Here is a 57,671-nt window from a genome sequence, read left to right on the forward strand (position 1 = left end):
GGCCAAGACAGACTTTGTTCTCGATGCTCTTGAACAGGCCCTGCATGATCGGCGGCCGGTCCAGAAAAGCGGCTTGGTGCACCACTCGGACCGCGGCGGGCAATATTTATCCATTCGCTATACCGAGCGTCTGGCCGAAGCTGGCATCGAGCCATCGGTCGGCAGCGTGGGAGACTCCTATGACAAAGCCCTCGCGGAGACGATAAACGGTCTCTACAAAACCGAACTGGTCCATCGCCAGGGTCCATGGCGCAACATGCAGGATCTGGAAATGGCGACGCTCGGCTGGGTCGATTGGTTTAATCACCGGCGCTTGCTCGGCCCTATCGGAAACATACCGCCAGCAGAGGCTCAACAGAACTTCTATGCACAGCGCGACGTGCTCGATATGGTCGCGTGAAATGAAGCTATAGGTCTCCGGTAAACCCGCGGCGATTCAGTAGAGCCGAGCATGGCATGCATACTTCAATTCACGACAAACTCAGCGTGTAAGGCGCCCGCCGTATTAATACTTTTCAAAATATCAATCATGTCTCGCGGGCTAACCCCAAGAGCATTTAAACCTGCCACGACCTCTGAGAGAGAATTTCCGCTTGGAACTTCCGCCATCTGGATGCCCGGCTCCTCGGTAATCTCCGCTGCGCTACGAGGCACGACAACAGTTTCTCCTTCAGAAAACGGGTTAGGTTGCACAACAATCGGTGCCTCTTGAACGCGCAATGTCAGATTGCCCTGGCTGATCGCGACACGCGAGATACGAACGTTTTCGCCCATTACGATCGTGCCCGATCTTTGGTCAACAACGACCCTTGCCCTCTGTTCAGGCTCCACTTCCAAGTTTTCAAGCCGACTCATTAAATGGGCAGTGGATCTTTGACCTGCCGATTGGGCGTTAACGGTAACAGTTCCTGAATCTTCCATTAGTGCAATTCGACTTCCAAACGCCGTATTAATGACATTCTCAATTCTGCTGGCAGTCGTAAAATCCGGGCTTCGCAGTGCAAGACGCACTTGGTTGAGTGAATTAAAGGAAAAATCAATTTCGCGTTCGATCCGCGCACCATTTGGGATCGACCCCGACGTTGGCACCCCTTGTGTAACCGTCGCCGCCGCGCCTTCGGCAACTGCGCCACCTGCAATAATCATCCCTTGCGATACAGCGTAGATTTCGCCATCGGCTGCCTTCAATGGTGTCATAATCAGCGTACCGCCCAGCAAGCTCGACGCATCTCCGATCGCTGAGACGGATACGTCAATCGTGCTTCCGGCGCGCGCGAAGGGCGGTAATGTCGACGTGACAATCACGGCAGCCACGTTCTTGGGCTGAAAATTTTCGCCGGTAACGTTAACGCCAAGGCGCTCTAGGATATTTGTCATGATTTCTTCGGTAAACGGGGCATTGCGCAACCCGTCACCCGTTCCGTTTAGCCCAACGACCAAACCGTACCCGAGTAAATCGTTCCCCCTTACGCCATCGAATTCCACCAAATCCTTAATCCGGATAGGTGAAGACAGAGCAAAAGAAGGCAAGAGAAGAATTAAAACCGCCCAGATTAATCGCATCAGATATAGTCCACCAAGGAAAGCCCTGAGAGACGGGCAGTGATCGTGTAAAGCGCTTCAAGTTGTGTTTGCGCCGCAGCCAAAGCCGTTGCCGATTCATATTGATCGACTGCGACGAGTTCATTCCTAGCAATTTTTAGGCTTGTGGCTTCAGAAGAGTTTCTGGTTTGCGCATCGTCAATGAGGTTCTCAATTGTGCCAAGCTCCCCTCGCTTCGCGGCCAAATCAACACCTACAGTGGTAAGAATACTGCCAGCCTCGCCAACGAGTTCGGCGCGTGTTTCCAAGGAAAGCACCCCAGCCTGGTCTGCTGCAATTTCCGCAACCACGAATCCTTTAAGCGCACGCCGGATGGCCTCATCCTGCGCTGTCATTGTAAATTCAGCGGTTTCGCCATCCGCAATTTGGATCGCCCCGCGTGCCCGGGTGTCGCCCAAATAGGCTGTATCAAGATACCCTCCCCCACCAGCGGGCGCGTCGAAATACGCATTAACTGCGGCCATAATTCCAGCTGCGGTGGTGTCGCCGCCAACGGCTGCCTGCACTTGGCTTATCAATTCATCCGCAGAAACGACTGAGGGGGAATCGGTCGCCATACCAGAAAATGCATACCGTCCTGCGACGGACGAATTCAAAGCACTGATGGCGGATTGCAGCCGAACCTTGGCATCCGCCGTCACCGTCGAAAGCCCCACGCGATCAGGAACCCCGTCGAAGGTCAGAAGATTAGGTCCAATTTCTTCCGCGAGGCTTTGAAGCTGTTCAAATGAGGTCTGCATCGTAGACGCCGTAAGCGCCGCCTCCACGGTCGTCAGGTTGAAGGACTCGATCGTTGTAAGGCTTCTATTGATCGACATTAGCTGCGTATAATCCCCGCCCACAGCCGCGCCTATATCGGATTTGACGCCTGTAGTTACCTCATTCGACATCGTATTCAACGTCTGCTTCAAGCCCGCATTATGTTTGCGCAGCATGTAGAACTGAGCCATGTCGCCGGTGGATAAATATGTCATATCAGATCTCCAATAGGCGTTGGATGAGTGAATCTAGCGTTTGCATCACACGCGCATTTGCCGCGTAAGATTGTTCAATCAAAAGAAGCGCTTGCAGCTCCTGATCGGTGTCGACGCCGTAAGAAAGCTCTGTTTGGGTCAATGTGCTTTGCTTTGCAGTTGCGTAACTTTCGACCAGCTCTGCGGATTGCCGCTTGGTTGAAAAGCCAGAGACAAGATCGGATACCAAGCCGAAAGCACTGCGCACAGTCGATCCAAAATCGCCAGAAGCCGGAGCAAGTGCTTCGCTCATCGCCTCACTCATCGACGTAAGCATCGCAGAGTTTCCAACAGCCCCTTGTGATGTGGCGTAAATACCATCACGGAGCCGCCACAAATCCCCTCCGTCTTTAGGATCCACCGCAGAATTCACCGAGATCCGGCTGGCAAGTCCCTGCTCTAAAGTGGCATCAAATGCAGATCCGGCATCAGTGAAGAAGCCCGCAGCCCCAACTGTCCATGTGCTGTCAACGGAGCTATCTTCAAAGCGCGTTATCAAGTCCCGCGCAACGGCATCAAGCTGCTCCTGTGCGGCCGGCGCCAAAGTGTCCCGAATTTCGAATAACGCCCCTAAGGAGCCGCCGCCGAACAATCCGCGATCACCGGAGGAAACCGCTTCACCATTCAACGTCAACGTGGACAGTTGACCGTTCGCCACGGAGAAATGCGGTGCCATCTGGCCTGCTGCCTCAAACCCAATTTCAGCAACGGTGCCATCCAGCAGCATCGCCCCGCTGGTTGTGTAGATCGCAAGCTGGTCGTTATCGCGCACATATGTTTTGATCGGCACAAACTCTGCAACCTGGTCAATCAACACTTGCCGTTTATCCAGCAAAGCGCTGGAATCATTACCAGATGCCGCCTGCCGCAGGATCTGTTCATTGATGTCATCAACCTGTTGCAGCGTCATATTCAGCCGCTCTACCTCTGACGCAATCGTGCTATCAGCGGTCAGACGTGCCGCATTGATTTGCTGCGACGCGTCATTGATATGCGATGTGATATTATTCGCCGAGGTGACAACCGATGCCAGCCTGACAGAGCTATCAGGCGAGCTGGATGCCTCAATCAGCGCAGCATCAAAATTAGCCATTTTTGCCGATAAAGAGGTCGGATCTTCCGGATTTCCAACCATCGCCTCCATATCGTTGTAGAAAGTGCTTAGAAGACTGGCATGACCTGCTTCCGCATCTGCGAGACGGCGATCTTGGATCACCGTCTCGTTCACTTGACGTGTCACACCATCAATCTCAACGCCGACACCTGTCCCCCCCAACGACTTTGCAGAAAGAGACACTTCGCGACGACCATACCCTTCGGTCATCGCGTTTGCGACATTGGACGACGTGACCTGCGCCATCCGGGACGAAGCAGTCAAACCCGAGAGGGCCGAGCTCAAAGCAGCGGAAATAGACATATCTTATCCTCCGGATGGGAGCGCGTTTCCGCGATCAGCGTTTGATGTTTGTCGTTTCTTGCAGCATTTCATCGACCGTCTGGATGACCTTGGCGTTCGACGAATAGGCGCGTTGTGTTTGGATCAGATCCGTCAATTCCTGCGCAACATCCACGGATGACCCCTGACGTGCGTAGCCTTCGATGGATCCTGTTGGACCTTCACCTGCGTCCCACAAGAAGAAACTGCCCGAAGACCCGGACACTTGGAATGTCTGGCTGTCCATCGCGGTCAAACCATTGGCGTTAGGTACGTCAACCATCGGAATTTGATAAATCGTGCGAACGAATCCAGTGTCATAGGTCGCCTTCACGAAACCATCTGCATCAACTTCTACGGTGGTCAAGCTGCCCACCGGCGATCCATCGCGCGTCACGGCCGAGGGTGAGAAACTGTCAGACAGCTGTGTCAGACCATTGGTGTCAAACTGCCGGCCCAGGTTCACCTCAATCGGTCCGCCTTCAACCTCAACTGTTATAATACCGGTAGAGGCATCCCAATCGGTCCCATTGGTTGAGGTCCGCACAACATCGGCCAACGTGCCGCCATTTTCGCGTGTCTCATCAAAAGTCAGCGTATAGGTGCCAATGATATTTGCGTCAGGATCAGACGTGGTGTCGATCGCAGAATCCCGGAGCTCTATCGTCCACTCATTGGACGATCCAGTCGTCGGGATAGATGGGGTGAAGGTTATTGCAAGTGTCTCGGATGTACCAAGGTTACCAAAATACTCCACCGACAATGGCAGGCTTTCACCCGTGGCATCATAGGCCGTATCCACCGCAGGCAGGTTCACGCCCAGGCTCATCTCGGTTGTGGGGTCACCGGCGGTTTGGTTTGGATTGATCACTATTGGCTGCAATCCCGCCGTCGAATCGCGTGGATACACAGGGATTGTCCCATCGGCACTTGCCGGCCAGCCCAGCAGAACCAAACCCGATTCCGTGCGCAGCACGCCATCCGCATCGGTGCGGAACGCGCCTGTCGTTGTCATCATCAGCGGCTGATCTGATGTTTCATTATCAACGGCGGTGGCAGATGTGACGGGTAAAAACCCCCGGCCAGACACTGCAAGATCCAGTGCGTTGCTACTACTGACAAGCGTGCCAGAATCAGACACGAGACGGCTGGTATTCGCAATGACGCCGCCAGCAGAATAAGACCCTTTGGTCTGTGATATAACAAGGCTGTCAAACTCCGTATTGGCCCTTTTATAGCCATAGGTGCTTGAGTTGGCGATGTTGTCGGAAATGGCTGACAATTTTACTGAGTTTGCTGCCAAACCGGCAACCCCGGCATTTAGCGAGGAGGAAATCGACATTTTTGCGCCTTTCTGATGCTGCGTGTCGTTTATTCACAGGCAATATGGCGCACACTCACTTAACATGGCCCTAACGACTAAAATCTTTCGCTTAAATCCCTCACAAACGCGCAATGGCCATTTGACATAGCGCGGTAAAATCGTGGGGCGTCCGCGATCCTATAAGATCGGGCGCAACCTATCGTTGAATAACTAAAACGGGCGCCGTGAAGCGCCCGCACGATTAAGTCAACATCGCAAAAATTGTGGTGCGCGATGGGAATCAGCGATCCGCGCGCAGCAAAATCAACTCCAGTCGATTGTTGCGCACGGACATTGGCAGCGGAGACGCTGGTTTACGATCCGCGTAGCCGGTAACACGTTGAATTCTGGCCTTATTCAGACCCGATTCTTGCAGCATTTTCCGCACAACCTGCACCCGCTCGGTGGACAGATCCCATACCGGATTTTCGCGCAGCATTTCGGGATACGCCCGCGTGAACCCATTCAGCGCAACTTCATTATCGACCAACCCAAAAACCCGGGTCAGCATATCGACTATATCGGACAAAACCGGCTCGGGCGTGGAAGATTCGGCGGCAAATAAGGGCTCATCATCAAGATCAAAGAATTCAACAATCAGACCCTCATCCGTCACACGGGTCAAAATATGACGAGCCAATTGATCTGACACCATCGATTCGCCTCCACGTCCCATCAGCGCCTCTTCAATTTCGCGCGCCATCTGATCGAATTCACCGCTTTCTTCGGCATCATCCGCTTCCTCAGTGCCATTTTGCCCACGGGCTTGCCGTCCCTCCGTCGGAACCTTCATAGATGCCCCGGTGCCGCTTTGCGCGATCTCATCTTCCGAGAAGACAGAATCACCCCCGAATGCCCCATCGCCACCGCCAGAAATACGATTGACCGGAATCGTCGGGCTGAAGTAATCCGCAATGCCTTTGCGCTGCTTTTCTGTTGTCGCGTTCAACAGCCACATCAGCAGAAAGAATGCCATCATGGCGGTCACGAAATCTGCATAAGCCACCTTCCAGGCACCACCGTGATGGCCACCGCCCGCAATGACTTTCTTTTTCTTGATAATAATTGGTGCTAGCTCTTCAGCCATAGCAAACCCCGCCGAAATTCATCTCACCCATAGGTATGGCTAACAGGAGCGATTTAATTTGTCCTTAAAGGGTAAAATTCGACTGAATTTTAACACTGACGCTTGTTTGCGCCGTGGTTTGATCTAAGTTCTGGCGATGAACACAACGCTCGATCCTGCCGCCTATCTGGCTTGCCCCCATTGCGACACGCTGCATCACAGCAAGCACCTTGCCGCGACCGAGCGCGCACGCTGTGCGCGATGCGATACGTTATTGATTGCGCCACGCGCCCGATCGTTCATCCATGTCATTGCACTGTCCTTTACGGCAATGATTTTGATGGCAGGCGCCATTTTCTTCCCGTTTTTGAAAATTGATGCGCAAGGTTTCAGCAACGCCAGTTCGGTGTTTCAAGCGGCGATGGCCTTTTCCGATGGGTTGTTGCTGCCGCTGTCCATCGGCGTGCTTGCAATGATTGTGGGGCTGCCCGCCGTCCGTTTTGCCGCGCTGATCTATGTGCTGTGGCCACTGACCCACGGCCGCCCTGCCTATCGCCACGCCCGCACGGTGTTTCGCCTGACAGAAGAAATGCAGCCTTGGGCCATGGCTGAGATCTTTATCATCGGCACTGCGGTTGCTCTGGTCAAAGTGGCCGGGTTGGCCCATGTATCGCTTGGTCCCGCATTCTGGGCATTTTGTGCCCTGATTATCGTGACCGCCCTTAAAAATTCTTACATGAGCAGCTGGACCATATGGGACGCCATCGCCACGAAAAAGCCTATCTGACCGCGCATGACGCCGGGCTTACTGGCTGCCGGCAATGTGGGAAAGTATGGCCCAAAGACAGCACACAATGCGGCCGATGCGGCGCGCATTTGCAGCCGGTGTCCACTGCGTCACTGCAGCGGGTCTGGGCCTGTTGGTGGGCCGGGCTGTTTTGCTATATCCCGGCAAATGCCTACCCGATGCTACGCACCAATATGTTAGGCAGTGAAAGCAACAGCACGATTATGGGTGGCGTGATCGATCTGGTAGGGCATCATAATTATGGTATCGCGCTGATCGTCTTTGTCGCCTCAATCTGTATTCCGATCGCCAAATTCATTGCCGTAGCTTATCTGGCCCTTGTCGTTGGCAAGGACAAACGCGCCGGCGGTCATCCGCATCTTGTCATCTATGAAATCGTAGAATTCGTTGGTCGATGGTCGATGGTGGACGTGTTCGTCGTCGCCATTCTATCGGCACTTGTGCAGCTGGGGGCGATTGCTTCGATCCACCCCGGCCCCGCGGCAGCTGCCTTCGCGCTGTCAGTTGCATTCACGATGATTTCTGCACAAAGCTTCGACCCGCGCCTGATCTGGCGTGGCCCAAAGGTGAGTTCACCCCCCCATGACTGACACTCCTCAGCCCGCTGACCTGCAAACCGCCGAACCGACGCGCCCGATGTGGACGCGCCTGTCGGTGATCTGGGTCGTTCCGCTTTTCGCCTTGATCGTCGTGCTGGGCGTGGCCTGGAAAGGCTATTCTGATCGGGGCGTTCTGGTTGAAATCCAATTCGAAGACGCCACCGGCCTGAAAGCCGGTGAAACTACGATGAAATACCGTGATGTTACCGTTGGCACGGTGGAAACCATCGGTTTCAGCCCGGATTTGCAATCGGTGCGCGTGGGTGTGCGGGTCGATAAAGATGTCGCAGGCTATATTGATGATGATGCGCGTTTCTGGCTGGTCCGCCCCGAGGTCACCGTCCAGGGGATCTCGCGGCTTGATACCGTGCTGTCGGGCACGTTTATCGAAGGCTGGTGGGACAGTAATGTCCAGGGCGATATGAAATCGGTCTATGAAGGGCTGGACAGAACGCCAATCACAGCCGATCCCAGTAAAGGCACGCAAGTCGTACTACGCGCCCGCGATGCGGGGGGGTTGGCCGAAGGTGCCCCGGTGATGTATCGCGGCCTTGCGGTTGGTAAGATCCAAAACCTGCGCCTGGACGAAGGCGGAAGCGGCGTGCTGATTGATGCCTTCATCAACGAGCCCTACAATTCCCGCCTGACCACGACGACGCGGTTTTGGGATGCCTCCGGGATCTCGGTGTCTTTGGGCGCATCTGGCGTGTCGCTGAACATGCGATCGCTGGCGTCGGTCATCCAAGGCGGGGTCGAATTTGACACGCTGGCCACCGGTGGCAGCTTCATCCAGAACGGCTTCCCTTATCAATTGTATGCGGATGAAGACACGGCCAAGAACTCTATCTTTGGTGGCGAATTCTTTGAACCCGCCCGCTACACGCTGCTGTTTGATGACCCGATTCAAGGGATTGAACGCGGCACCAAGGTGCAATTCCGCGGTGTCGAGGCAGGCGAAGTCACCGACCTGTCGATCAAAGTCGACGAAGATAGCCAAGGCGAACGCTTTGCCCGTCAGCAGGTCGTTATCTCTCTCTCACCAGAGCGGATGGGGCTCCAGCGCGACACAGACAGCGCAATCGTGACTGATTTCTTGCAATCCGAAGTCGACTCCGGTCTGCGCGCCCGTATCGCTGGCGTCGGCCTATTGGGCCAAACCTTGATTGTGGAACTGACCGATGTCCCCGATCAACCCGCCGCAGAAATGAAACTGGACGCAGAACCCTATCCCACCATACCCACAGCGCCACCTGCAACCAGTGATCTGGCCGATAGCGCAAAAGGCGTATTCACCCGGATCGAAAGCCTGCCAATTGAAGAATTGCTGACCTCGGCCACACGGATGTTCGACTCCGTCTCTGCTGTGGCAGAATCGGAAGGCACGCGCGAAATCCCACAAGAACTGGCCGGAACCCTTTCGGAAATTCGCACGCTGATCGACGGGCTTAACACCCGTGGCGCGGCCGAGAAAACCGTTGATGCGATTGATGAAGTCACCGCAGCGGCCAATTCTGTCTTGGAACAGATCACCGGATTGGATTCGATGATTTCTTCGGCGGATCAGGCCGCACAGACATTTGCCGAATTGCCAATGGGTGAAATCGGCGGTCAGGTCGATCTGATCCTACAAGACCTGCGCCGGATGCTTGGCTCTGAGGATGCCGAGAAACTGCCGCGTGCCTTGTCGGATACGCTGGAACAAACTGCTGGGCTGCTGCGGGATCTGCGCGAAGGTGGCGCGGCGCAAAAGCTCAATGATACACTGCTGGCCACGCAAGATGCGGCGGGCTCCATTGCTCAGGCCTCGGATCGTTTGCCAAACCTGACCCGAGAGCTGGAGCGATTGGTGACACAGGCACAGGGTCTGGTCGTATCCTATGGCGACCGGTCCAACTTCAACGCAGAGATCACGCAAACAATGCGCGATCTGCGCAAAACCATCGACGCCGTTGGCTCTCTTGCCCGGATGATCGAACGTAACCCCCGTGCCTTTATTACCGGGCGCTGAGGAGAGGACGATATGATGCGGAAACTCGCAATTTCTACCCTTGGCCTGCTGCTTCTGGCGGCCTGTTCTGACCCGCTGGATACGGCGCGCTACACGCTTGATCCCCCCGCCCCGACAGAGCGGCTTGCAAACCGTCTGGGGCGCGCCGAGCTGCGTGATGTGTCCTTGCCCGACTATGCCTCGGGTCAGGAAATCACCTTCCAGACGGCGGATGGCGCGCTGCGTTCCACGCCCGATAATATCTGGGCAGATGATCCTGCCCGGGCCATGACGCTGGTGCTGGCGCGACAGATCACGCAATTGTCTGGCGCCACTGTTTTGGCCGAGCCATGGCCGCTGGCCGCAGAGCCGCAGCGCCGGGTTGAAGTTCGGGTAGAGAAATTCGTAGCAGCAGCAGATGGGATGGTGCATCTAAGCGGCGTGTATATCGTGTCGCCCGCCAGTTTCTCTGCCAATGGCGGCGATGTGGTCCGCCCCTTTTCCATCGCCGTTCCGGTACTGGGGGCGGATGGCCAGCCGACCCAGGATCCTGCGCAAATTGCCCGCGCCCAAAGCCAAGCAGTCGCAGATTTGGCCCGCGCCATCGCATCGCTTAGCTAAGATAGGCAACGCAAAACGCCGGGGCCGCATCTGCGCACCCCGGCGTCCCTATATTTGATCCATCAGGCATCAGCCCATCATAGCGCGGTCACGGGCCCTTGGTGAACTGGCCGAAAGCACCGTCGCAAAACAGCATTGGCGCACCGGTCGTCGCCGTAAAACGCAGAACACGCCCAATGATAATTGTATGGTCGCCGCCCTCATGCATCACGTCTGTCGCGCACTCAAACCGGGCGATCGCCCCGGCCAAGATCGGCACACCTTCAGCATTAAGCTGATAATCCAACCCATCAAACCGCGATCCGTTCTTGGTAAAATGCATCGCCAGATCCGTTTGATCGGCGCCAAGGATATGCACTGAAAACGCCGGAGCGGCGGTAAAATGCGCATGCCTCATGGAAGAACGCGCTGCAGACCACAGCACAAGCGGCGGATCCAGCGACACGGATGCAAAACTGTTGGCGGTAATGCCAACAGGTGTGCCATCCGCCTGCGTCGCCGTCACGACCGTGACCCCGGTTGCAAAACGCCCCAAGGCAGATCGCAGCGCCTTTGGGTCGGTGACATCGGCACTGTGCCCAGATTCTATTGCTTCGGCACGACCAATGGCTTTGTCGATTTTCTCGCTGTCCCGCATTGCGCATCCCCTTTGTAAAAGACAAATAACCTGCCAAGCGTCTGGTGCAACCCGGATTTCCGAAGAACAGGCTCCGCTATGCGCACATTTTTTGTGCGCTTCGTCCGAAAAACATGCGCCATCCGCATAAGAGCACAAATCTACGCCGCTTCCCTATCGCCAAGCCGTTGCAAAAGCGCGACTTTCACATCAGGGCTGCGGTGCGAAAGGCAGAGCAAAGCATGAACCTTCATATTGTCGTTGTCGAAAAAGACCCTGAACGCGCGCAGATGATCGAAGAAGGTCTGCGTGGCGCGGGCGCGTCCGAGGTCACAATCATCTCGCAAGATCGGGGATTGGCGCGCAAGATCGCGGATTGCCATCCCGATATGGTTTTGATCGCGCTCGAAAGCCCGTCCCGCGATTATCTTGAAGAGCTGACGCTGGCGACCGGGCCGATGGATCGGCCCGTGGCGATGTTTGTCGACAAATCCGAAAGCAACATGACAGAAGCCGCGATCAGCGCGGGCGTGTCGGCCTATGTGGTCGATGGGCTTCGCCAAGAACGTATCAAGCCGATCCTAGAGGCGGCGATCGTGCGGTTTCAGATGGTGCAGAAAATGCGTGCTGAACTAAGCGCGACACGCCGCGCCCTAGAGGAACGAAAGGTCATTGACCGCGCCAAGGGACTGTTAATGCGCGCGCGCAATATCGATGAAGAAGAGGCCTATGGCCTGCTGCGCAAAACAGCGATGGCGCAAGGCAAGAAAATGGCCGATGTCGCGCAGGCGCTCGTGACCGCATCGGAGCTTTTGAAATGAAGCCAGCTCCCCTGCGCCTTGGGTATCTTCCATTGGTAGATGCCGCACCGTTTCTTATTGCCCAAAGCCTTGGCTTCGCCAAACGCGAAGGTATTTCGTTAGAGCTGAGACCCGCCGCCTCATGGTCCGCGCTGCGCGATATGTTGGCGATGGGTGTTGTGGATGGCGCGCAGATGCTGGTGCCTGTTCCCGTTGCCTCTGCCCTTGGATTGGGGGGGATGCCCGCCCGATTTGAGGCGCTGCAAATCCTGAATATGAACGGCAATGTCATCGGCGTATCGCAGCGGCTGGCCGCGCGGATGCAAAATGACGGCTATGAATTTGATTTCCGTGATGCCCGTAAGGCGGGTGCTGCCTTATTGCGCGCCTGCGGTAAAACCCTGCGCATCGGCGTGCCTTTTCCCTTTTCCACCCATGCCGAGCTGGTCGATTACTGGCTGACCCATTTGGGCCTGCCCTTGCCCGAGAACCTTGAAATTCGCACGGTTCCGCCGCCATTGATGCCCGATGCGCTCGATGCCGGTGAGATTGACGCGTTTTGCGTTGGAGAGCCATGGGGCTCGGCTGCGGTGGATCGCGGCTTGGCGCATCTGTTGCTGCCCGGAACGGCGATCTGGGGCTTTGCGCCGGAAAAGGCGCTCACCGTCCGTCAGGGCTGGGCCGAAGACAATCCTGATATCGCCGGACGCTTGATGCGGATGATCTGGCGCAGCTGTCGTTGGCTGGGCACCGACCGCAACCGCGAGCTGGCGTCGGATATCTTATCGGATAAGCTGCCGATCACGGCCGAGGTAATTGACCGCGCGATGACAGGCCGGATGCTGACCTCTTTGCAAGGCCAGGAACAGGCCACCAGCTATATGATCGAATTCTTTCGCGGGGCGGCCACCTTTCCGTGGCGATCACAGGCGGCTTGGATCGGAATGCGACTGGCCCAACGCCACGGTCTGGACCCGATCATTTCGGCGCAAAAGGCCGCGGCGACCTTCCGGCCAGATCTGTATCGCTTTCATTTACGCGGTATCGGCGCAGATTTGCCCGGCGCATCTGGTAAGGTGGAAGGGGCGCTTTCGGTTCCAACTGCCGTGGCGTCAGATCAGGGAAAGACGATTCTTTTGCCTGATCGGTTCTATGATGGCCAAGTTTTCGACCCAGATGCGACCAATTCCGGGTAAATTCAGCGGAAAAATATGGCAGGTTGTAAACTTCATGCTTTTTGGCATGTCGATTTACACAAGCGCTTTGCGCGAATCCCCAGCCTGAGGCATTCACTAGGTAAGCGCACTGGCAACGATGCCTACCGCGCAGTCGCTTCCCGATGACGGGGGGCACCAAAGCGAACAAAGCCGTTCGATCCGTTACCGCTCCTCCTCCCGCGGTGACTGATTGGGCGGTTTTTTGCATTTCCACCCCTCCCGCACAGTGAAGACCGGTCAACAGGTCCGTCGCGGGTATTTCCAACAGAACGAGGGACTAAAGATGAAACGTATTGCAAGCCTACTTGCCGCAACAACGCTACTGGCCTCCCCGGCTATGGCCCAGATGCTTGATCTTGAAAAAGACGAGCTGAAATTCGGCTTTATCAAATTGACCGACATGGCGCCCTTGGCCATCGCCTATGAAAAAGGCTTCTTCATGGACGAAGGTCTGTTCGTCGAGCTGGAAGCGCAGGCGAATTGGAAAGTGCTGTTGGATGGCGTGATTTCTGGCGAATTGGACGGCGCGCATATGTTGGCAGGCCAGCCGATCGCAGCCACCATTGGCTACGGCACCGAAGCCCACATAGTCACGCCGTTTTCGATGGATTTGAACGGCAACGGCATTACCGTTTCCAATGAAATCTGGGAAATGATGCTGCCGCATATTGAAAAAGATGCCGATGGGAAACCAGTTCATCCGATCTCGGCCTCGGCGTTGAAACCTGTTGTTGAGCAGTTCAAAAACGAAGGCCTGCCGTTCAACATGGGCATGGTGTTCCCGGTGTCGACCCATAACTATGAACTGCGCTACTGGCTGGCTGCCGGTGGGATCAACCCCGGCCTTTACAGCCCCGATGACGTGACCGGTCAAATCGCCGCAGATGCGCTTTTGTCTGTGACACCTCCGCCGCAGATGCCCGCAACATTGGAAGCTGGCACGATCTATGGCTATTGCGTGGGTGAACCGTGGAACCAGCAAGCCGTCGCAAAGGGGATCGGCGTTGCCGTCGTAACCGACTACGAAATCTGGAAAAACAACCCGGAGAAAGTCTTCGGTATCACGGCTGAATTTGCGGATGAAAACCCCAACACCACGCTGGCATTGACCCGCGCCCTGATCCGCGCTGCGGAATGGCTGGACGCAGATGATAACGCCAACCGCCAAGAGGCCGTTGAGATCCTGTCGCGCCCTGAATATGTCGGCGCCGACGCAGAGGTGATCGCCGCATCTATGACCGGAACATTTGAATATGAGCCCGGCGACGTTCGCGAAGTGCCTGATTTCAACGTGTTCTTCCGCTACAACGCGACCTACCCGTATTATTCAGATGCGGTATGGTATCTGACCCAGATGCGCCGTTGGGGTCAGCTGGCCGAAACACAGACCGACGCATGGTATGATGAAACCGCGAAATCGGTTTATCGCCCGGATCTGTGGAAAGCTGCCGCGCAATCGCTGATCGACGATGGCACATTGCCCGCAGACCAGTTCGACTTTGACGAAGATGGCTACCGTGAACCGACCCCGGCGGCAGATATCATCGACGGCATTGCCTATGACGCGAAACAGCCCAACGCCTATATCGACGGCCTGACCATCGGCCTGAAATCGGGTGAAGTTGTCGAAGGCGGCGCAGTCATCGCCAACTGATCTTGATCGGACGGGCGCCGGCCCCCTGTGCGCTCGTCCGAACTCCTCCCACCCTGTTCCATTTCCGCCCCCTTCCCAACCGGCCTTGCCCAAGCCCCCTTACCAGCCAGGACTTAACCCCATGACCGCGATAGATTCCGCCGCAACGATTAGCGAACAAGCCAAGGCGCGCGAAGCAGCGCGCTCCAGACGTTTTGCCCGTATCACCAAAGCCGATGGTTGGCTAAAGGTTCTGGGCCTGCCCTGGGTGACACCGATCCTGCGCCTTTTGGCCGGGGACAATCCACGCACACAGGGCAAAGAGGTCTGGCGGTTGCTGGGCGTGCCATTGGTCGCGATCTGCCTTTTCCTGATGGCGTGGTCCGCACTGGCGCCCAAGGTCCAAACCTCGCTTGGTGCCATCCCCGGCCCAGCGCAGGTCTGGGAACAATTTGAATCTCTCAATGCAGATGTGATGGCAGAGCATCAAAAAGAGGCAGAATATAACGCCCGCCTTGAGGTCATGAACGAAAAGCTGATCGCCGCTGGCAAAGAGCCGCGCGAGCGCCCCTATGTCGGCAAGCCGACCTATTACGGGCAAATCTGGACCTCGATTCAGACCGTGTTCTTTGGCTTCTTGATCGGCACCGTCATTGCTGTGCCACTGGGAATTGTCGCCGGTTTGTCGCCCACGGCCAATGCAGCCATCAACCCGTTGGTCCAGATTTTCAAACCCGTGTCGCCGCTGGCATGGTTGCCGATTGTGACGATGATCGTTTCGGCGGTTGTGGCGTCCGATAGCATGTTCTCGAAATCTTTCCTGATCTCGGCCATTACCGTGACCCTGTGTTCGCTATGGCCAACATTGATCAACACTGCCCTGGGTGTGGCCAGCATCGACAAAGATCTGGTCAACGTGTCCAAGGTTCTGAAAATGAACACCTATACCAAAATCACCAAGCTGGTTCTGCCCTCGGCCTTGCCACTGATCTTTACCGGTCTGCGCTTGTCGTTGGGTGTGGGTTGGATGGTGCTGATCGCGGCAGAAATGCTGGCGCAGAACCCCGGCCTTGGCAAATTCGTCTGGGATGAGTTCCAAAACGGGTCGTCGCAATCGCTGGCACGGATCATGGTGGCCGTCTTTACCATCGGGATTATCGGCTTCTTATTGGACCGCGTGATGTTCGCCCTGCAGTCGCTGTTTACCTTCTCGAACAATCGGTGATCGACATGTCATTCATTGAACTGAAGAATGTCTCCAAAAGCTTCGGCGACGGCGATGACGCCACCCATGTTCTAAAGAACGTCTCTTTGCAGGTGAATGAGGGCGAGTTCCTTGTGATCCTTGGCTTCTCCGGCACTGGCAAAACGACGCTGGTGAACCTGATTGCCGGTCTGGAAATGCCCAGCAGCGGGAAAGTCCTGTTTAAGGGCCAACCCGTGACCGGTCCCGGCCCCGAACGTGGGCTGGTGTTCCAAAGCTATGCGCTGATGCCGTGGCTGACAGTGCGCGGCAATATCGAACTTGCCGTGAACTCGGTCCATCTGAAGAAATCCAAGGCGGACCGTCAGGCGATTGTGGACGATGCGATCCGATTGGTGGGCCTTGGCCATGCCGTCGATCGCCGCCCCTCTGAACTGTCAGGGGGAATGCGCCAGCGGGTGTCGGTGGCTCGTGCGCTTGCGATGCAACCCGAAGTCCTGCTGATGGATGAACCCCTGTCGGCGTTGGACGCGTTGACCCGTGGCAATGTCGCCGCCGAGATCGAACAGATCTGGGAAGCAGACCGCCGCACCGCGATCTTGATCACCAATGACGTGGATGAGGCCTTGGTGCTGGCCGACCGCATCGCCTGCCTGAACCCAGATGGCACATTGGGTCAGGTGTTTGATGTCAACTTGCCCCGGCCGCGCGATCGCTCTGGCTTTAACGACAACCCGGATTTCATCAGCCTGCGCTCGGCTGTGACGAAATATCTGATGGATGTGGGTATCACCGGTAAGGCAGAAGGCACCCGCCTGCTGCCCAATGTTACCCCGCGCCACGCCTTGCCCACCGCCTATGAAGACGCGGGCCGCAGCCTGAATGACGAAAAATACCTGCAATTCTCGCAGTTGCATAAAATCTATCCCACGCCCAAAGGCCCGCTGACCGTGGTTGAGGATGTGAACCTGGATATCCAGAAAGGTGAGTTCATCTCGCTTATTGGGCATTCTGGCTGCGGGAAATCCACCGTTTTGACGATGTGCGCGGGTCTGAACCCTATCTCAAAAGGGGCGATCAAGCTGGATGGCATCCACGTTGAGGGCGCAGATCCTGAACGCGCTGTGGTGTTCCAGTCACCCAACCTGTTCCCATGGCTGACCGCCAAGCAAAACGTGGCCATTGGTGTGGATAAGGTCTATCCCAAAGCGTCGCAGGCGGAACGCGAAGATGTCGTGGAATATTATCTGGAACGCGTGGGTCTTGCCGATAGCATGGATAAGGCGGCGTCCTCAATGTCGAACGGCATGAAGCAGCGGGTTGGTATCGCGCGCGCCTTTGCCCTGTCGCCCAAGCTGCTTTTGCTGGATGAACCCTTTGGGATGCTGGACAGCCTGACCCGGTGGGAATTGCAAGAAGTGCTGATGGAAGTGTGGTCGCGCACCAAAGTCACCGCGATCTGCGTCACCCATGATGTGGATGAGGCGATCCTGCTGGCCGACCGTGTTGTGATGATGACCAATGGTCCGCAGGCAACAATCGGCAAAATCACCGATGTGAAATTGCCGCGCCCGCGCACCCGCAAGGCGCTGTTGGACCACCCCGATTACTATCATTACCGGCAAGAGGTTCTGGACTTCTTGGAAGAATATGAACACGGCGCGCCCAAAAAGGACGCGGCCTGATGACCCCTGAACAGATCGCGCATGTGCAAGACAGTTTCCGCCGTATCCAGCCGATGTCGGATACTGTTGCGACCGTCTTATATGCCGATCTGTTCACCCATTCCCCTAAGCTGAAACCCATGTTCACCGGCTTGGATATGGCCCATCAAGGACAGCAATTGATGCGTGCGATCGGCCATGTCGTCGCCAATCTTTCCACACCGCAGGCAATCTGGCCAATGGCGCGGACAGTTGCGGTGCACCATGCAAAATGCGGCGTAAATCCGGGCGATTACGATGTTTTCGGCACCGGTTTGCTACGCACACTGGATCGTGCATTGGGTGATGCCTTTACGCCAGAGGCGAAAACGGCTTGGATTGAGGCCTATTCAATGCTTGTGGGTGTTATGATCAAAGCGGCCTACCCTGTGCCGCATTATTACCAAGCCGCGGAGTAAACGATGAAAGAACGTCTTGTCATCATTGGTGCGGGCATGGCCTCTGGCCGTTTGTTGGATCATTTGATCGCGGAATGTCCCGACCGGTTCGATATCACAATATTCAATGCCGAACCGCGCGGTTGCTATAACCGGATCATGCTTTCTCCTGTTTTGTCCGGGGAAAAGGCCTGGGAAGAAATCGTCACCCATGATGCGGCATTCTACGATACCCATGGTGTCACCTGCCGCTTTGGCGAGACGGTCACTGCGATCGACACTGATGCCCAGCGCGTGACCGGTGAAAACGGCACCGTTGCTTATGATCAGTTGATCTTTGCCACCGGATCACAGCCCTTCATCATCCCAATGCCCGGCCATGATTTGCAAGGTGTTCTGGCCTATCGCGATCTGGATGACACCAATAAAATGATCGCGGCCGCAAATGCAGGGGGCCGCGCCGTGGTGATCGGCGGCGGGCTGCTGGGGTTAGAGGCCGCAGCCGGGCTGCAATCACGCGGTATGGATGTGACCGTTGTACATTTGATGGATCACCTGATGGAACGGCAGCTGGATCCCACCGCCGGGCGCCTGTTGCAAAACGCGCTCGCTGCGCGTGGGATTAATGTGCTTTGTGGGGCCCAATCGGAAAAAATCCTGGGCGAAAATGGTCACGTGCGGGCACTTGCGTTGAAAGATGGCCGTGAATTGCCCTGCGATATTCTGGTGATGGCGGTGGGGATCCGGCCCAATGTTGGCCTGGCAAAGGCCACCGGGTTGGACTGCAATCGCGGTATCGTGGTGGATGCGTCGATGCGCAGCACAGTCCCGGCGGTCTCCGCGCTGGGCGAGTGTGTGGAACATGACGGACAGCTGTTCGGCCTTGTCGCGCCGCTTTATGATCAGGCCCGCGTTTTGGCGGATCGGTTGCAAGGCCGGGCGGCGGAATTTGTCGCGCAGGAATTGTCGACCAAGCTAAAGGTGACAGGCTGCGATCTGTTCTCGGCCGGGGATTTCGCTGACGACGCGGACCGCGAAGATATCATCCTGACCGATCCTCAAAATGCCAGCTACAAACGTTTGGTCGTGCAAGACAACCGGCTGATCGGCGCGGTGATCTATGGTGACACATCGGATGCCAATTGGTTCTTTGGACTGATAAAAAACGGCACCGACATTGCGCAATTCCGCGATACATTGATTTTTGGCCCAGCCTATCAAGATGACGGCGCCACCCCAGACCTGTGCGGCCTTGCCGCCTGAAGGAGAATGACCATGAACGCCGAAGCCAAGCCCCAGCGCTCCGCCACAGCCCCCACGGTCACCCGAACAACCTGTGCCTATTGCGGCGTGGGCTGCGGTGTTCTGGTATCGCGCGACGCGGATGGGACCATCGCCGTAAAAGGTGACCCCGATCACCCGGCCAATTATGGCAGGCTATGTTCAAAAGGCACGGCGTTGGCGGAAACGCTGGGCATGGATGATCGCCTTCTGACCCCACAGATCCACGGGCAGCCCGCAGATTGGGATACAGCGCTGACCACCGTTGCTCAGGCGTTTCAGAACACGATCCGTACGCATGGCCCGAATTCGGTCGCGTTCTATGTTTCGGGACAGTTGCTGACCGAAGATTACTATGTGGCCAATAAGCTGATGAAAGGGTTCATCGGCTCTGCCAATATTGATACCAATTCGCGCCTGTGCATGGCGTCATCGGTTGCAGGGCATCGCCGCGCCTTTGGCACCGACACCGTTCCCGGCCAATATGAGGATCTGGAGAGTGCCGATCTAATCGTGCTTACCGGGTCCAACCTGGCGTGGTGTCATCCGGTTTTGTTCCAACGGATTGTGGCTGCCAAAGCCGAAAACCCCAATATGAAGGTGGTTGTGATTGATCCGCGCCGCACAGCCAGCTGCGACTTGGCCGATCTGCACCTGCCGATCGCCTCGGGCGGGGATGCGGCGCTGTTCAACGGACTTTTGGCTCAGATTGATCGACGCAACGCGGCAGATCCCAACTTTCTGAAACATGTGAATGGCGCTGACGCGGCCATTGCAGCTGCCCATGAAAGCGACCTAGGCCTGACCGGCCTAAGCGATGATCAGCTGAACGCGTTTTATGATATGTGGATCGGCACACAGAAGGTCGTTACGGTTTACAGTCAGGGGATCAATCAAAGCTCCAGCGGGGCGGACAAGGTCAATGCGATCTTGAATTGTCACCTTGTCACGGGCCGTATCGGCACCCCCGGCTGTGGGCCGTTTTCCGTAACGGGTCAGCCGAATGCGATGGGCGGACGCGAAGTCGGCGGGCTGGCCAATATGCTGGCGTGCCACTTGGATATTGAAAACCCTGACCACCGTGATGCTGTACAGGCCAGCTGGGACGCACCCGCCATGCCCGATGCGCCGGGGCTGAAGGCGGTGGATATGTTCCGCGCCGTGGCCGATGGGACGATCAAAGCGATCTGGATCATCCATACAAACCCCGTCGTGACCATGCCCGAGGCCGATAAAGTCCGCGACGCCTTGGCCAATTGCGATTTCGTGGCCGTCACGGACATCACCGCGCAAACCGATACCGCAAAGCTGGCAGATGTTGTGCTGCCCGCTGCCGCCTGGGGTGAGAAATCCGGCACTGTCACCAATTCCGACCGCACAATTTCGCGCCAACGTGCAATGCTGCCGACACCGGGACAATGCCGCGCCGATTGGAAAATCCTTGCAGATGTCGCATCGAAAATGGGTTGGGGACAGCAGTTCGGCTGGACCTGTGAAGCCGAAATTTTTGCCGAATATGCGCGGTTATCCGGGGTTGCCGGGGCGCTGGGGTCGGATTTCGACATCTCGGATCTGAGTGATTTGACACCGGAAGGTTATGACGGGTTGGCGCCATTCGTCTGGCCGCGCAACGCCCGGAAATCCGGTGGCCGCTTCTTTGGTGACGGGAAATTCCACACGCCCGACGGTAAGGCGCGCATGCTGCCGATCACACCGCGCGCACCGGAATCGCGTAAATCACCGAAATACCCCTATCGGCTGAATACCGGGCGGGTGCGCGACCAATGGCATACGATGACACGCACCGCCAAGGCGCCCCGGCTGAACCAGCATCTGGCAGAACCCTATCTGGAAATTCATCCACAAGATGCCAAGGATCTGGGGATCAAACCTGCCCAGCTGGTGCAGATCACCTCACCCCATGGACGGGTGATATTGCGTGCCTTGCTGGCCGATACGGTGCAGCGCGGCGATGTATTTGCCCCGATGCATTGGACAGGCCAAACCGCATCCCTGGCACGTGTCGATACGCTTGTCGCGGCCAATCCCGATCCCGTCTCCGGTCAGCCCGAAAGCAAGGCCAGCACCGTTGCACTTGCGCCGTTCCAACCAGCCTGGTTTGGCTATGCCGTTTGTGCAGACACGCAGATGCCTGCGCCCGATTGCACCTATTGGACCCGCCTGCGCAGCGCCAATGGGTGGCGAATGGAGCTGGCGGGCGAAGACATGCCCAACGATTGGGAAGCCTATGCTCGCGCCTTATTTGGCCTGCCCGACGCGCAGATCGCCAAGGTCACAGATACAGCGCGTGGCACAAGCCGGATCGCCTTCCACCATGACGGGCGCTTGCTGGCTGCGCTATTCGTTGGGCCGCAGCCGGTGGCAATTTCGCGCGGCCACATTAGCAGCCGCGTTGGTCAAGACCAGCCGGTGCGCGTTTTAGCAGGCCGCGCAGGGGCGGATCAACCCGACCCCGGCGCAACTGTCTGCGCCTGCCTTAATGTCGGCGTGAACCAGATCCGTAGCGCGATCGAAACCGGCGCCGCCCTTTCGGTTGCTGCGCTTGGCACAGCGCTGGGTGCGGGGACCTCTTGCGGTTCTTGCCGCCCCGAGCTAGCTATTTTGTTGAAAAAATTCGCCAAAGAAGAGGTGTCGGCATGACCGGTTCTATCGCTCTGGTCGGGGCTGGCCCCGGCGCCGCCGATCTGTTGACCCTGCGCGCGCTGAACCGAATTAAGGCCGCCGATGTGATCTATTATGATCGGCTGATTGATCCACAGATTTTGGAATTTGCGAGGCCTGACACCGAACGCGTATTTACCGGCAAACATGTGGGCGCGCATAGCTGGCCGCAAGAGAGGATTTGCACCGTGATCGTGGCCGCAGCGCTGGCGGGAAAACGTGTTGTACGGTTGAAATCAGGCGATCCCGGTGTATTTGGACGCGCGACAGAAGAGCTGGACGCTGCGCGCGCACATGGGATTGAAATTGAGCTGGTGCCGGGTGTCACAGCCGCCTCTGCCGCTGCGGTCAGCCTTGGCCGTGCCTTGACTGAGCGCGGTCAGACCGATCATCTTGTCATCGCAACGGGCACATGCAAACCGGGTGATCCGCCCCCCGATTGGGCGGCGTTGATCCGCCCAGGCACTGTTCTGGCGCTGTATATGGCCGTGCGCGCCGCCCGCGATATGCGCGCAGCCCTTCTGGCAGCAGGCGTGCCCAGCAGCCTTGAAGTGCAGGCCGTATCCGAGGCCACAACGCCCCGCGAACGCGCCATTACCACCACGCTGGCACACCTGCCCGAAGCGATGGAGACGGGTCGCATTTCCAACCCGGCAATTCTGTTTCTGCGTTGGCCAAAACAGGCGCAACCGGCACAGATCTTACCGCTTGTGGCAGAGTAATTACCGCGCCTTACGGATCGCATCGCGCTTCTTCTCCAACAGCTCTTTCTTGCGCAGCTTGGTCAGCACATCATGCTGTCCAACCCGATGCGCAGACGCCGCGCGCGCCTGTTCAACATCGGTTGACAGTTTCACCAGATCGGCATCAATGCCCTTCACCTTGTTTCCGGCCCAATCCCGGTAGCGTTCAGACATTTTGACATCCGTTGCATCTTGCACCGGCAACAGCGCCGCCTGTTTGGCAGAAGCGTTCAGATCTTCTTGCTGTGACAACAACGCCGCCTGTTGCGCCCGCAACCGCGCAAGCTTTCCCAGTTCCACATCTTTCAGTGTTTCAGCAATGGCGATCAATTGATCAAAGCGGTTTTTGCTCATGCGCCCATGCGCCCTTTTACACGTTGGCGCATTTTCTCGGCAAAGCGGATGGCAGCGGCAACGGCTTTATATTGCTCTGGCTGAACCTCTTGACCGATTTCCAATGTTGCGTGCAAGGCACGCGCCGTAGGTGGATCACGGTGAATCGGCACGTTGTTCTCCCCAGCGATTTCACGGATACGCGCGGCAATTTCATCGACCCCTTTTGCCACGCAGATCGGTGCACGGCCCGAACCACGTTGCCATTTCAGCGCAACCGCATAATGGGTCGGGTTCACAATGATAACATCCGCAGTCGGCACATCCGTAAGCATCTGATTCATCGCCAGTTCGATACCGCGTTGACGGCGATGTTGCTTCATATGGGGATCACCCTCGGACTGCTTCATCTCATCCGTCATTTCTTTGCGCGACATTCTATTTTTACGCAAGAATTCAGCACGTTGCCACAGGTAGTCAACCGCACCCATAATGCCCGACAGCAAAACAACAATGGCAAGGAACTCTATAATCATCCGCATCAGATCCGCGCTGGCCATGATGACATCCACATGCTGGGTCATCAAAATGCGGTCCATCTGGCGCGACAGAAACAGCCCCAGGATCAATGAGATCAGCCCCAGCTTCACGAAACTTTTGCCAAATTCAAACAGCCCATTGCGCCCGAATTTTTGCTTGGCATTCGCGATCGGATTGATCCGGCTTAGCTTCATTTCCAGTTTTTCAGGGGCGAAGACCACGGCGCGCTGCACCTGCAACCCTGCCAGAACGGCGATGATCGGAATGATAAAAATCGGCAGCAATGACGGTAAAACCTCAGCCAGAATACCGCCAATTACTGTGCTGGCCGGGCTGTTGACCTGCAAGGATAGATGATCGGAATTGCCGATCAATGTCGCAAGCTTGCCGCCAAAATTTTGCACAATTCCGACACCCATCCCATAGGCGGCGATCAGAAATCCCGCATAGGATGCAGCCACGGTAATTTCCGCCGACTTGACCAGTTCACCACGTTTTCGCGCCTGGTCCAGCTTATGCTGGGTGGCTTCATATTCCTTTTCACCGCCTGCGTCGTCTTCGCTCATCGCATCACCGAATAGGGGTTATATAGGAATTCAGAAAGCGCACCGTGCCACATCATCAAACCAGAGGGCAGTGCGATGGCCAGCATGATCAACCCACCCAAGGTCAGCGCCGGCGCACCAACAAAGGCCACCATCAGCTGCGGCATGGCGCGGTTGATCGCCCCCAAAGCCACGTTATACACCACGCCGGCAATCACAAAGGGCGCCGCAATTGAAAACGCCAATTTAAAGGTTGTGGACACGCCTGCACTGCCCCAGCTGCGCACCAATTCAGGGTTTGGGAACTCTCCGAATGGGAAGGCATTATAAGAACCTATCAACAGCTCTACCATTTGCACATGCAGGCCCATATGCACCGCCACGGCAAAACCCGCCATGATCATCATATGGCCGATTGCGGGCTGCTGTTCCCCGATGGAGCCACCGAAAAGCTGCGACAAGGATGTCGCCTGCGCCGCGATTGTGCCAGCGGTTTGCAACGCCAAAACAAACAGACGCAGCATGATTCCCATCAACAATCCCGCGGCCGTCTCCGGCAGCAGCGCCGCATAGGGAAAGCCATCGCCGATCTGCGGTGCAAGCTCTGGTGCGACAGAGGGCATGACAATAATGGTGAACGCCCCAGCAATGCCAAGACGGACCCGCATTGGCACCGCTTTTTCCCCAAATGCGGGCATCACGGCCGAGGCAGCGCCAACCCGAATAAACACGGTAAAGGCCATAAAGAACCCATAGCGCGTCAGATCCAACACTTCTGCCAGAAGCTCGGTCATGCAGGGACCACCCCAACCATGGCGGGTTTGGCATCCAGACCGATTTCCTCAAAACTCAGCACCGGGGCAGAGATCCCTTTGGCGCCCAAAACCGTTTTCAGGAAACGCCGCCGCCGCGATGATGTAATAATGGCAGGAAATACGCCGTTTTCGCCCGCCCGCGCGATACGTTCAGCGACATTGTTCACCAACCGCGAAAATTTATCCGGCGGCAGCGCCACATCTGCATTGGGCTGGTCGGTCATCTGGTAGGTGGTGAAAGTTTCTTCCCATTCCGGCGACAATTGCAACAGCGGCAAGGTGCCATCGTCGCGGCGATATTCCGCAACCAATTGAAAGCCGAGCCGTTGGCGTACATGTTCGGTGATCAGTTCAGGGGAATTCAGATGGCGCACTTCAGACACCGCCTCGACGATCAGCAACAGATTTCGGATCGATACCCGCTCCTCCAACAGCAGCCGCAACACCGCAAGCAGAAGATCCACCGGCACACGATCCGGGATCAGCTCATCCAAGATCCGGCGGTTTGATTCCCCCCGCGCCGTATCCGACAGGTTCCCAGTTTCATCAAGAAGGCGGCGCAATGCTTTCAATGTCATCAGGCGGCCGAAATTGCGTTTGATCACCTCAAGCAGATGAGTCGCCAAAACTTCGGTCGGAGATACCACAGTGGAGCCCGACAGCGCCGCCTCTTCTTGCGCATCTGCAGGAACCCAACGCGCGGGGGCGCCGTAAACAGGTTCTTTCACATCGATACCCGCTGGCAGCATGTCGCGATTATCCGCAATCAGAGCCAGTATCTTGGTCGGATGCAGCTTATCACGCGCCTGCTCTACCCCCTGAATACGAATGCGATATTCTCCGGGCACAAGGCTTGCATCATCGGTCAACCGAATTTCAGGCAAAATCAATCCAAACCCAGAGGCAACATGGTTGCGCATATTGGTAATACGCACATCCAGACCGGTCGCCGGATCCAGCGCCATTTGCACAAGATCGGAAGAAAACTCGACATGAATATCATCCACATCCAGAACATCGCCGATGGATTTCTTCTTTTTCTGCGGCTTGTCGGGCGCGGGCATTTTCGCTGCCTCGCGCTGCTTTCGCTTTTCCGCCTCTTGTTTCAGGTAGTAGGCACCACCGCACAAAAGCACCGCGCCCAACATGAATGGGGTGAAGGGCAGGCCCGGCACCAGCGCAAACATCGCCATCAACACGCCAACCGTCATCATGGCCGCCGGGTATTTCGCGATCTGGCCGAACAGGTCCATATCGGCCGTGCCCTGCGCCCCACCGCGTGACAGCAAGATCGCCGAAGCGATAGAGATAATCACCGCGGGGATCTGGCTGACCAAACCGTCGCCCACCGTCAAAATCGCATAGGTTTCCAGTGCGTTCATCAACTCCATACCGTGAACCACAGTGCCGATCACCAGGCCGACGATCAAATTCAGCAACGTGATCATCAGGCCCGCCACAGCGTCGCCTTTCACAAATTTAGACGCACCATCAAGCGAGCCAAAAAAGGTTGTCTCTCGTTGTTCGCGGTCGCGCCGCGCGCGGGCCTCGGCGTGGTCGATCGCGCCTGCGTTCATATCGCTGTCGATCGCAAGCTGTTTGCCGGGCATTGCATCCAATGCAAATCGTGCACCCACTTCGGCCATACGGCCTGCGCCCTTGGTGATCACGATGAAGTTCACGATCAAAATAACGCAAAACACCACAAGGCCGATCAGAACCGATCCGCCCATGATGAAATTTGCAAATCCCTCAATCACATTTCCGGCCGCGCCGGTGCCGGTATGCCCCTGACCGATGATTAATTTTGTCGAGGACACGTTTAACGACAGACGCAGCATCAAGGACGCCAATAGGATCGTCGGAAAGGCCGAAAAATCCAATGGCCGTTCGATGAACAATGTCACCGTGAAAATAAGAATGGCGATGGCGAACGACGCCGCAAGCCCCACGTCCAGCACCCATGACGGCACCGGAAGGATCATCATTACAATCACCGCCATCAATGCCAATGACAGCATGATTGTAGGGTGGAAAATCTTGGAAATCGTCAGCTTCATAAACGCGACCTTCTTATTCGGCAGGGGCCATGATGGCGGCCGGAGCGGGGGCTTGGTTGGGCGCAACTGCAAAAAGGCTGGCGCGGGCCGCACCTGCCTTGGCAATCAGGGGAACGGCCGGCGGCGCATCCGCGCGGGCAATCCGGCCATCTTCGGTGACGCGAATTTCCGGGATCACCGGAATTTCACCTTCACCCGCCTGCGCCATCGGCAGATGGGCGTAACGTGCACGCAATCGGGAAAACCTGTCATCGAAGCGTTGGCTCATTGGTGTAGCCGCGCCCAGATACTGTTCTGTCGCGGCTTTCCAATCACCGGTTTTCAGATAGAGCTGCGTTAGAAAATCAGCCGCATACAGAGCGTTTGGAAGCGGGGTGAACATCTCATCAAGCAGGGCCGGATTGGCGGCATCCCACGGATAGGACATTTGGAAACAGCCGGTTTCAAACCGATCCGCGCCGGCCTGATGGGCTTGGTTGACATAAAGCTGCGCATCCTCCCGGGTGGCAAAAGCCTGTGTGCGATCCGCGATTGTGACAGTCCAGGGCCAGGGCAAATCACCCCCCTGTCCGGTCTGAACGGTGGCAAGGTGGGTCAATGCCGCCACCGGCACACCGCTTTCACGCGCTGCAGCCTCCGCTGCCCGACTGCAAATATCTGAAATATCGAATGGATCTTGCGCCGTTGCGACCCTGCCGCACAGCACATAGACCATTACGCCGAGCCAGATGGCACCGATACGTCCTAAACCTGTCATGGGATTCGCCCCGTTAACCGCAATTCTTGCTGGTTGCAGGCTAGGCCGGAAGGGTTACCAAGGTATCAACAACGTTCGGTTTTTCCCTATGGCATTGTTGGATGCAGCCGTGACACATAGTCGGCATGCAACGCCGGAGGGGCAACGACCAAGCCGTTTGCGCGGCAATCCTCGCGATTAAACGTTAACGGCTGACCGGCGCGATCGCTTGCCAAAACGCCGGCGCGCTGGGCAATCAGGCTGGCCGCAGCGATATCCCATTCAAACGCAGGTCGCAGTGAAATGGTCGCGTCAAACTGTCCATCCGCCACCAAACACAAGCGCCACGCCAAGGACGGGCGGAAATGACGTTTATAATCAGGAACTCCTGCGATCCAATGGCGCGGATCATCCGAGATAGTCGAGGTCAAAACAGTACTGCCGTCAACCTGCGTCGCCCCGCCCGGCACCATTGGCGCACCGTTCAATAATGCGGGCCCATCGGCATGGGCCGTATAGGTCAGGCCCAGCGCAGGCATATGCACCACACCGGCCACCACCCTGCCCCGCTCTGCCACCGCGATGGCATGGCCAAACCCAGAATCCTCGTTCAAAAAGGCGCGCGTTCCATCAATCGGATCGACGATAAACACCCGCTCTGCGGCCAGTCGCTCCGCGTCATCAACGCTTTCCTCTGACAACCAACCATAAGACGGTCGCGCTTTGCGCAATCGGCGCTCCAACAACAGGTTAACCGCCAAATCCGCCTCTGATACCGGTCCGGCACCGGCGTCTTTCTCCCATGCATCGGGTTTTTGCTTCCAGTAACCCATCACCAGCTTACCCGCCGACAAAGCGGCATCGGTCAACAGCTGTAGGTCATCTTCATTATTCCCCGGCAAGCGTAAGACCCTCAATCAACAAAGATGGGACAAGCTGGCTTAGATGCGCGCGGGCGTCATTGGCAGCCACCATCCCTTTTAACATATCACGCAGATTTCCTGCGATTGTGCATTCGTTCACCGGATAGGCGATCTGTCCGTTTTCGACCCAAAAGCCACTGGCCCCACGGGAATAATCCCCGGTATTTGGATTGATCGTCGCGCCGATGAAACTGGTCACCAATAACCCGGTGCCCATATCCGCCAACAATGCATCGCGCGATTTCTGCCCGGCAGTCACCGCAATATTGCCTACGCCGGGCGATGGCGGCGCCGAGATCCCACGCGACGCGTTACCCGTGCTTTGCAGGGCTAATTTCCGGGCCGTGGCCAGATCCAGTGTCCAGCTTTGTAAAATACCATTTTCCACGATCGCACGGCGCTGTGCCGGCAGCCCTTCTGCGTCGAACGGACGCGAACGACCAACACGCTTGCGCAGCGGGTCTTCGATCAACGACATGCCGGCGGGCAGCACCTGCTCCCCCATCGCGTCACGCAGCCATGATGCGCCACGAGTGATTGAGGAACCGTTGATCGCCGCTAAAAGATGCCCGATCAGGCTGCTTGAAATCCGCTCATCCAACATCACCGGATAGGCGCCGGTTTTTGGACGCCGGGGTGCGGCCATCGCTACGGCACGTTCCCCGGCCAAACGACCGACCTCAGCTGCGCTGGGCAAATCGGCCTGAAAAATACGGCTTTCGCCGGCATAATCACGCTCCATCCCCAGACCTTCGCCCGAAATCGCAACGGTTGAAATGGACCGTGATGAGCGTGGATACCCACCGTTAAACCCGTTGCTGGCCGCCAGTTGGATCCGCTGGCGTGAATAGGATGCCGATGAGGCAGACACCTGCGCCACGCCCGCCACGGACAGCGCCGCCTGCTCTGCCTCGCGCGCGTCCTGTTCCAATGCCGCGGGATCAGGGTCTGCGCTGGGGTCATTCAACTCTAACACGTCAATGTCCCACTGCGTCGCCAATTGTGAAGGATCGGCCAACCCGATATAGGGGTCTTCCGGGGCCAGCCGCGCCATTGTCACCGCGCGCTCTGCCATTTCCGAAATCGTCCGTTCCGAAATATCTGATGCCGATACGCAGGCCTGGCGCTGACCCACCAAAACACGCAGGCCAATTTCAACACCTTCGGCGCGTTCTGCCTGTTCCAACGCGCCTTGGCGCACGTCAATCGATATCGCCGTCCCGTCAATGGCAATGGCGTCGGCCTGTTCGGCCCCCGCGGATTTCGCCGCCGACAGCAACATATCTGTCAATTCGCTCAAAGATGCCTGCGACATCGGGTCCCCCAAAATATCAAACCGCCCGACCCTGCCGGACGGCTTGCAACCTGTCAGGTCAGTTTATTGAATACGCTGACCATTCGCACTGATCGATCCGTCTTCGCCGAATTCAATCTCGGTCTCAAGCGCGTCATCGCCGGTTTGTTTAGCATATAGCCCAAGCATCATCCGGCCAAACATCGCCTGATCTTGCGGCAACAGCCCCATCGCAACCAGATTATCCGCAAGCGCATTGGCGCCCGTCAGCTCCAGTTCGATGGTCCCAACCGGCATCTGCACACCCGAAGCAAAACCCAGATCACCGGTGCCATGCAAGGACGCACCCGCCGCTTGCACCGTCAGATCATTGATCGTCAGCTGTTCGGGCGTGATCGGCGGAAGCGCGGCGTTCAGGCTTTCGGTTGAAAACAGGTCATAGGCGGTTTTTACCTTCCCGCTTAGATCCAGAACCAAGGTGGCCGGATCGCGCGGCAGGTTCTCTGCCGGATCAAACATCGCCCAAATCTGTTCCGAGATTTCCAACCCCTGCAGGCCCAGTTTCACGGCAAAGGCTTGCCCATCGTCCGATTTCGCGATCGGCATATCCATCAGACCGCTTAATGTATCAAAGGTCAGCGACAGCGGCATCGGCAATTCCGGCCCGGACACTGCAACATTGGTCTGCCCCACCGACCCTTGATAGGTCATGCGCTCGCGCATCATATTGAAATCCAACGCGCCATCCGTCACGTCCGTCTCCAACACAGCGTCGCCATCGCCAGAGTTCCCCTCGATCCGCAGCGCAGCCCGGTCATATCCCAGCTTCATCTGCATATTGGCGCCTTCATTCAGCACCTGGGACAAATCACGGGTGGCCGGATCCAGTTGGGATGGGATCATCGCATCGCTGCTGGCCACCACCCCATGAATTTCGCCAGACAGGTTGAATACTTCGCCGGTTTCAGGGTCTGCGCCGGTGCTGACGACGGTAAACGTATCCGCACGCATATTCGAGACAACATGGCGCAGTGTGCCCTCTGACATCAAATAGCTACCATCAATCTGCTGCATCTGCACGGTGGCTTTCAGCGGAACAGATGTCGCACCGTTGTCTTCGGTGCCATGCAGATCCACCACAACCTGCGGAAAGGAAAAATCATGCTGCATCGCGTCTGGCGTGCCAGAAACGCGCACGGTGCCATCGCTTTGACGCATCACCATATCCAGTGCCATCGGATCGGTGTGATCCGCCGGGCCTTTCACCTGCCCATGCATTTCAGGCGACATAGTAACGTTTACCGCGCCATCTTCATTGGTGAAGCTTAGCTCCGGCACGGTCATTTCCAATGTGCTGTCGGCATCGGTCGTCAGAAGCTTCAGATCACGAATGACCAAACCATCATCAACGGCCTCTTCGGCCCCAACAGACACTTGATAGCCGAAATCCACATATTGCGTGCGCCATGCATCCCAGACCTGTTGCGCGGTAACATCCGCCATAGCGACCCCGGCGCCAAGCCAAGTAACAGATAATGCCGCGACAGACACGGACGTAAGACGGACCATATCAGGACCCCTTTGAATAAATACCTTGGCTGCACCATCCCGTTTCCCGCCTGCCGGGTCAAGCAGATGCGCCCTTTGCATGGCTTGTCAAAACGCCGATCTTCATGATCTTCTTGTGAAAACCCGGTGAACACAGGATAGGCCGAAATGATCCGCATGGAAACGACTGGCCCGATATGGCGCGCGACCCTTGATCGCCCCGCCAAAGCCAATGCGCTGACCGAGCAAATGTTGCAAGATCTGCTACACTTTGCACAAGATGCTGCCCATTCCGGCGCAAGGGGACTGATTTTAACGGGCGCGGGGGCTGCGTTTTCCGCCGGTGCGGATTTGGAGGCGGCGCGCGCGGGGCTTGCGACCTCTGACTTATGGGAAAGATTGTCGGGTGCTATCGCCGCCTTTCCCGGATTGTCCATCTGTGCGCTGAACGGGGCGCTGGCTGGCGGGGCTATGGGCATGGCGTTGGCATGCGATCTGCGCATCGCAGTGCCGCAGGTGAAAATTTTCTATCCTGTCATGAAGTTGGGCTTCCTGCCGCAGCCATCCGATCCGCCAAGGCTGCGCGCATTGATCGGCCCAGCGCGCAGCAAGATGATCCTTATGGCGGGGCAAAAAATCCAGGCGCAGGAGGCGCTGGAATGGGGGCTGATTGATCGGATTGTTCCGCCCGACATGTTGCTAGACAATGCGCATCAGCTGATGGCCGACGTCACCAATGCCACCGCCCATCATGGCGCAGCAATCAAGGCCTTGATTTAAAAAGAAATAGCGCCCAAACCATCAGGCGCTATCCAACATGTTTGTGACTGCCGCCAAATCAGATCAGGCGTAGACAGCTTCTTTGCCGAAATGCTTAGTCAGCATGTAGTAAATGACCGCACGATGTTTGTTGCGCTCTGATTTACCATAGGTTTCGATAACCGCATCAATGGCATCCATCAATTCCGGGCCATCTGGCAGACCCAGCTTTTTCATCAAGAAATTGGTTTTGACTGTTTCAAGCTCTGCTGGATCAGACCCTGCGACGGTCCCTGCATCGGCATTATAGATCGCCGGACCGCAGCCGATCGTGACCTTGGTCAACAGCGCCATATCCGGCGTCATATTGCACTTGTTGCTAAGATCATCGGCATATTTCGCGATCAGATCGTCTCTTTTACCCATCTGTCCCACCTTAATAAATAAAATGCCTATTTTTAGGCTGGCGCGATACGCAGGGTAAGCATGACTGCATAAATTTCAAACGATAATTATAATTTCGGGCTTTTCCCGCATGAAAAAGGGCCGCAAGACCGCGGCCCTTTCACAAAGGCACTGCCGAAATTTTAGTGTTTGATATCAAACACGCCGGATTTCAGCCGCTCCATATAAGAGGTCATTTCGGCCCGCACGACGGGCATCAGGATATATAATGCCACGATGTTGACCAATGCCATCGCAAAGATCGCCGCATCCGAGAAGTCAATCACAGGACCAAGATTCATCGCCGCACCAAACACGACGAAAATGCAGAAGATGATCTTGAATGTCAGCTCCTGTGCCTTTCCTTCACCGAACATATAAGTCCAGGCTTTCAACCCGTAATAGGACCAACTGATCATGGTGGAGAAGGCAAACAGCACCACCGCGATCCCCAGAACCCATGGGAACCAGCTGAACGCGCTGGCGAATGCAGCCGAGGTCAGCGCAACCCCGGACACATCGCCCGCAGTGGCCACACGACCCAGTTCGGCATTCCAGACATATAGGCCGGTTTGCGGATCTTGCTGCATCACGCCGGTGATGATGATGACCAGCGCCGTCATGGTGCAGATCACAACCGTGTCGATGAACGGCTCTAGCAAGGAAACAAAGCCTTCGGTGATTGGCTCTTTGGTTTTTACCGCCGAATGGGCGATGGCCGCCGAACCGACACCGGCTTCGTTTGAGAAGGCCGCACGTTTGAACCCTTGGATCAACGCACCAACCAAGCCACCAGCGACGCCAAGCCCGGTAAAGGCGCCCGCAAAGATCTGGCCAAAGGCCCAGCCGATCTTATCATAGTTCATTACCAGGATGATCAGCGCCGCGCCGACATATAGCACAGCCATCATCGGCACGATTTTCTCTGTTACCTGCGCGATGGATTTCAAACCGCCGATGATCACGGCAAACACGATCAGCGCGAAGACAACACCAGTGATCCAGCCTGGGTATTCCCCAAACAGATTGGTGATTTGTGCATGGGCCTGATTGGCCTGGAACATGTTGCCGCCCCCCAAGGAGCCCAACACGCAAAAGATTGAGAACAAGATTGCCAGCGGTTTGCCCAACCAACCAAAGCCGCGCTCTTTCAGGCCTTTGGACATGTAATACATCGGTCCGCCCGACACGCCGCCATCGTCATATTCATTGCGGTATTTTACCGCCAATGTGCATTCGGTGAATTTTGACGCCATGCCCATCAAACCGGCAAGGATCATCCAAAATGTCGCCCCGGGACCGCCAATCGACACGGCGACGGCGACACCGGCGATATTGCCCAGCCCCACTGTACCAGACAATGCCGTTGTAAGTGCCTGGAAATGGCTGACCTCACCCGCATCGTCCGGGTCGGCGTATTTCCCCGACACCAATGCGATTGCATGTGGAAAGGCGCGGAACTGAATAAACAGGAAGTAGACGGTAAAGATGGTTGCCGCGATCACCAGCCACAGTACGATCCAAGGGAAACTTGTTCCCGGTAACGGCGAAAAGATGAAATTGACGAAAGGCGTTGTGACAGTGGCAACAGCGGCGTTGATGGTTTCGTCAATGGCGGCATGCGCGGGAAGCGCGACCGTGAGCAGCCCGATAAGAGCCGTAAAAAATGCCTTATGCATCTGCGGTTTCCTTATGGGACGATGACGGTGGGAATGGGGGAAAGCTGCGCAAGCCCCAATGGGACCGATCCGAAGATCCGTGCCGCAACACTATGCGACCCTGTGCGACCCACAAAAATCTGCGTCGCCTTTGCCTCACCGGCTATTTTCACAATAAGATCAACCACCTGACCATAGCGGATTTCACCCTTGGTGGTGACGCCGGCGGCGGCGCATTTTGCCAGCGCAGGGGACATCAACTTGGTTTCGGCCACGGCCATCTCTTGGCGGCGCCGTTTGGAACGCTCAGCCACCTCTTCCTGTGTTAGGAATTTATAGGGCGACCATTCCAGAATATGGACAAGAAGAAGCTCTGCATCTGCACGTTTGGCCCGCGCCAATGCGTAATCCAGAACCTTCTCCCCGTCAGCGTCACCTTCATAGGCGACGACGAAGATCTCTTTCGTCATGTTATTTTACCCCTGTTATTTACGCCGCATGCGTTGAACAGGAATGCCGGCTGAACCGATCTTGTCCCTTGTTCAAATATGCAGGCGGCACCCAAAAGCCTTTGGCCACTCGTGAATCACGAATAATTTAACCATAAGGTCAGGGGAAAGCGGGTGCCACCTTTTTAGGCAATTAGTAGCGATAATGCTCCGGTTTATACGGTCCTTCGACCGTCACACCGATATACTCTGCTTGATCTGTCCGCAGTTCGGTCAGTTTTGCACCGATTTTTGTAAGATGCAGGCGGGCAACTTTTTCATCCAGCGCCTTCGGCAGGATATAGACGCCCGGTGCATAATCATCGCCTTTGGTCCACAGCTCAATCTGCGCCAAGACCTGATTGGTGAATGATGCGGACATCACGAAGGACGGATGGCCCGTCGCATTGCCAAGGTTCAGCAAACGGCCTTCGGACAGCAAGATGATCTTGTTGCCTGACGGCATTTCGATCATATCGACCTGTTCTTTGATGTTGGTCCATTTATGGTTTTTCAGGTTCGCCACCTGAATTTCATTATCAAAATGGCCGATATTGCCAACGATGGCCATATTTTTCATTTCACGCATATGCTCGATGCGGATGATGTCTTTGTTGCCTGTGGTGGTGATGAAGATATCCGCGTCTGCTACGACATCTTCCAATGTCACGACCTCATAACCGTCCATTGCGGCCTGAAGCGCACAAATCGGGTCGACCTCGGTCACTTTGACCCGTGCGCCCGCCCCGCTTAGCGATGCAGCGGACCCTTTGCCAACGTCACCATAACCGCACACGACGGCCACTTTGCCTGCCATCATCACATCGGTGGCACGGCGGATGCCATCCACCAGCGATTCTTTGCAGCCATACTTATTGTCGAATTTTGATTTGGTGACAGAGTCATTGACGTTGATCGCAGGGAAGGGCAGCTGCCCTTTTTTATGCAGATCATACAGGCGGTGCACACCGGTTGTCGTTTCTTCGGACACACCTTGGATCGCATCACGGGTTTTGGTGAACCAACCCGGTGATTGCGCCATGCGTTTTTTGATCTGCTTAAAGATCACCTCTTCCTCTTCGGATTGCGGTGTCTCGATCAGGTCGGTTTCGCCGGCTTCAACGCGCGATCCCAGCAAAATATACAAGGTTGCATCGCCACCATCGTCCAAGATCATATTCGCGCCTTCAGGGAATTGGAACGAACGGTCCAGATAATCCCAGTGCTCCTCCAACGACTGACCTTTGATCGCAAAGACCGGAGTGCCGCCTGCCGCAATTGCTGCGGCCGCATGATCTTGTGTGGAATAAATATTGCATGACGCCCAGCGCACATCTGCGCCCAGCTCATTAAGCGTTTCAATCAAGACAGCAGTCTGGATTGTCATATGGAGCGAACCAACGATCCGTGCGCCTGCCAAGGGCTTTTTCGCCCCAAATTCCTCGCGGCATGCAATCAAACCGGGCATTTCGATTTCGGCAATGTCCAACTCTTTGCGGCCATACTCTGCCAGCGAAATGTCTTTAACGATATAGTCGGCCATGATGGGCTCCCAAACTGTGTTTGGGCACTACCTAACATTGCGAAGGTTAATCGGCAATTGCACGCGGCCCGCATTCAGACATGTCTGATGCGCGGCCAATACTTATCCGGTTGGCAGCAGACCCTCGGTTTCCAACCGTGCAATCGGGCTGTCATCGCGTTCCCAGCCGATGCCAGAGGACACAACACAGGAGATACCATCTGCGCGTGTATAAACTGCTGTCCAGGTCCCCATGAGATCGGAGGCCCATAGCTCAACTGAGCGATCGCTTTTAAGCGACTGATGTGCAAGTGGTTTTTCAGCAAAATCATGGTCCAGCGTGTTTAGTAATTTGGCGCGGCGGTCGCAATATGGCACATCCACCGATTGATCCATGCCGATCTGCTGGATGTCGTCAAAGATGGACAGGTCGCCTTGCGCAAATGGCTCACCGGAAATGTTGTCCATTGGGCGTCCCGCTTCGGCAAAAGCAGAGGAACGTTGCACCGCGTTTTCCTGCGGATCGACTTTTGACAAAGCAACGGTCACTGGCAGCGCCACTGTGATGGCGGTTGCAGTTACGGCGGTCATGATCGTCTTTGGGCTGAGGCGCATTGCGTTCCCCTTCTATATCCTGTTCAACCATATAACGCGCACCACAGCGAAAAGGTTCCAACAGGGTTACTGCGCCCCGGATCATGCCCCGGATCATGCCCCAGATCGGGCCGCCGTATCATGCCGTTTTGTGCACCCCCAATGACACAGTGATGCGCGCGCACCTACGGACCCCTGTGCATCGAGGTCGGTCAGAATCCCTGACTTTTAAGTTTCCTTGCGAGAGCGCCTGAAACCGCGTATATCCGCGCGCATGAGCCGCATTTTCGATCTGAACGAACGCGCCCGCTTGCGGGAACGCTTTTACGGAGAAAGCCTCTCCGTGGTTGCCCGACTTTAAAGTCGGCCGCTTTTGGGTGCGCTGGGCGCATCCCCACGTTCTGCCCATGTTCTAAACGAATTCCACAGCTATCCTTAGAAAGTGAGAGCCATGTCCGCTCCGAAGACACTCTATGACAAGATTTGGGATGCCCATGTCGTCAGCCAAGACGAAGATGGCACCTGCCTGCTGTATATCGACCGCCACCTGGTTCACGAAGTTACCAGCCCGCAGGCATTTGAAGGCTTGCGTCTGTCAGGCCGCAAAGTGCGCGCACCGGAAAAGACCATCGCGGTGCCTGATCACAACGTCCCGACCACGTTGGACCGTGCAAAAGGCATCGACAACGAAGAGTCACGCATTCAAGTCGACGCGCTAGATAAGAACGCAAAAGATTTCGGTGTGAACTACTATCCGGTGTCTGACGTGCGTCAGGGGATCGTGCATATCGTCGGGCCGGAAAATGGCTGGACATTGCCGGGCATGACAGTTGTCTGCGGCGACAGCCACACGGCAACCCATGGTGCATTCGGATCTCTGGCACATGGTATCGGCACGTCTGAAGTTGAACATGTTCTGGCTACGCAGACCCTGATTCAGTCGAAATCTAAGAACATGAAGGTGGAAATCACCGGCAAGCTGCGTCCCGGCGTCACCGCCAAAGACATCACGCTGGCCGTGATTGGCGAAACCGGCACCGGTGGCGGCACCGGCCATGTCATCGAATATTGCGGCGAAGCGATCCGCGATCTGTCAATGGAAGGCCGTATGACCGTGTGTAACATGGCCATCGAAGGCGGCGCACGCGCCGGTCTGATCGCGCCAGACGAAACCACATTTAACTATGTGAAAGGTCGTGCGCATGCGCCCAAAGGTGCACAGTGGGAAGCTGCCTTGAATTGGTGGAAAACCCTGTTCACCGACGAAGGTGCGCATTTCGACAAAGTTGTCACGCTGAAAGGCGAAGAAATTGAGCCGGTTGTGACCTGGGGCACCTCACCCGAGGATGTGCTGCCAATTTCGGGCACCGTGCCTGCGGCCAGCGATTTCAAAGGTGGCAAGGTCGACGCTGCTGCGCGCTCGCTTGACTATATGGGCCTGAAACCTGGCACCAAATTGGAAGACATCAAGATCGACGTGGTCTTCATCGGATCGTGCACCAACGGTCGGATCGAAGATTTACGCGCCGCAGCCGAAGTGCTGAAAGGCCGCAAAATCGCGGATGGCGTCCGTGCGATGGTTGTTCCCGGCTCTGGCCTGGTGCGCGCACAGGCCGAGGAAGAAGGTCTGGACAAGATCTTCCTTGATGCGGGTCTTGAATGGCGGATGGCCGGGTGCTCCATGTGTCTGGCGATGAACCCAGATCAGCTGGCACCGGGGGAGCGTTGCGCCTCTACCTCGAACCGGAATTTCGAAGGCCGTCAGGGCAAAGGTGGTCGCACCCATCTGATGAGCCCCGCAATGGCTGCTTGTGCTGCTGTCACCGGTCACTTGACCGATGTGCGCAAGTTCATGGAACTTGAGGACGCGTAAGGAACGACGATGGAAAAGTTTGAAAAACTGACGGGCATCGCCGCGCCCATGCCGCTGGTCAATATCGACACTGATATGATCATTCCGAAGAACTTCCTGAAGACGATCAAGCGCACCGGTCTGGGTGTGAACGCATTTGCGGAAATGCGCTACAATGACGATGGATCGGAAAACCCCGATTTCGTGCTGAACAAAGATCAGTATCGTCAGGCGCAAATCATCGTTGCCGGGGATAACTTCGGCTGTGGATCGTCACGCGAACACGCGCCTTGGGCCTTGGCGGATTTCGGCATCAAGGCCGTTATCTCGACCTCCTTCGCGGATATCTTCTTCAACAACTGCTTTAAGAACGGCATGTTGCCCATCGTCCTGCCGCAAGAACAGATCGATGTGTTGATGAAGGATTCCGAAAAAGGATCCAATGCGCGCATGACCATTGATCTGGAAGCGCAAGAGATCACGACATCAGATGGCGAGGTCATCAAATTCGATGTGGATGCGTTCAAAAAGCACTGCCTGCTGGAAGGGCTGGACGATATCGGCCTGACCATGAATAAGGCTGCCGCGATTGACACGTTTGAAACGCAGGCTGCACAGGCACGCCCCTGGGTGTGATCACGCCGCAAAACTGACCCCATTAAGCCGCCCTTTCACCGGGGCGGCTTTTGCTTACGTGGATTCTGCCGTGCAGAACGGAACCTTCCGCGCTCTCCTCACGTTGTAGGATTAACAATAGACAGGAGAGACCCTTATGGACCTCATTCGTATTATCGCCGCCATCATCTTGCCCCCGCTGGGCGTATTTTTGCAGGTGGGTATCGGCAAACATTTCTGGATCAACATCATCTTGACTCTGTTTGGCTATATTCCCGGTATTGTCCACGCGATCTGGATTATTGCCCGCACGCCAGAGCATGCCTAACCCGATGAACCCGCATCAAGACCGCTATTTGCAAGAGCTGGCGCATCTTGATCGGCTGGCCAATAAAATGGACCGGGCGTTTCGGGTGCCCGGAACCAGTTTTCGTTTTGGCTGGGACAGTGTCCTTGGCCTGATCCCCGGTGTTGGTGATACGGTGACGCTTGTGCCGTCCGTCTATATCATTGGCCGGGCGCATGGCCTGGGTGTGCCCACACATCTGCTGGCACGAATGGGTGCGAATGTTGCAATTGACTGGGCCACGGGTCTGATACCCCTGGTCGGGGATATTTTCGATATCGGCTACAAATCAAACAGAAAAAATGTGGATTTGCTGCGCCGCCACATCGAACGCAACACAGAAACCTTTACTGAAACCGCGTGATCCGCGTTAGGCTCCGGACAAAGTAACGGAGACCTCATGGATCTGATTGACGCAGAAACCCTTCACCGGCTTGGATTTATCTGGACACAGGTGCTGATATTCATCAGCGATCTGGTCCTTCCATCCAGGCTTATCCAGATTGCAATCCTGATCGTGTTGTGGATTGTGGCACACGGGCTGGGCGGAGTTTGGCTATCGCGGAAACTGGATGCATGGGCGCGTAAGCGACAATTAAGCGCCGCGCAACTGCGCCATGTAATCAGCCTGCGCCAAAGACTGCGCGGATTGGTATTTGTCGTGTTGGCATGGGGGGCGACTTGGGTCTTGGCCGAAATGTCTCCCTTTACATCACGCCGGTTCATCGTGGAATTCGTGGCCACTGTTGCAACAGCATGGATCGTCATCGGCCTGGTCGTGCGATTAATCCGCAACCCGCTGATGCGCCGCATGGTGTCATGGGCACTATGGATCGGTGCAACGCTGCATTATCTGGGCGTTCTGGATGATGCATCACAGATTTTGGACAGCATCGCGGTCGAATTTGGATCGTTCCGTCTAAGTGCGCTGGCCGTGACTAAAGCCGTAATCGTCACCACCGCGATGCTGACAGTGGCGCGGGTGGTAGCCGGCCAAGCGTCTTCCAGCATCCGGCATAACGACGAAATCAGCCCCTCGATGAAAGAGCTGATCATCAAGGTCCTGCAGGTCGTTCTGTTTGGGCTTGCCATGTATGTCGGGCTGAAATCCGTCGGGTTCGATCTGACCGGTCTTGCCGTTTTATCCGGTGCTATCGGCGTCGGGCTGGGGTTTGGCCTGCAGAAGGTTGTGTCGAACCTTGTGTCTGGCGTCATCATCTTGCTGGATAAATCCATTAAACCCGGTGATGTGATCAGCCTTGGCGATACATTCGGTTGGATCAATTCCCTTGGGGCGCGCTATGTCAGTGTCGTTACACGTGATGGCAAAGAATATCTGATTCCCAACGAAGATTTGATCACTGGGCAGGTCGTAAACTGGTCCCATTCAGATGAATACGTCCGGATCGATTTATTTTTCGGCACCGCCTATAGCGATGATCCGCATGTTGTGCGGGATCTGGCCGTCAAGGCCGCGCAATCCGTCGAGCGCGTTTTAAAAGACCGCAAAACCGTGTGCCATATCGTGGGTTTTGGTGATAGTTCAGTGGATTACATCCTGCGATTTTGGATAACGGACCCGGTAGAGGGGCTGACAAATGTGCGCGGTGGCGTGTATCTGGCACTGTGGGATACGTTCAAAGCCAATGGTATTTCCATCCCATTCCCACAACGTGAAGTCACGATGTTAGGCGGATCACAGCTTGCTGTTCATGATAGCAAAGAAAAGACCGTTTCTGAAAGTTGAGATTTCCTGTCCGTGGTGTTACGTTGCACCTAGGTCTAGCGTCGGGGCCATCGGACGGCGCCCAACTTCGGGAGGACTATGTCCTGTCTCATCTCTCTCTCGCGCTGGGTGATGCCAGCGCAAAGGCGGCAATCATGACGGCAGATCTGCCGACAGGCGTCGAAGCGACAAGCGACCAGATTCTGGAGCGCGTCATGTCTTCTCTTGATGACAACAAGGCCGAGGAGATCGTTTCAATCGATCTTGCGGGGCGGTCGTCTGTTGCTGATCACATGGTGATCTGCTCCGGTCGGTCCTCGCGTCAGGTGGCGGCAATTGCCGATAACCTGATCGAGCGTTTGAAAGAAGATTTCAACATTTATTGCAAAGTTGAAGGCAAAGAACAGGGCGATTGGGTTCTGGTCGATTGCGTTGATGTGGTGGTTCATATCTTCCGCCCGGAAGTGCGTGAATTCTATCAACTTGAAAAAATGTGGATGCCAACTTCGGGCACCGCAGAATAATCTGACAACGGTAACAGGGCCTTTGCGATGAAAATTACGATCCTTGCGGTCGGTCGTCTGCGCAAGGGCCCCGAACTGGTCATGATCAAAGATTATCTGGAACGCGCGTCCAAAACAGGTCGCGCGCTTGGCCTTGGCACGGTCGAAATCATCGAGGTCGAAGACAAGCGTGGTCTTGGTATGGCCGAAGAGGCCAAGCTGTTGGAACGCGCTATTCCCTCTGGTGCGGCGCTTGTCACGATGGACGAACGCGGGGCCATTATTTCATCCCCTGAATTGGCTGAGAAGCTGGGCAATTGGCGCGATACAGCGCGTGATGTTTGCTTCGTGATCGGCGGTGCGGACGGCATAGACCCTAGCCTGCGGAATCGTGCCGATTTCGCGATTTCACTTGGAAAAATGGTGTGGCCACACATGCTTGTGCGTGTGATGCTGGCGGAGCAAATTTACCGTGCCGGACAGATTCTTGCCGGGACCCCCTATCACCGAGAATAACTATGACAAGTGTCGCTGACCTAAAGCAATTACAGATCCGCAATCAGGCTTTATCGACACGCGGCATCATGATGCTGGGGTTTCAGCGCACCAATCATATCTCGACCGAAGCCCGCCTTGCATGGGAAAACGGCGATCGTGCGCCCTTGCGGCAAGAGGCCCGGACCCGGCGAGATGAAATTTTCCAAGGCGCCCTTGCCGATATTCACAGTGAATACCTTGGCGTGCAAAGCGCACTGAAAACCGCCAATTTTGCCCCCAAAACTGTTATTGATATCGGCTGTGGGCAGGCGCTGGGGGATGCATTTTTACTGCGTGATTTCGATCCGGCCTTTATTTTGATCGATATCGAAAAAACGCCATCGCAATATCACGCCTGGAAAAAGCGCGGCTCTGGCTACGCGCTGCTGGATGAGGCCGCGGAATTTTTACGCGACAATGGCGCGCGTCAGGTGCGCACGATCAATCCCCGGCTGGTGCCAGATCAGCTGAACGGGCTGCATGCCGATCTGGTGATTTCCACCATCTCTTGCGGCTTCCACTATCCTATCGGGGAATATCTGCCGATCATGCTGGCGTCTTTGGAACGCGGCGGAACCGTGATTTTGGATATCCGGCAGCGGTATTGGAGAAATCCGGACGAGGCGCTGAATAGCCTGCTAAGCCATGCGCAACATGTTGAAATTCCCAGCGCCGAGCCCAAAGCGCACAGGCTTTTGTTCACATCCCGTCCCGCCTGAGGTTGCTCCCTGTTGTCGTGCCCCGCTTCGCAGCGTAAACAGAGGGCACGCATTCTAAGGAGGAAATCGCATGTCCCATCCCAAACCGGTTGTTTTATGCATTCTTGACGGATGGGGTGAGCGTGCCGAAACAGAGGGCAACGCCCCCGCGCTGGCCAATACGCCCAATATCGACAAGATCTGGTCCACCTGTCCGAAATCCACATTGGTGACATTTGGTCCTGATGTCGGACTGCCAAGCGGGCAAATGGGCAACTCTGAGGTTGGGCACACGAATATCGGCGCTGGCCGTGTGGTTGCGATGGACCTGGGCCAGATTGATCTGGCGATCGAAGACGGAAGTTTCTTCAAAAACGACTCTATCCTGGCGTTTATTGCGAAAATGAAAGCCTCTGGCGGCCGGGCGCATTTGTTGGGTGTTGCGTCTGATGGTGGGGTGCATGGCCATATCTCCCATGTGCTTGCCGCCTGTAAGGCTGTGGCAGATGCCGGTGTCCCCGTGGTTTTGCACGCAATCACCGACGGGCGCGACGTGGCTCCAGATTCCGCCAAAAATTTCATCAATGATTTGGTCGCGAAACTGCCGCAAGGCTGCACCATTGGCACCGTTATTGGCCGATATTGGATAATGGACCGCGACAATCGCTGGGACCGTGTCCGCCGGGCTTATGATGCCATCGTCAGCGCCGATGGAGAGGTCGAAACCGCAGATACCCCGGCGCAGGCGGTCCAGCAAAGTTATGCTATTCAAAAGATGGATGAATTCATCGCACCAACGGTTATCAATGGCTATTCTGGTGTAGCGGATGGCGACGGCGTCTTTTGCCTGAATTTCCGCGCCGACCGCGCCCGAGAGATCCTCGCAGCGCTGGCCGATCCAGAGTTTGCGGAATTTGATGTCAGCCGAAGGCCGCAGTGGGCGGCCCTGTTGGGCATGGTGGAATATTCCGACAGTCACAACGGATATATGCAAACCGCCTACCCCAAGCGCGATATCGAAAATACGTTGGGTGAATGGGTTTCAAAGCAGGGGCTTACTCAGTTCCATTTGGCCGAGACCGAAAAATATCCACATGTGACCTTCTTCCTGAATGGCGGGAAAGAGGCGCCTTGGGCTGGCGAAGACCGTTACATGCCCAAATCGCCCAAAGTTGCGACCTATGATCTGCAGCCCGAAATGTCGGCACCTGAAGTGACCGATAAATTCGTCGAAGCAATTGAAAAGCAATATGATCTGATCATCGTGAACTATGCCAACCCGGATATGGTCGGCCATACCGGAATTGTCGAAGCCGGGATCGCGGCATGCGAAGAAATTGACCGCGGCATCGGCCGTGTCTTGCAGGCGCTTGAAAAAGTGGGCGGCGCGATGATTATCACGGCCGATCATGGCAATTGCGAAACCATGATTGATCCCGAAACCGGCGGCCCGCATACCGCGCATACGACCAATCTTGTGCCTGTTGGTTTGGTTGGCGGTCCGGCGAATGTCACGCTGCGCGCGGGCAGATTGGCCGATCTGGCCCCGACCGTATTGGAATTGATGGGCGTGGAACAGCCCGAAGAAATGACCGGCGAAAGCCTGATTGAGCAGTGATGCGAAAGACATCCTTTGGCCTTGCGGCAGCGTTTTGTCTGGCCGTTGTGACCGGCCCGGCCTTGGCCAGCCCGGGCGCGGATGCTGCGTTAAAGGCGGCAGAGGATCTGCGGGGCGCAATTGACGCGATGGACCGCGCAACAGACCGCGACGACCGGGTGTCTGCGCTTAGCCAGACAATCGCGGCCTATGAAACCGGCCTAAGCGCGCTGCGCGACGGGTTGCGCCGTGCCGCCATACGCGAGCAGGAAATTCGACAGGATTTCAACCGCAAACGCGATGAAATCGGGCGTCTTCTGGGCGTTATGACCAGTATGGAATCCTCGGACGGGCCATTGCTCTTGCTACATCCTGCAGGACCATTGGGCACGGCGCGGTCAGGGATGATTTTAGGCTCTGTCACGCCTGCTTTGCAAAAACAGGCCGATGTACTTTCCATCCAGCTGCGCGAGATCGAAGAAATGCGAGAGGTCCAGCAAGGTGCAATTAACCTTCTGGAACGCGGCATGACATCTGTCACCACAGCACGGACGGCACTGTCAGAAGCGATTGCGGAGCGATCTGCTTTGCCCGGACGCTATCTAGAAACGCCTGAGGATTTGCAAGCCCTCGTCAATAGCGCGGACACGCTGGAGGCATTTTCCAGCGGTGTCTTGACCTTAGACAGCGATATTGGCGCGCCCATGGATGATTTCGACAGCGCAAAGGGATCGCTGCCCCTGCCCGTCATGGGCTCCATCCTGCGCAGCTTTGACGAGGCCGACGCCGCCGGCATTCGCCGACCCGGCTGGGTGATCGCCACCGCCTCCGGTGCATTGGTCACGGCGCCCTGGCCTGCGACAATCAGATATCGCGGTCCATTGCTGGACTACGGAAATGTGATGATCGTTGAGCCATCCGCCGGCTATCTGTTGGTGTTGGCCGGGCTTGGAACTGTTTATGGTGAAATCGGTGATATTGTGCCGACCGGTGCACCGCTTGGCCTGATGGGCGGTTCATCCCCCAGCGCAGAGGAATTCGGGACCGATTTTGTTCGCAATGCCGCAGATGGCGGTGGCGCGGGCCGAACGGAAACGCTTTATATGGAACTGAGACAGGGCGAGACGCCGATCGATCCGGCAGATTGGTTCGCCCAGAACCCAAAATAACAGACGCAGGATCGAGGGGTAGGTAGAGATGAAGAAATTCGTGATGGCCGCATTTGGTGGCACGGTCGCCGGATTGGTGATGACCACGCAGGTCGCCGCACCGTTGCTTGCGCAGGAAACCGATACGTCGTCGTCCAACGTCTATGAACAGCTGGATCTGTTTGGCGATATCTTTGAACGGATCCGCTCGGATTACGTGGAAGAGGTGGATCCAAAGGATCTGATCGAAGCAGCTGTGAATGGGATGCTGACATCGCTGGATCCCCATTCCAGCTACCTTCCGCCACAAGATTACGATGACATGCGCGTGCAAACCCGTGGAACATTCGGCGGATTGGGCATCGAGGTAACGCAGGAAGACGGGTTCGTCAAAGTCGTGTCACCAATGGATGGCACACCTGCTGACGATGCCGGTGTTGAAGCAGGCGACTTCATCACCCATGTGGATGGTGAAAGCCTGCTTGGGCTTGGCCTGGATGACGCGGTTGAAAAGATGCGCGGCCCGGTCGGATCAGAGATCATCATCACCTTGGTCCGCGAAGGGGAGCCAGAACCGTTTGACGTATCCATCATTCGTGACACGATCAAGCTGACCGCCGTCAAAGGCCGGGTTGAAGGGGAAACCGTTGTTCTGCGGATCACCACATTCAACGATCAGACCTTCCCCAATCTGCAAGAGCAGCTGAAAGCCAAGGTTGAAGAAGCCGGTGGCATTGATAAGGTCAACGGGTTCGTCATTGATCTGCGCAACAACCCCGGCGGCCTGCTGACCCAGGCAATTGCCGTATCCGACGCGTTCTTGGATAAGGGTGAGATTGTCTCGACCCGCGGCCGGAACCCAGAAGACAGCGAACGTTTCAACGCCACAGACGGCGATTTGGCCGATGGCAAGCCAATCGTTGTTTTGATCAATGGCGGCTCTGCGTCGGCATCGGAAATTGTAACCGGTGCGTTGCAAGATCATCGCCGCGCGATTGTGGTGGGTGAGAAAAGCTTTGGCAAAGGTTCGGTTCAGACGGTTATGCCAATCCGTGGCGACGCAGCAATGCGCCTGACCACCGCACGGTATTACACACCGTCAGGCCGGTCGATTCAGGCGCTTGGAATTTCGCCTGATATTGTTGTGGCGCAGCCCTCACGTCGTCCTGAAACAGAAGAGACGCAAGACGAATCCGCTGCGCGTCAAACCCGGTCAGAGGCAGATCTGCGCGGCGTGCTAAGCAATGATTCCATGACGGATGACGAGAAGAAGCAGGCCGAAGAAGAGATGGCCCGCGCCGAAGAGGCCGCGAAGCTGCGTGAAGAGGATTACCAGCTGGCCTATGCGCTTGATATCTTGAAAGGTTTGAACGCGATTGCACCAGAGGTCGCCCATCAGGCCGCACAAGTCGATGAGACCGAAGAGGCGAATTAATTCCGCCCTGCCACGATGACAGCAAAAGGGGCCACCACGGCCCCTTTTTCAACGATCAAAGGAACGCCCATGACACCGGAACAGCTGAACGCCCTGCCCTATCGCCCCTGTGTCGGCATTGTATTGATCAAAGACGGGCTGGTGTTTTCCGCAAAGCGGATCGACACACCCGGCGATGCCTGGCAAATGCCCCAAGGCGGTATGGATAAGGGGGAAACCCCCAAACAGGCCGGCCTGCGGGAGCTGTATGAAGAAACCGGCGTTTCTGATGACCTGGTAAAGAAGCTAGGAAAAACAGAAGATTGGCTATTTTATGATTTACCCGACCATTTATTGGGCAAAGCATGGGGCGGGAAATATCGCGGCCAAAAGCAAAAATGGTTCGCCTTTCAGTTCAACGGAACCGATGACGCGATCAATATTGCGACGGAACACCCTGAGTTTTCAGAATGGGCGTGGAAACCGGCAAATGAGGTTCTTGAACATATCGTACCGTTCAAGCGCCATATCTATGAAGCTGTGTTTACCGAGTTTCGCGCGTTTCTAAAATAGCCGTCATATTGGCGGCCATGTCGATGCGCGGGCGTAAACTGTCGCCCCCGGCATGTTTTATTGCTTAGAAATCCAGACCCAGATCCAACGTCATGGCAGAATGGGTCAATGCACCGGCCGAGATGTAATCGACGCCCGTCGCGGCAACCTCTGCCACACGGTCCAGCCGCATATTGCCAGAGGCTTCCAATGTCACACGGCCAGCTACAATCTCCACCGCCTTACGCATTTGCTCGGTGGTCATATTATCCAGCAAGATAACATCGGCGCCGCCAACATCTAATGCCAATTGCAGCTGTTCCAGCGTGTCACATTCCAGTTCAATCCGCATCATGTGGCTGCGCGCTGCAGTCGCCGCCGTTAACACCTGTCGGATGCCGCCGGCAGCTGCAATGTGATTGTCCTTTATCATGATCGCGTCGGACAAAGAGTAGCGGTGATTGCGGCCGCCACCGTGCAATACGGCCTGCTTTTCAACCACCCGTAGGCCCGGCGTTGTTTTTCGGGTGCATGTGATATGGCACTGTGTTCCAGCGGTTTGTTCTACAAAAGCCGCCGTTTTCGTGGCGATGCCCGACAACCGACCCGCAAAATTCAACGCCACACGTTCCGCCATCAAGATCGACGATGCGTTGCCCGTAATTGTCATCAATTTCTGCCCCGGCACACAGGCGGCACCGTCTGTGGTCAACGTCTCGACGCGCAGCGACGGATCAACAGATGAAAAGGCAAGCTGCGCCATCTGCATGCCCGAAATCACCCCTGCCTCACGCGCGTTCATCACGGCAGTCAAATGGGAATCTTCTGTGATCACGGCACGCGTGGTCGCATCCCCCATCGGAGACAGATCTTCCATCAGTGCCATTTTCACAAGAGGTTCAAGAATGAAATCTGGTAAGCGAGTGGTCATAATGCCTCCACGACTTGCGCACGCAGCGTCAAAGCCTGTTCAAGCGTGATCTTTGTCCGACTTGCCTGCGCGGCATCGGCTTGCGGAAAATCAGACCGGAAATGGCCGCCGCGGCTTTCTTCGCGTGCCAGCGCCGCCGCCGCAATCAATGTCGCAGTCGCGGTCATATTACGCATATGCTCAGTCTTCGCGGCCGCTTCGACGGCCGCAATCTCATGCAATGCGGCTTTCAGCCCATCAGCATCACGCACCACACCAACGCCCGCCGTCATTGCAAGACGCAAACGGGTTACAAGCGCCTCATCAACCGCGTCGCGCCCTGTTGTGAAATCGAACTGCACCTGTGGCGCCTCTTGTTCTGCACCCAGGGTTTTAGCGATCTCATCCGCGCAGATCCGCGCGTAAACAAGCGCCTCTAGCAGACCGTTTGACGCAAGGCGGTTCGCCCCGTGAAGCCCTGTCGACGATGCCTCGCCACAGACCCAAAGACGATCGATAGACGAAGTGCCGTCCTCTTTCGTATCAATCCCACCCATGTGGTAATGCGCGGCAGCCGCCACCGGGATGGGTTGCGAAACAGGGTCTATTCCAGCACGTTTACACGCGCCTGCCACAGCGGGGAATTTTGTCAGAACCTCTGCGCCGATCGCGTCTCGCGTGTCTAATGCCGGGTCGCGCCCAGCCTGCCGTTCCAGATAGACCGCGCGCGCTACGATATCACGCGGCGCCAATTCTGCATCCGGATGGATGGGTTGCATGAAACGTTCACCCGCAGCGTTGATCAGTGTCGCCCCCTCACCACGCAATGCTTCGGTCGCCAAGGGTGCGGGATCTTCACCGCTGGCAATTGCGGTAGGATGGAATTGCACAAATTCAGGATCCGCAATCACCGCCCCTGCCCGCGCGGCCATGCCAATCACCTGACCACGAATGCGCGGCGGGTTGGTCGTAACCGAATACAAACCGCCAGAACCGCCCCCGGCCAAAAGCACCGCCGGACCTGAAAGCAAAATGCGATCGGATGCCGCATCCGCCCGTTCCAGCCACACGCCATCGACCCGACCATCTGTCACCTGCAACCCAGATGCAATCATCGCTTCACAAATCTGCACAGATGGGGTTTGGCGGATGGCCGTCACCAGGCTTTGCATGATCTCATGCCCGGCCTGATCGCCCTTGACCCGTACGACGCGGGCCGCGGAATGCGCAGCTTCGCGCGACATCACATAGCCGCCGTCGGCATCACGATCAAACGGCGTGCCCAGATCCGTCAGCGTTAGGATGTGCTGCGCTGCCTCAGATGTCACCAGATGGGCGATACGTTCCGAAACAGTGCCCGCGCCAGCCGCCAACGTATCCTGGGCATGGGCAGCTGGCGTATCGGCACTGGACATCGCAGCGGCTACACCACCCTGCGCCCATGCAGAAGACGCGCCCTGCCCCAGATGCTCTGGTGAAATCACAAGCACTGGACGGGGCGCAATACGCAACGCCGCATAAAGCGCACCCATCCCGGCCCCAACAATTATGACCCGAGAGGTCTGGACCGTTTTCACTTCGTCAATGTCCGCGACAGATCAATCATCCGTTCCACCGCAATTTTGGCCTTTTGTGCCACCACAGGATCGACCTCAACCGCTTCACCCATCGTGTGCAGCGCATAAAGGATCTTTTCCAGCGTTATCTTCTTCATATAAGGGCACATGTTGCAGGGGCCTGTGAATTCGACCTCTGGCAAAGCGTCCGAAATATTGGATGCCATCGAACATTCAGTGACCAGCATCGCCTTTGTCGGCTTTTTCTGCGTCACATAGTCGATGATCCCGCTGGTTGAACCTGAGAAATCGCAGGCATCCACAACATCGGGCGGGCATTCAGGATGTGCGATGATCGTCGTATCCGGATTCATCGCCCGGAAATCATTGATGTCGTCTTTAGTATATTGCTCATGCACGATGCATGACCCTTCCCACCAGACAACATTTTTTTCCGGCACCTCGCGCGCGACATTTTGCGCAAGATACTGATCAGGGGTCATAATTACCGTGTGTTCGGGCAAAGCCCGCACAATTTGTGCAGCATTGGAGGATGTGCAGCAAATATCGGATGCGGCTTTGACCTCTGCCGTGGTGTTTACATAGGTCACAACGGGTGCACCCGGATATTTCGCCCGCATCTGGTCGATGCCCGCCGCCGTAATGCTTTCGGATAAGGAGCATCCAGCCTCTACGTCAGGGATCAGAACCGTTTTCGCCGGATTCAAAATCTTTGAGGTTTCTGCCATGAAATGCACACCGCATTGAACGATGATGTCTTCTTTGACCTTCGTGGCCTCAATCGCCAATTGCAAACTGTCGCCCACAACATCCGCCACACCGTGATAAATCTCGGGTGTCATGTAGTTATGCGCTAGAATGACCGCGTTTTTTTCGGCCTTCAGCTTGTTGATCGCGGCGATATAGGGCGCGTATCGCACGAAATCAGGAAACGGGATCACCCGCTCCATCTTTGCATGGATATCACTTAGCGCTTCGGCCAATTCGACCGAAGGCGTCAAATCATAATAGTCAGCCAGCGTCGCACGCATCACAGTAAAGTCTAGCATGGGCCACCTCCCCCAATTTCCAGAACACGCAGCATGTAAGGCCAAATGACCAATCATTAAATGATTATTTTCAAAAAACTGGCTGTTTTGTTATCTTTTATCGCCCGGTCAACGATACCAAATCGGGTTTTCGCCAAGCGCTTTGACGAATTTTTCATGCGCTAGAGACTCTTCCTCGGTCAGTTTTGGCTGTAGCGGCCGTGGCCGCGGCTGAGGACGCCATTCGGGTTGCGCAGCCCCGGTTGTTGACCCGCTGTTGCCCAAATCCAGCCCAAAGCCGGGTTGGCGCCCGCCAATCAGTTCCAGATAGACCTCTGCGAGGATTTCACTATCCAATAACGCGCCGTGCAAAGTCCGCGCGGCATTATCAATTCCAAAGCGTCGGCACAACGCATCCAAAGACGCAGGAGAGCCGGGAAATTTCCGCCGCGCGATCATCAGCGTATCCAAAGACCGTTCCATCGGGATCAGCGGCAGATTGACCCAGCCCAGCTCGGCATTCAGGAATTTCATATCAAAACTGGCGTTGTGAATCACCAGAACCGAATCTTCACCGATGAAATCCAGAAACTCTTGCCCGATTTTCGCAAACACCGGCTTATCGCGCAGAAAATCATCACCAAGCCCGTGCACCTTAAAGGCATCTTCCGGCATCGGGCGTTCAGGGTTGATATATTGATGATAATGTCGCCCTGTCGGCATGTGGTTCAACAGTTCAACCGCGCCGATTTCAACAATACGGTCCCCCGATCCGGGTTCAAAACCGGTGGTTTCCGTATCAAGCACGATTTCCCGCATGAGGGTTCCCCTATGTCGTCAGCCGTTTGATCAGATTTTGCACGCCCGCGCGTGTGTCTTCAAGCGTGTCACAGCGCAAAATGAAATCCGCCCTGATGCGTTTTTCGGCATCTGGCATCTGCCGCGCCAAGATCATATCCAACTGATCTTCGGTCATTGTGCCACGCGCAAGCACCCGCGCACGTTGGACTTCAGGCGCGACCGTAACAACCAATACCGCATCACAATCCAGATCCGCCCCGGTTTCAAACAAAAGCGGAATATCTAACACCACCAGATCCGCATCTGCGTTGGCCCGCAAAAAGACGTTTCGTGATGACTGGGTCAATGGATGAACGATGGCTTCCAGCTGAGCCAGAACCGTTTCATCTGACGCGATCAATGATTTCAACGTGCTGCGGTCAACCTCATCTGCGGTAATGACCGCTGGAAACAGCTGCCGAAGCGGCTCGACCGCAGCGCCGCCTTTCGCATATAGCGCGCGAACTGTGGCATCGGCATCCCAAACCGAAACACCGGCATCACGAAACATCTGCGCCGTGGTTGATTTTCCGGTTCCAATCGATCCTGTCAGCCCAAGGCAGAACGGGCTCATGCGTTCAACACCGTGTCACGTAGGGCAGGGGTGACCTCTGGCCTTTGTCCAAACCACCGTTCAAACCCTGGCACAGCCTGATGAAGTAGCATGCCCAGCCCATCGACAATCGTGCAGCCGCGCGCTTCAGCCAATTGCAGCAACCGTGTTTTCAGCGGGGTATAAACGATATCCGTCACCACGGCATCAGGTGACAATGCATCAATCGGGATAGGAAATTCATCCTGACCTACCATCCCGAGTGACGATGTGTTCACCACAGTACCCGCACCGTCAAACATATTCCCGGCTTGCGCCCAATCATATACCACAAGCCGCGCGCCGAATTCTTCGCGCAATTGTTCCGCCCGGATGCGGGTACGGTTGGAAATACGGATTTCAGGTGTGCCGACCTCAAGCAAAGATGCCACAATCGCCCGCGATGCCCCACCCGCGCCGATCACCGCAGCGGGGCTGCCGGTTGGATCCCAGTAGGGCGCTGCGTCACGCAAGTTGGCGGTAAATCCATAACCATCTGTATTGTCAGCGTAAATCTTACCATCAGGCAAGAAAATCAAGGTATTCGCTGCGCCGATCAATGCCGCGCGATCCGACATTTGATCCGCGATTTTCAACGCGGCTTCTTTATGCGGGATTGTTACATTGCAACCTACAAACCCCGCCTTCGGAAGGGTGCGTAGCACCTGCTCAAAATCCTCTGGCAGCACATCCATAGGCACATAATGGCCAGAAATGCCATAATGGTCGAGCCAATATCGCTGCAAAACAGGCGATTTGGAATGTGCGATCGGATGCCCGATAACGGCTGCCAGCGGCACATTTTCATGATCCGTCATGTCGTTAGCTCTCCTCGGGCGTGTAGCCAGTTTAGAAATTCCATCAATGGCAATCCCAATACAGCAAAGTAATCACCATCCACTTTGGAAAACAGGCGAATACCTTCTTCTTCCAGCTTATAGCTGCCGACAGAATGGCGAATGCTGTCCCAGTTGCGTGCAACGTAATCAGTAATGAACGCGTCGGACAGCTCTCTCATGGTTAAACGCACAACACCAACGTGGCGCCACAGGGGCTCCCCATCGCGCATCGCAACCAATGCAGATAAAAGCTGGTGCGTTTTGCCTGACAATTGTTGCAACTGCGCAATCGCATCTTCCGGGGTTTCGGGTTTGGAATACAGCTGCGCACCACAGGCCAAGACCTGATCCGCCCCAAGTGTCAAAATGCCCGGTGTTTTACGTGATAATTTCTGTGCTTTCAGCTCTGCCAAAGTGTCCGCAACGTCGCGCGGCGGTGCGTCTTCGGCCAACAAAGCACGCCGGATCATCTCTTCATCAATCCGTGCCGGCTCCACCGCCACATCCAGCCCGGCGTTACGCAGCAGCGTCGCGCGGATTTCAGAAGCAGAAGCAAGAAGGATGGGGATTGTCATGTGGATAACCGCGCGCAAAAGCCTAGGGATGAATAGGGGGGTAACATCGGATCTGCTGTTTCCTCCACAATATGGGTGGGTTTTGTCAAGGTTTCGGTAATCTTTTCCACCTGTGAGAAACCGATTCAGCCTATTGGGAACGAATCTTTTGAAACCTCAGCTATCCACCAAGTTATCCACATGTATTTTACTTTAGGAAATGTTGAACAAGCCGTTGTTATAAATCTATAAAAAAGATTTTCTATGAAAACTTACAGCAGTGCAAAAGAATAAACATCCACCTGTGGAAAACCTGTGAATTTCGCGTGGATCCACAGTATCCACAGGCCCTACTATCATCATCATCTTTATTTTCTTTTTATCTTTAATTAAGTAATGGGCGCCAAAGCGGAGATAACATGGTAGACCTGATCCAAGATTTTCTAGCAACCAGCTATGTCTGGATCAAAAGCATACATGTGATGGCGGTGATCGCCTGGATGGCAGGCCTGTTTTATCTACCCCGTTTATTTGTTTATCATGTTGAAGGGCTTAGAAAGCAGGGCGTGATCCCGGGTTCTGACATGGATCAACTGTTTTGCCATCAGGAACGGTTGCTTTTGCGGGCGATTATGAACCCGGCAATGATTGCGACATGGGTTTTTGGTTTGGCCATGGTGCTAACGCCGGGCATCGTTGATTGGAGCTCGGCTTGGCCATGGGTGAAAGCGGCCGCCGTGATTGGAATGACATGGTTTCACCATTGGTGTGGCGTGCAGCGAAAGATGTTTGCCGCCGGGCAAAACAAATTGACCGGTCGCCGCTATCGGCTGATGAACGAAATTCCCACAATTTTTATGGTTGCGATCGTGATCGCGGTCATCGTGAAATTCTAAGATAGATTGACTCAACGCGTCGTTGGGCCTATGAGCGGATTTAAACCACGGTCGTCCTGGCCGAGCGGTATCCCAAAACGATTCATTTTGACGATAATTCTGCGCGGGTCATGACCATCGCGCCTGAGAGTGTATGATGTCCGACGAAATCCAAGCTACAGAAGATCTTCGTTTTTCCATCGGGGAAGAACGCACTGGCGACGAGCGTTTAAACCTGTCTGACCTGAAAGCCAAAAGCCCCAAAGTGCTGCTGGCGATGGCCGAAGAATGGGAAATTGAAAACGCATCGACAATGCGTAAGGGCGAAATGATGTTCGCCCTTCTGAAAGAACATGCAGAAGATGAAATCACCATCGGCGGTGATGGCGTGTTGGAAGTTCTGCAAGACGGGTTTGGCTTTTTGCGCTCAACCGAGGCGAACTATTTGCCAGGTCCCGATGATATCTATGTTTCGCCCGATATGATCCGCCAGCATTCGCTGCGCACGGGTGATACAGTCGAAGGAATCATTCGCGCGCCAGGCGAAAATGAACGGTATTTCGCGCTGACAAAAGTTGAAGTGATCAATTACGAAGATCCCGACAAAGCGCGCCACAAAGTGGCCTTTGATAACCTGACGCCATTGTATCCCGATGAGCGGCTGAAAATGGAAATTGAAGATCCGACCATCAAAGATCGCTCGGCGCGGATCATTGATTTGGTGTCACCCATCGGTAAGGGTCAACGTTCGTTGATCGTTGCGCCGCCGCGCACGGGTAAGACGGTTCTGCTGCAAAATATCGCGGCGTCGATCGCAAAAAACCATCCCGAATGCTATCTGATCGTGCTGCTGATCGATGAACGCCCTGAAGAGGTGACGGATATGCAGCGTTCGGTAAAAGGGGAGGTTGTTGCCTCAACTTTCGACGAACCGGCGACGCGCCACGTTGCTGTGTCAGAAATGGTGATGGAAAAAGCCAAGCGTCTTGTGGAACATAAGCGCGATGTTGTGATTTTGCTGGATTCGATCACCCGTCTGGGCCGCGCGTTCAACACGGTTGTCCCATCGTCAGGCAAAGTCCTGACCGGTGGTGTGGATGCGAATGCGTTGCAGCGCCCAAAACGTTTCTTTGGTGCGGCACGTAACATCGAAGAGGGTGGTTCGCTGACCATCATTGCGACTGCATTGATTGACACGGGATCGCGGATGGATGAAGTCATCTTTGAAGAGTTCAAAGGGACAGGTAATTCTGAGATCGTGTTGGATCGTAAAGTTGCCGATAAGCGGGTTTTCCCAGCTATGGACATCTTGAAATCCGGCACCCGGAAAGAGGATCTGTTGGTCGATCCAAAAGACCTGCAGAAAACCTACCTTTTGCGCCGGATCTTGAACCCGATGGGCACAACGGATGCTGTCGAGTTTTTGATTTCCAAACTCAAGCAAACCAAGTCAAATTCGGAATTCTTCGACTCGATGAACGGTTAATACCGTTTCCCGAGAGGGATATAGATGGACACGATTTATGCATTGGCCACCGCCCGCGGAAAAGCGGGGGTGGCCGTCATTCGTATTTCTGGCCCGAACGCATGGGAAGCTACGCGTTTATTGGCTGGAAAATTGCCGCAACCGCGTCAGGCGGGGTTGCGCATGCTTCACCTTGACGGTGAGGCATTGGATGAAGCTGTGGTTTTATGTTTTGAGGCCGGCGCGAGTTTCACCGGTGAACAAGTTGCTGAACTTCATATCCATGGTGCAGTTGCGACAGTAACTGCTGTACTGCGCGCGCTATCTGACATTGATGATTTGCGGTTGGCAGAGCCCGGGGAGTTCACCCGTCGCGCATTGGAAAATGGACGGCTGGATTTAAGCCAGGTCGAAGGGCTGTCCGATCTGATAGACGCGGAAACAGAGTCCCAGAGAAAACAAGCACTGAAAGTTTTGTCTGGCGCTGTTGGTAAAGTTGTAGAAGACTGGCGAAAAGGTTTGATTCGTGCTGCAGCCTTATTGGAAGCCACGATCGATTTCGCTGATGAAGATGTTCCGGTTGATGTCTCACCAGAGGTCACGGCGGCGTTGACATCTGTGCGCGCTAGTTTGAAAGCAGAGCTGGATAGATTTTCAGCCGCTGAACGGATCCGTGATGGGTTTGAGGTGGCGATCGTCGGTCGTCCGAACGCGGGCAAGTCGACGTTATTGAATGCTTTGGCGGGACGAGATGCCGCAATTACATCTGAAGTTGCTGGAACAACCCGCGATGTAATTGAAGTTCGAATGGATCTGTCTGGCTTGTCTGTGACACTGCTGGATACGGCTGGGTTGCGGAACACCGATGATGTTGTCGAATCAATAGGGGTTGACCGGGCGATTCAGCGAGCGAAAACAGCCGATCTGCGTATCTTCCTTTTGGATGGTGAGGATGTTCCGATGCTCTCGCCCT

General features: G+C 55.8%; 56 protein-coding genes (1 of these 56 running past the window's edge). 30 read left to right on the forward strand and 26 right to left on the reverse strand.

Annotated elements, in window-relative coordinates; translation table 11 throughout:
- Positions 1–400 (forward strand): integrase core domain-containing protein (locus BFP70_RS09405; protein ID WP_141693158.1); only part of this gene is annotated, 400 nt, incomplete at its 5' end.
- A gap of 65 nt (positions 401–465) precedes the next feature.
- On the opposite strand, the gene BFP70_RS09410 is transcribed toward BFP70_RS09405, so the two are convergent.
- The 5 genes from BFP70_RS09410 to BFP70_RS09430 all read right to left on the reverse strand — a co-directional run bounded on the left by BFP70_RS09410 (position 466) and on the right by BFP70_RS09430 (position 6,500).
- Positions 466–1,563, reverse strand: coding sequence for a flagellar basal body P-ring protein FlgI (locus BFP70_RS09410; RefSeq protein WP_066011213.1), 1,098 nt, complete (start codon positions 1,561–1,563; stop codon positions 466–468).
- Entirely contained in the window at positions 1,563–2,576 is a 1,014-nt protein-coding gene (locus tag BFP70_RS09415) for a flagellin (protein ID WP_066011215.1), read from the reverse strand. Before BFP70_RS09415 ends, BFP70_RS09410 begins: the two co-directional genes overlap by 1 nt.
- A gap of 1 nt (position 2,577) precedes the next feature.
- On the reverse strand, positions 2,578–4,032 hold the full coding sequence (gene flgK, locus BFP70_RS09420; RefSeq protein WP_066011217.1) for a flagellar hook-associated protein FlgK: 1,455 nt from the start codon (positions 4,030–4,032) through the stop codon (positions 2,578–2,580).
- A 34-nt stretch (positions 4,033–4,066) separates the two neighbouring features.
- Positions 4,067–5,392 carry a flagellar hook protein FlgE gene (locus BFP70_RS09425; RefSeq protein WP_066011223.1) on the reverse strand — a complete coding sequence of 442 codons (1,326 nt, stop codon included), beginning with the start codon at positions 5,390–5,392 and terminating at the stop codon, positions 4,067–4,069.
- Positions 5,393–5,654: 262 nt separating this feature from the next.
- Positions 5,655–6,500 (reverse strand): flagellar motor protein MotB, encoded by an 846-nt coding sequence (locus BFP70_RS09430; RefSeq protein ID WP_066011225.1) that lies wholly within the window; start codon positions 6,498–6,500, stop codon positions 5,655–5,657.
- A gap of 136 nt (positions 6,501–6,636) precedes the next feature.
- Between BFP70_RS09430 and BFP70_RS09435 the strand changes: the two genes are divergently transcribed.
- From BFP70_RS09435 to BFP70_RS09450, 4 genes are read left to right on the forward strand one after another with little or no spacing between them, the layout of a single operon-like run.
- Complete coding sequence (locus tag BFP70_RS09435) at positions 6,637–7,266, forward strand: paraquat-inducible protein A (protein WP_066011227.1); 630 nt, start codon at positions 6,637–6,639, stop codon at positions 7,264–7,266.
- Positions 7,233–7,877 carry a paraquat-inducible protein A gene (locus BFP70_RS09440; protein WP_066011231.1) on the forward strand — a complete coding sequence of 215 codons (645 nt, stop codon included), beginning with the start codon at positions 7,233–7,235 and terminating at the stop codon, positions 7,875–7,877. The genes BFP70_RS09435 and BFP70_RS09440 overlap by 34 nt, the downstream gene beginning before the upstream one ends.
- Positions 7,870–9,894 (forward strand): intermembrane transport protein PqiB, encoded by a 2,025-nt coding sequence (locus BFP70_RS09445; RefSeq protein WP_066011232.1) that lies wholly within the window; start codon positions 7,870–7,872, stop codon positions 9,892–9,894. The genes BFP70_RS09440 and BFP70_RS09445 overlap by 8 nt, the downstream gene beginning before the upstream one ends.
- Positions 9,895–9,906: 12 nt before the next feature.
- A complete protein-coding gene (locus BFP70_RS09450; RefSeq protein WP_083217429.1) occupies positions 9,907–10,494 on the forward strand; it encodes a membrane integrity-associated transporter subunit PqiC in 588 nt (195 codons plus the stop codon).
- 88 nt (positions 10,495–10,582) lie between these two features.
- Here BFP70_RS09450 and BFP70_RS09455 read toward each other — a convergent pair whose 3' ends face one another.
- On the reverse strand, positions 10,583–11,131 hold the full coding sequence (locus BFP70_RS09455; protein WP_083217430.1) for a flavin reductase family protein: 549 nt from the start codon (positions 11,129–11,131) through the stop codon (positions 10,583–10,585).
- Between the two features lie 221 nt (positions 11,132–11,352).
- Here BFP70_RS09455 and BFP70_RS09460 point away from each other — a divergent pair, with 221 nt between their 5' ends.
- From BFP70_RS09460 to cobA, 9 genes are all read left to right on the forward strand, one after another.
- Positions 11,353–11,931, forward strand: coding sequence for an ANTAR domain-containing response regulator (locus tag BFP70_RS09460; protein ID WP_066011235.1), 579 nt, complete (start codon positions 11,353–11,355; stop codon positions 11,929–11,931).
- Positions 11,928–13,106, forward strand: coding sequence for a CmpA/NrtA family ABC transporter substrate-binding protein (locus tag BFP70_RS09465; RefSeq protein ID WP_066011237.1), 1,179 nt, complete (start codon positions 11,928–11,930; stop codon positions 13,104–13,106). The genes BFP70_RS09460 and BFP70_RS09465 overlap by 4 nt, the downstream gene beginning before the upstream one ends.
- Before the next feature lie 304 nt (positions 13,107–13,410).
- The gene (locus tag BFP70_RS09470) at positions 13,411–14,781 is read left to right on the forward strand and encodes a CmpA/NrtA family ABC transporter substrate-binding protein (RefSeq protein ID WP_066011239.1); all 1,371 of its coding nucleotides are present in this window, start codon (positions 13,411–13,413) and stop codon (positions 14,779–14,781) included.
- 121 nt (positions 14,782–14,902) lie between these two features.
- Positions 14,903–15,985, forward strand: coding sequence for an ABC transporter permease (locus tag BFP70_RS09475; RefSeq protein ID WP_066011241.1), 1,083 nt, complete (start codon positions 14,903–14,905; stop codon positions 15,983–15,985).
- A 5-nt stretch (positions 15,986–15,990) separates the two neighbouring features.
- A complete protein-coding gene (locus BFP70_RS09480) occupies positions 15,991–17,649 on the forward strand; it encodes an ABC transporter ATP-binding protein (protein WP_066011243.1) in 1,659 nt (552 codons plus the stop codon).
- On the forward strand, positions 17,649–18,086 hold the full coding sequence (locus BFP70_RS09485; protein ID WP_066011245.1) for a globin domain-containing protein: 438 nt from the start codon (positions 17,649–17,651) through the stop codon (positions 18,084–18,086). Before BFP70_RS09480 ends, BFP70_RS09485 begins: the two co-directional genes overlap by 1 nt.
- A gap of 3 nt (positions 18,087–18,089) precedes the next feature.
- The gene (locus BFP70_RS09490) at positions 18,090–19,328 is read left to right on the forward strand and encodes an NAD(P)/FAD-dependent oxidoreductase (protein WP_066011246.1); all 1,239 of its coding nucleotides are present in this window, start codon (positions 18,090–18,092) and stop codon (positions 19,326–19,328) included.
- Positions 19,329–19,340: 12 nt separating this feature from the next.
- A complete protein-coding gene (locus tag BFP70_RS09495) occupies positions 19,341–22,007 on the forward strand; it encodes a nitrate reductase (RefSeq protein ID WP_066011247.1) in 2,667 nt (888 codons plus the stop codon).
- Positions 22,004–22,750, forward strand: coding sequence for a uroporphyrinogen-III C-methyltransferase (gene cobA / locus BFP70_RS09500; RefSeq protein WP_066011249.1), 747 nt, complete (start codon positions 22,004–22,006; stop codon positions 22,748–22,750). The genes BFP70_RS09495 and cobA overlap by 4 nt, the downstream gene beginning before the upstream one ends.
- Here cobA and BFP70_RS09505 read toward each other — a convergent pair whose 3' ends face one another.
- The 8 genes from BFP70_RS09505 to BFP70_RS09540 form a co-directional block, all read right to left on the reverse strand.
- Positions 22,751–23,125, reverse strand: a complete 375-nt coding sequence (locus tag BFP70_RS09505) for a hypothetical protein (protein ID WP_066011254.1) — start codon at positions 23,123–23,125, stop codon at positions 22,751–22,753. It abuts the gene before it with no gap.
- Positions 23,122–24,210, reverse strand: a complete 1,089-nt coding sequence (locus BFP70_RS09510) for a flagellar biosynthesis protein FlhB (protein WP_066011256.1) — start codon at positions 24,208–24,210, stop codon at positions 23,122–23,124. The genes BFP70_RS09505 and BFP70_RS09510 overlap by 4 nt, the downstream gene beginning before the upstream one ends.
- Complete coding sequence (locus BFP70_RS09515) at positions 24,207–24,983, reverse strand: flagellar biosynthetic protein FliR (RefSeq protein ID WP_066011258.1); 777 nt, start codon at positions 24,981–24,983, stop codon at positions 24,207–24,209. The genes BFP70_RS09510 and BFP70_RS09515 overlap by 4 nt, the downstream gene beginning before the upstream one ends.
- Positions 24,980–27,064 carry a flagellar biosynthesis protein FlhA gene (gene flhA, locus BFP70_RS09520; protein ID WP_066011260.1) on the reverse strand — a complete coding sequence of 695 codons (2,085 nt, stop codon included), beginning with the start codon at positions 27,062–27,064 and terminating at the stop codon, positions 24,980–24,982. Before flhA ends, BFP70_RS09515 begins: the two co-directional genes overlap by 4 nt.
- 13 nt (positions 27,065–27,077) lie before the next feature.
- Positions 27,078–27,821, reverse strand: coding sequence for a hypothetical protein (locus BFP70_RS09525; protein ID WP_066011262.1), 744 nt, complete (start codon positions 27,819–27,821; stop codon positions 27,078–27,080).
- Positions 27,822–27,907: 86 nt separating this feature from the next.
- Positions 27,908–28,702: a 3'(2'),5'-bisphosphate nucleotidase CysQ gene (locus BFP70_RS09530; RefSeq protein ID WP_083217431.1), complete on the reverse strand. Its 795-nt coding sequence runs from the start codon at positions 28,700–28,702 to the stop codon at positions 27,908–27,910.
- Entirely contained in the window at positions 28,689–30,038 is a 1,350-nt protein-coding gene (locus tag BFP70_RS09535) for a TldD/PmbA family protein (protein ID WP_066011266.1), read from the reverse strand. The genes BFP70_RS09530 and BFP70_RS09535 overlap by 14 nt, the downstream gene beginning before the upstream one ends.
- Positions 30,039–30,101: 63 nt before the next feature.
- Entirely contained in the window at positions 30,102–31,586 is a 1,485-nt protein-coding gene (locus BFP70_RS09540) for a DUF2125 domain-containing protein (protein ID WP_066011268.1), read from the reverse strand.
- Positions 31,587–31,733: 147 nt separating this feature from the next.
- Between BFP70_RS09540 and BFP70_RS09545 the strand changes: the two genes are divergently transcribed.
- Entirely contained in the window at positions 31,734–32,345 is a 612-nt protein-coding gene (locus BFP70_RS09545) for an enoyl-CoA hydratase/isomerase family protein (RefSeq protein WP_066011269.1), read from the forward strand.
- A 63-nt stretch (positions 32,346–32,408) separates the two neighbouring features.
- Here the strand turns inward: BFP70_RS09545 and BFP70_RS09550 are convergent, their stop codons facing one another.
- The 5 genes from BFP70_RS09550 to BFP70_RS09570 form a co-directional block, all read right to left on the reverse strand.
- Complete coding sequence (locus BFP70_RS09550; RefSeq protein WP_066011270.1) at positions 32,409–32,750, reverse strand: DUF2853 family protein; 342 nt, start codon at positions 32,748–32,750, stop codon at positions 32,409–32,411.
- 161 nt (positions 32,751–32,911) lie between these two features.
- Positions 32,912–34,447 (reverse strand): sodium:alanine symporter family protein, encoded by a 1,536-nt coding sequence (locus tag BFP70_RS09555; RefSeq protein ID WP_066011271.1) that lies wholly within the window; start codon positions 34,445–34,447, stop codon positions 32,912–32,914.
- An 11-nt stretch (positions 34,448–34,458) separates the two neighbouring features.
- Entirely contained in the window at positions 34,459–34,896 is a 438-nt protein-coding gene (locus BFP70_RS09560; protein ID WP_066011272.1) for a universal stress protein, read from the reverse strand.
- Positions 34,897–35,068: 172 nt separating this feature from the next.
- The gene (gene ahcY / locus BFP70_RS09565; RefSeq protein WP_066011274.1) at positions 35,069–36,457 is read right to left on the reverse strand and encodes an adenosylhomocysteinase; all 1,389 of its coding nucleotides are present in this window, start codon (positions 36,455–36,457) and stop codon (positions 35,069–35,071) included.
- 102 nt (positions 36,458–36,559) lie between these two features.
- Positions 36,560–37,051 carry a hypothetical protein gene (locus BFP70_RS09570; RefSeq protein ID WP_066011276.1) on the reverse strand — a complete coding sequence of 164 codons (492 nt, stop codon included), beginning with the start codon at positions 37,049–37,051 and terminating at the stop codon, positions 36,560–36,562.
- Between the two features lie 430 nt (positions 37,052–37,481).
- Between BFP70_RS09570 and leuC the strand changes: the two genes are divergently transcribed.
- From leuC to BFP70_RS09630, 12 genes are all read left to right on the forward strand, one after another.
- Positions 37,482–38,903 carry a 3-isopropylmalate dehydratase large subunit gene (leuC, locus tag BFP70_RS09575; protein ID WP_066011278.1) on the forward strand — a complete coding sequence of 474 codons (1,422 nt, stop codon included), beginning with the start codon at positions 37,482–37,484 and terminating at the stop codon, positions 38,901–38,903.
- Positions 38,904–38,912: 9 nt separating this feature from the next.
- The gene (gene leuD / locus BFP70_RS09580) at positions 38,913–39,518 is read left to right on the forward strand and encodes a 3-isopropylmalate dehydratase small subunit (protein WP_066011279.1); all 606 of its coding nucleotides are present in this window, start codon (positions 38,913–38,915) and stop codon (positions 39,516–39,518) included.
- A 136-nt stretch (positions 39,519–39,654) separates the two neighbouring features.
- On the forward strand, positions 39,655–39,825 hold the full coding sequence (locus tag BFP70_RS09585; protein ID WP_066011280.1) for a YqaE/Pmp3 family membrane protein: 171 nt from the start codon (positions 39,655–39,657) through the stop codon (positions 39,823–39,825).
- A complete protein-coding gene (locus BFP70_RS09590) occupies positions 39,818–40,207 on the forward strand; it encodes a DUF4112 domain-containing protein (protein ID WP_066011282.1) in 390 nt (129 codons plus the stop codon). Before BFP70_RS09585 ends, BFP70_RS09590 begins: the two co-directional genes overlap by 8 nt.
- 36 nt (positions 40,208–40,243) lie before the next feature.
- A complete protein-coding gene (locus tag BFP70_RS09595; protein WP_066011284.1) occupies positions 40,244–41,590 on the forward strand; it encodes a mechanosensitive ion channel family protein in 1,347 nt (448 codons plus the stop codon).
- Between the two features lie 134 nt (positions 41,591–41,724).
- Complete coding sequence (gene rsfS, locus BFP70_RS09600) at positions 41,725–42,093, forward strand: ribosome silencing factor (RefSeq protein WP_083217432.1); 369 nt, start codon at positions 41,725–41,727, stop codon at positions 42,091–42,093.
- A 27-nt stretch (positions 42,094–42,120) separates the two neighbouring features.
- Positions 42,121–42,588 (forward strand): 23S rRNA (pseudouridine(1915)-N(3))-methyltransferase RlmH, encoded by a 468-nt coding sequence (gene rlmH / locus BFP70_RS09605; protein ID WP_066011289.1) that lies wholly within the window; start codon positions 42,121–42,123, stop codon positions 42,586–42,588.
- 2 nt (positions 42,589–42,590) lie between these two features.
- Positions 42,591–43,328, forward strand: coding sequence for a hypothetical protein (locus BFP70_RS09610; protein ID WP_066011291.1), 738 nt, complete (start codon positions 42,591–42,593; stop codon positions 43,326–43,328).
- A 70-nt stretch (positions 43,329–43,398) separates the two neighbouring features.
- A complete protein-coding gene (gene gpmI, locus BFP70_RS09615; protein ID WP_066011302.1) occupies positions 43,399–44,925 on the forward strand; it encodes a 2,3-bisphosphoglycerate-independent phosphoglycerate mutase in 1,527 nt (508 codons plus the stop codon).
- Positions 44,925–46,073: a murein hydrolase activator EnvC gene (locus tag BFP70_RS09620; protein WP_066011303.1), complete on the forward strand. Its 1,149-nt coding sequence runs from the start codon at positions 44,925–44,927 to the stop codon at positions 46,071–46,073. Before gpmI ends, BFP70_RS09620 begins: the two co-directional genes overlap by 1 nt.
- A gap of 28 nt (positions 46,074–46,101) precedes the next feature.
- Entirely contained in the window at positions 46,102–47,487 is a 1,386-nt protein-coding gene (locus BFP70_RS09625) for a S41 family peptidase (protein ID WP_066011304.1), read from the forward strand.
- Positions 47,488–47,556: 69 nt separating this feature from the next.
- A complete protein-coding gene (locus BFP70_RS09630; protein ID WP_066011307.1) occupies positions 47,557–48,039 on the forward strand; it encodes an RNA pyrophosphohydrolase in 483 nt (160 codons plus the stop codon).
- A gap of 64 nt (positions 48,040–48,103) precedes the next feature.
- On the opposite strand, the gene nadC is transcribed toward BFP70_RS09630, so the two are convergent.
- From nadC to BFP70_RS09665, 7 genes are all read right to left on the reverse strand, one after another.
- Positions 48,104–48,949, reverse strand: coding sequence for a carboxylating nicotinate-nucleotide diphosphorylase (gene nadC / locus BFP70_RS09635; protein ID WP_066011309.1), 846 nt, complete (start codon positions 48,947–48,949; stop codon positions 48,104–48,106).
- A complete protein-coding gene (locus tag BFP70_RS09640) occupies positions 48,946–50,505 on the reverse strand; it encodes an L-aspartate oxidase (RefSeq protein ID WP_066011311.1) in 1,560 nt (519 codons plus the stop codon). Before BFP70_RS09640 ends, nadC begins: the two co-directional genes overlap by 4 nt.
- Positions 50,502–51,554: a quinolinate synthase NadA gene (nadA, locus tag BFP70_RS09645; protein ID WP_066011313.1), complete on the reverse strand. Its 1,053-nt coding sequence runs from the start codon at positions 51,552–51,554 to the stop codon at positions 50,502–50,504. The genes BFP70_RS09640 and nadA overlap by 4 nt, the downstream gene beginning before the upstream one ends.
- A gap of 108 nt (positions 51,555–51,662) precedes the next feature.
- Entirely contained in the window at positions 51,663–52,352 is a 690-nt protein-coding gene (gene dnaQ, locus BFP70_RS09650) for a DNA polymerase III subunit epsilon (protein ID WP_066011316.1), read from the reverse strand.
- A gap of 10 nt (positions 52,353–52,362) precedes the next feature.
- A complete protein-coding gene (gene coaE / locus BFP70_RS09655; RefSeq protein WP_066011319.1) occupies positions 52,363–52,947 on the reverse strand; it encodes a dephospho-CoA kinase in 585 nt (194 codons plus the stop codon).
- A complete protein-coding gene (locus BFP70_RS09660) occupies positions 52,944–53,783 on the reverse strand; it encodes a shikimate dehydrogenase (RefSeq protein WP_066011325.1) in 840 nt (279 codons plus the stop codon). Before BFP70_RS09660 ends, coaE begins: the two co-directional genes overlap by 4 nt.
- Entirely contained in the window at positions 53,780–54,379 is a 600-nt protein-coding gene (locus tag BFP70_RS09665) for a nucleoside triphosphate pyrophosphatase (protein WP_066011328.1), read from the reverse strand. Before BFP70_RS09665 ends, BFP70_RS09660 begins: the two co-directional genes overlap by 4 nt.
- A gap of 410 nt (positions 54,380–54,789) precedes the next feature.
- Between BFP70_RS09665 and BFP70_RS09670 the strand changes: the two genes are divergently transcribed.
- The 3 genes from BFP70_RS09670 to mnmE form a co-directional block, all read left to right on the forward strand.
- Complete coding sequence (locus BFP70_RS09670; protein WP_369820200.1) at positions 54,790–55,254, forward strand: CopD family protein; 465 nt, start codon at positions 54,790–54,792, stop codon at positions 55,252–55,254.
- Between the two features lie 256 nt (positions 55,255–55,510).
- A complete protein-coding gene (gene rho / locus BFP70_RS09675) occupies positions 55,511–56,719 on the forward strand; it encodes a transcription termination factor Rho (protein WP_255356664.1) in 1,209 nt (402 codons plus the stop codon).
- A 24-nt stretch (positions 56,720–56,743) separates the two neighbouring features.
- On the forward strand, positions 56,744–57,671 hold the 5' portion of the coding sequence (gene mnmE / locus BFP70_RS09680) for a tRNA uridine-5-carboxymethylaminomethyl(34) synthesis GTPase MnmE (protein WP_066011332.1). It continues 356 nt past the right edge of the window; 928 of the gene's 1,284 nt are visible here — the first part of the coding sequence; the start codon lies at positions 56,744–56,746; its stop codon lies beyond the right edge, outside the window.

This window comes from Thioclava sp. SK-1 (assembly GCF_001705665.1).
GTDB lineage: Bacteria > Pseudomonadota > Alphaproteobacteria > Rhodobacterales > Rhodobacteraceae > Thioclava.

Excerpts from the sequence above, each read along its gene's own strand:
- BFP70_RS09630 (WP_066011307.1), top strand. The coding sequence starts at position 47,557 with ATGACACCGGAACAGCTGAACGCCCTGCCCTATCGCCCCTGTGTCGGC.
- BFP70_RS09435 (WP_066011227.1), top strand. The coding sequence starts at position 6,637 with ATGAACACAACGCTCGATCCTGCCGCCTATCTGGCTTGCCCCCATTGC.
- BFP70_RS09545 (WP_066011269.1), top strand. The coding sequence starts at position 31,734 with ATGATCCGCATGGAAACGACTGGCCCGATATGGCGCGCGACCCTTGAT.
- flgK (WP_066011217.1), bottom strand. The coding sequence starts at position 4,032 with ATGTCTATTTCCGCTGCTTTGAGCTCGGCCCTCTCGGGTTTGACTGCT.
- BFP70_RS09660 (WP_066011325.1), bottom strand. The coding sequence starts at position 53,783 with ATGACGGATCATGAAAATGTGCCGCTGGCAGCCGTTATCGGGCATCCG.
- BFP70_RS09620 (WP_066011303.1), top strand. The coding sequence starts at position 44,925 with ATGCGAAAGACATCCTTTGGCCTTGCGGCAGCGTTTTGTCTGGCCGTT.
- dnaQ (WP_066011316.1), bottom strand. The coding sequence starts at position 52,352 with ATGCGGGAAATCGTGCTTGATACGGAAACCACCGGTTTTGAACCCGGA.
- BFP70_RS09540 (WP_066011268.1), bottom strand. The coding sequence starts at position 31,586 with ATGGTCCGTCTTACGTCCGTGTCTGTCGCGGCATTATCTGTTACTTGG.
- BFP70_RS09495 (WP_066011247.1), top strand. The coding sequence starts at position 19,341 with ATGAACGCCGAAGCCAAGCCCCAGCGCTCCGCCACAGCCCCCACGGTC.
- BFP70_RS09590 (WP_066011282.1), top strand. The coding sequence starts at position 39,818 with ATGCCTAACCCGATGAACCCGCATCAAGACCGCTATTTGCAAGAGCTG.
- BFP70_RS09425 (WP_066011223.1), bottom strand. The coding sequence starts at position 5,392 with ATGTCGATTTCCTCCTCGCTAAATGCCGGGGTTGCCGGTTTGGCAGCA.
- BFP70_RS09585 (WP_066011280.1), top strand. The coding sequence starts at position 39,655 with ATGGACCTCATTCGTATTATCGCCGCCATCATCTTGCCCCCGCTGGGC.
- coaE (WP_066011319.1), bottom strand. The coding sequence starts at position 52,947 with ATGAGCCCGTTCTGCCTTGGGCTGACAGGATCGATTGGAACCGGAAAA.
- BFP70_RS09415 (WP_066011215.1), bottom strand. The coding sequence starts at position 2,576 with ATGACATATTTATCCACCGGCGACATGGCTCAGTTCTACATGCTGCGC.
- gpmI (WP_066011302.1), top strand. The coding sequence starts at position 43,399 with ATGTCCCATCCCAAACCGGTTGTTTTATGCATTCTTGACGGATGGGGT.
- ahcY (WP_066011274.1), bottom strand. The coding sequence starts at position 36,457 with ATGGCCGACTATATCGTTAAAGACATTTCGCTGGCAGAGTATGGCCGC.
- rho (WP_255356664.1), top strand. The coding sequence starts at position 55,511 with ATGGCCGAAGAATGGGAAATTGAAAACGCATCGACAATGCGTAAGGGC.
- BFP70_RS09475 (WP_066011241.1), top strand. The coding sequence starts at position 14,903 with ATGACCGCGATAGATTCCGCCGCAACGATTAGCGAACAAGCCAAGGCG.
- nadC (WP_066011309.1), bottom strand. The coding sequence starts at position 48,949 with ATGACCACTCGCTTACCAGATTTCATTCTTGAACCTCTTGTGAAAATG.
- BFP70_RS09465 (WP_066011237.1), top strand. The coding sequence starts at position 11,928 with ATGAAGCCAGCTCCCCTGCGCCTTGGGTATCTTCCATTGGTAGATGCC.
- BFP70_RS09525 (WP_066011262.1), bottom strand. The coding sequence starts at position 27,821 with ATGACAGGTTTAGGACGTATCGGTGCCATCTGGCTCGGCGTAATGGTC.
- BFP70_RS09665 (WP_066011328.1), bottom strand. The coding sequence starts at position 54,379 with ATGACAATCCCCATCCTTCTTGCTTCTGCTTCTGAAATCCGCGCGACG.
- BFP70_RS09450 (WP_083217429.1), top strand. The coding sequence starts at position 9,907 with ATGATGCGGAAACTCGCAATTTCTACCCTTGGCCTGCTGCTTCTGGCG.
- BFP70_RS09430 (WP_066011225.1), bottom strand. The coding sequence starts at position 6,500 with ATGGCTGAAGAGCTAGCACCAATTATTATCAAGAAAAAGAAAGTCATT.
- BFP70_RS09485 (WP_066011245.1), top strand. The coding sequence starts at position 17,649 with ATGACCCCTGAACAGATCGCGCATGTGCAAGACAGTTTCCGCCGTATC.
- BFP70_RS09560 (WP_066011272.1), bottom strand. The coding sequence starts at position 34,896 with ATGACGAAAGAGATCTTCGTCGTCGCCTATGAAGGTGACGCTGACGGG.
- BFP70_RS09480 (WP_066011243.1), top strand. The coding sequence starts at position 15,991 with ATGTCATTCATTGAACTGAAGAATGTCTCCAAAAGCTTCGGCGACGGC.
- nadA (WP_066011313.1), bottom strand. The coding sequence starts at position 51,554 with ATGCTAGACTTTACTGTGATGCGTGCGACGCTGGCTGACTATTATGAT.
- BFP70_RS09555 (WP_066011271.1), bottom strand. The coding sequence starts at position 34,447 with ATGCATAAGGCATTTTTTACGGCTCTTATCGGGCTGCTCACGGTCGCG.
- BFP70_RS09570 (WP_066011276.1), bottom strand. The coding sequence starts at position 37,051 with ATGCGCCTCAGCCCAAAGACGATCATGACCGCCGTAACTGCAACCGCC.
- BFP70_RS09445 (WP_066011232.1), top strand. The coding sequence starts at position 7,870 with ATGACTGACACTCCTCAGCCCGCTGACCTGCAAACCGCCGAACCGACG.
- BFP70_RS09510 (WP_066011256.1), bottom strand. The coding sequence starts at position 24,210 with ATGAGCGAAGACGACGCAGGCGGTGAAAAGGAATATGAAGCCACCCAG.
- BFP70_RS09595 (WP_066011284.1), top strand. The coding sequence starts at position 40,244 with ATGGATCTGATTGACGCAGAAACCCTTCACCGGCTTGGATTTATCTGG.
- BFP70_RS09410 (WP_066011213.1), bottom strand. The coding sequence starts at position 1,563 with ATGCGATTAATCTGGGCGGTTTTAATTCTTCTCTTGCCTTCTTTTGCT.
- BFP70_RS09550 (WP_066011270.1), bottom strand. The coding sequence starts at position 32,750 with ATGGGTAAAAGAGACGATCTGATCGCGAAATATGCCGATGATCTTAGC.
- leuC (WP_066011278.1), top strand. The coding sequence starts at position 37,482 with ATGTCCGCTCCGAAGACACTCTATGACAAGATTTGGGATGCCCATGTC.
- BFP70_RS09610 (WP_066011291.1), top strand. The coding sequence starts at position 42,591 with ATGACAAGTGTCGCTGACCTAAAGCAATTACAGATCCGCAATCAGGCT.
- BFP70_RS09440 (WP_066011231.1), top strand. The coding sequence starts at position 7,233 with ATGGGACGCCATCGCCACGAAAAAGCCTATCTGACCGCGCATGACGCC.
- BFP70_RS09625 (WP_066011304.1), top strand. The coding sequence starts at position 46,102 with ATGAAGAAATTCGTGATGGCCGCATTTGGTGGCACGGTCGCCGGATTG.
- BFP70_RS09455 (WP_083217430.1), bottom strand. The coding sequence starts at position 11,131 with ATGCGGGACAGCGAGAAAATCGACAAAGCCATTGGTCGTGCCGAAGCA.
- leuD (WP_066011279.1), top strand. The coding sequence starts at position 38,913 with ATGGAAAAGTTTGAAAAACTGACGGGCATCGCCGCGCCCATGCCGCTG.
- BFP70_RS09515 (WP_066011258.1), bottom strand. The coding sequence starts at position 24,983 with ATGACCGAGCTTCTGGCAGAAGTGTTGGATCTGACGCGCTATGGGTTC.
- cobA (WP_066011249.1), top strand. The coding sequence starts at position 22,004 with ATGACCGGTTCTATCGCTCTGGTCGGGGCTGGCCCCGGCGCCGCCGAT.
- BFP70_RS09535 (WP_066011266.1), bottom strand. The coding sequence starts at position 30,038 with ATGTCGCAGGCATCTTTGAGCGAATTGACAGATATGTTGCTGTCGGCG.
- BFP70_RS09490 (WP_066011246.1), top strand. The coding sequence starts at position 18,090 with ATGAAAGAACGTCTTGTCATCATTGGTGCGGGCATGGCCTCTGGCCGT.
- rlmH (WP_066011289.1), top strand. The coding sequence starts at position 42,121 with ATGAAAATTACGATCCTTGCGGTCGGTCGTCTGCGCAAGGGCCCCGAA.
- flhA (WP_066011260.1), bottom strand. The coding sequence starts at position 27,064 with ATGAAGCTGACGATTTCCAAGATTTTCCACCCTACAATCATGCTGTCA.
- rsfS (WP_083217432.1), top strand. The coding sequence starts at position 41,725 with ATGACGGCAGATCTGCCGACAGGCGTCGAAGCGACAAGCGACCAGATT.
- BFP70_RS09470 (WP_066011239.1), top strand. The coding sequence starts at position 13,411 with ATGAAACGTATTGCAAGCCTACTTGCCGCAACAACGCTACTGGCCTCC.
- BFP70_RS09460 (WP_066011235.1), top strand. The coding sequence starts at position 11,353 with ATGAACCTTCATATTGTCGTTGTCGAAAAAGACCCTGAACGCGCGCAG.
- BFP70_RS09505 (WP_066011254.1), bottom strand. The coding sequence starts at position 23,125 with ATGAGCAAAAACCGCTTTGATCAATTGATCGCCATTGCTGAAACACTG.